This window comes from uncultured Schumannella sp., from assembly GCF_905479755.1.
Lineage (GTDB): Bacteria > Actinomycetota > Actinomycetes > Actinomycetales > Microbacteriaceae > DCRR01.
Genome location: NZ_CAJQNT010000048.1, coordinates 1 through 49,124, shown reverse-complemented (window position 1 = coordinate 49,124; position 49,124 = coordinate 1). Strand labels below are relative to the sequence as shown.

The 49,124-nt window shown below is 68.6% G+C and carries 39 protein-coding genes and 1 pseudogene; 13 read left to right on the top strand and 27 right to left on the bottom strand.

Annotated features, from left to right (window positions below; all coding sequences use genetic code 11):
• Window positions 1–124: 124 nt before the first annotated feature.
• The 5 genes from QZ258_RS11840 to QZ258_RS11820 all read right to left on the bottom strand — a co-directional run bounded on the left by QZ258_RS11840 (window position 125) and on the right by QZ258_RS11820 (window position 6,824).
• On the bottom strand, window positions 125–1,015 hold the full coding sequence (locus tag QZ258_RS11840; RefSeq protein WP_294181793.1) for a Dam family site-specific DNA-(adenine-N6)-methyltransferase: 891 nt from the start codon (window positions 1,013–1,015) through the stop codon (window positions 125–127).
• Between the two features lie 38 nt (window positions 1,016–1,053).
• Complete coding sequence (locus QZ258_RS11835) at window positions 1,054–2,415, bottom strand: hypothetical protein (RefSeq protein ID WP_294181791.1); 1,362 nt, start codon at window positions 2,413–2,415, stop codon at window positions 1,054–1,056.
• Window positions 2,405–3,898 carry a DGQHR domain-containing protein gene (locus tag QZ258_RS11830; protein WP_294181789.1) on the bottom strand — a complete coding sequence of 498 codons (1,494 nt, stop codon included), beginning with the start codon at window positions 3,896–3,898 and terminating at the stop codon, window positions 2,405–2,407. Before QZ258_RS11830 ends, QZ258_RS11835 begins: the two co-directional genes overlap by 11 nt.
• Before the next feature lie 992 nt (window positions 3,899–4,890).
• Window positions 4,891–5,793 carry a hypothetical protein gene (locus tag QZ258_RS11825; protein WP_294181787.1) on the bottom strand — a complete coding sequence of 301 codons (903 nt, stop codon included), beginning with the start codon at window positions 5,791–5,793 and terminating at the stop codon, window positions 4,891–4,893.
• Entirely contained in the window at window positions 5,790–6,824 is a 1,035-nt protein-coding gene (locus tag QZ258_RS11820) for a hypothetical protein (RefSeq protein WP_294181785.1), read from the bottom strand. The genes QZ258_RS11825 and QZ258_RS11820 overlap by 4 nt, the downstream gene beginning before the upstream one ends.
• Before the next feature lie 576 nt (window positions 6,825–7,400).
• On the opposite strand from QZ258_RS11820, the gene QZ258_RS11815 reads away from it, so the two are divergent.
• Genes QZ258_RS11815 through QZ258_RS11805 form a run of 3 tightly spaced genes read left to right on the top strand, consistent with a single transcriptional unit; the run spans window position 7,401 to window position 9,515 of the window.
• Complete coding sequence (locus QZ258_RS11815) at window positions 7,401–7,805, top strand: hypothetical protein (RefSeq protein WP_294181783.1); 405 nt, start codon at window positions 7,401–7,403, stop codon at window positions 7,803–7,805.
• A gap of 31 nt (window positions 7,806–7,836) precedes the next feature.
• Entirely contained in the window at window positions 7,837–8,613 is a 777-nt protein-coding gene (locus QZ258_RS11810) for a type IV toxin-antitoxin system AbiEi family antitoxin domain-containing protein (protein ID WP_294181780.1), read from the top strand.
• Complete coding sequence (locus QZ258_RS11805) at window positions 8,610–9,515, top strand: nucleotidyl transferase AbiEii/AbiGii toxin family protein (RefSeq protein ID WP_294181778.1); 906 nt, start codon at window positions 8,610–8,612, stop codon at window positions 9,513–9,515. Before QZ258_RS11810 ends, QZ258_RS11805 begins: the two co-directional genes overlap by 4 nt.
• 166 nt (window positions 9,516–9,681) lie before the next feature.
• Here the strand turns inward: QZ258_RS11805 and gatB are convergent, their stop codons facing one another.
• Both gatB and QZ258_RS11795 read right to left on the bottom strand, forming a co-directional pair.
• Window positions 9,682–11,202, bottom strand: coding sequence for an Asp-tRNA(Asn)/Glu-tRNA(Gln) amidotransferase subunit GatB (gene gatB / locus QZ258_RS11800; protein ID WP_294181776.1), 1,521 nt, complete (start codon window positions 11,200–11,202; stop codon window positions 9,682–9,684).
• A 9-nt stretch (window positions 11,203–11,211) separates the two neighbouring features.
• Entirely contained in the window at window positions 11,212–11,595 is a 384-nt protein-coding gene (locus tag QZ258_RS11795; protein ID WP_294181774.1) for a hypothetical protein, read from the bottom strand.
• A 121-nt stretch (window positions 11,596–11,716) separates the two neighbouring features.
• On the opposite strand from QZ258_RS11795, the gene add reads away from it, so the two are divergent.
• From add to QZ258_RS11770, 5 genes are all read left to right on the top strand, one after another.
• Window positions 11,717–12,769, top strand: a complete 1,053-nt coding sequence (gene add / locus QZ258_RS11790; protein WP_294181772.1) for an adenosine deaminase — start codon at window positions 11,717–11,719, stop codon at window positions 12,767–12,769.
• Window positions 12,766–13,575, top strand: coding sequence for a class I SAM-dependent methyltransferase (locus tag QZ258_RS11785; RefSeq protein ID WP_294181771.1), 810 nt, complete (start codon window positions 12,766–12,768; stop codon window positions 13,573–13,575). The genes add and QZ258_RS11785 overlap by 4 nt, the downstream gene beginning before the upstream one ends.
• 81 nt (window positions 13,576–13,656) lie before the next feature.
• Window positions 13,657–13,827 carry a hypothetical protein gene (locus QZ258_RS11780; RefSeq protein WP_294181769.1) on the top strand — a complete coding sequence of 57 codons (171 nt, stop codon included), beginning with the start codon at window positions 13,657–13,659 and terminating at the stop codon, window positions 13,825–13,827.
• A 204-nt stretch (window positions 13,828–14,031) separates the two neighbouring features.
• Entirely contained in the window at window positions 14,032–15,468 is a 1,437-nt protein-coding gene (locus tag QZ258_RS11775; RefSeq protein ID WP_294181767.1) for an HNH endonuclease signature motif containing protein, read from the top strand.
• An 85-nt stretch (window positions 15,469–15,553) separates the two neighbouring features.
• Window positions 15,554–15,949, top strand: a complete 396-nt coding sequence (locus QZ258_RS11770) for an HsmA family protein (RefSeq protein ID WP_294181766.1) — start codon at window positions 15,554–15,556, stop codon at window positions 15,947–15,949.
• Window positions 15,950–15,973: 24 nt separating this feature from the next.
• Here the strand turns inward: QZ258_RS11770 and gatA are convergent, their stop codons facing one another.
• From gatA to QZ258_RS11735, 7 genes are all read right to left on the bottom strand, one after another.
• The gene (gene gatA, locus QZ258_RS11765) at window positions 15,974–17,533 is read right to left on the bottom strand and encodes an Asp-tRNA(Asn)/Glu-tRNA(Gln) amidotransferase subunit GatA (RefSeq protein WP_294181764.1); all 1,560 of its coding nucleotides are present in this window, start codon (window positions 17,531–17,533) and stop codon (window positions 15,974–15,976) included.
• Window positions 17,530–17,829, bottom strand: a complete 300-nt coding sequence (gene gatC / locus QZ258_RS11760) for an Asp-tRNA(Asn)/Glu-tRNA(Gln) amidotransferase subunit GatC (protein ID WP_294181763.1) — start codon at window positions 17,827–17,829, stop codon at window positions 17,530–17,532. Before gatC ends, gatA begins: the two co-directional genes overlap by 4 nt.
• Before the next feature lie 111 nt (window positions 17,830–17,940).
• Window positions 17,941–19,464 (bottom strand): alpha/beta hydrolase, encoded by a 1,524-nt coding sequence (locus tag QZ258_RS11755; protein WP_294181762.1) that lies wholly within the window; start codon window positions 19,462–19,464, stop codon window positions 17,941–17,943.
• A 256-nt stretch (window positions 19,465–19,720) separates the two neighbouring features.
• Window positions 19,721–22,108, bottom strand: coding sequence for an NAD-dependent DNA ligase LigA (gene ligA / locus QZ258_RS11750; protein ID WP_294181759.1), 2,388 nt, complete (start codon window positions 22,106–22,108; stop codon window positions 19,721–19,723).
• A 76-nt stretch (window positions 22,109–22,184) separates the two neighbouring features.
• Complete coding sequence (locus QZ258_RS11745) at window positions 22,185–22,472, bottom strand: DUF1905 domain-containing protein (protein ID WP_294181758.1); 288 nt, start codon at window positions 22,470–22,472, stop codon at window positions 22,185–22,187.
• A gap of 12 nt (window positions 22,473–22,484) precedes the next feature.
• Window positions 22,485–23,660: a tRNA 2-thiouridine(34) synthase MnmA gene (gene mnmA, locus QZ258_RS11740; protein ID WP_294181756.1), complete on the bottom strand. Its 1,176-nt coding sequence runs from the start codon at window positions 23,658–23,660 to the stop codon at window positions 22,485–22,487.
• 143 nt (window positions 23,661–23,803) lie between these two features.
• On the bottom strand, window positions 23,804–24,997 hold the full coding sequence (locus QZ258_RS11735) for a cysteine desulfurase family protein (protein WP_294181754.1): 1,194 nt from the start codon (window positions 24,995–24,997) through the stop codon (window positions 23,804–23,806).
• 19 nt (window positions 24,998–25,016) lie between these two features.
• On the opposite strand from QZ258_RS11735, the gene glgX reads away from it, so the two are divergent.
• The 3 genes from glgX to ybaK all read left to right on the top strand — a co-directional run bounded on the left by glgX (window position 25,017) and on the right by ybaK (window position 28,168).
• Window positions 25,017–27,068 carry a glycogen debranching protein GlgX gene (gene glgX / locus QZ258_RS11730; RefSeq protein WP_294181752.1) on the top strand — a complete coding sequence of 684 codons (2,052 nt, stop codon included), beginning with the start codon at window positions 25,017–25,019 and terminating at the stop codon, window positions 27,066–27,068.
• 62 nt (window positions 27,069–27,130) lie between these two features.
• Window positions 27,131–27,691: a DUF2510 domain-containing protein gene (locus tag QZ258_RS11725; protein ID WP_294181750.1), complete on the top strand. Its 561-nt coding sequence runs from the start codon at window positions 27,131–27,133 to the stop codon at window positions 27,689–27,691.
• A 9-nt stretch (window positions 27,692–27,700) separates the two neighbouring features.
• Window positions 27,701–28,168: a Cys-tRNA(Pro) deacylase gene (gene ybaK, locus QZ258_RS11720; RefSeq protein ID WP_294181748.1), complete on the top strand. Its 468-nt coding sequence runs from the start codon at window positions 27,701–27,703 to the stop codon at window positions 28,166–28,168.
• 24 nt (window positions 28,169–28,192) lie between these two features.
• Here ybaK and QZ258_RS11715 read toward each other — a convergent pair whose 3' ends face one another.
• From QZ258_RS11715 to QZ258_RS11665, 11 genes are all read right to left on the bottom strand, one after another.
• Entirely contained in the window at window positions 28,193–31,204 is a 3,012-nt protein-coding gene (locus tag QZ258_RS11715; RefSeq protein WP_294181746.1) for a glycoside hydrolase family 38 C-terminal domain-containing protein, read from the bottom strand.
• A gap of 11 nt (window positions 31,205–31,215) precedes the next feature.
• A complete protein-coding gene (locus tag QZ258_RS11710) occupies window positions 31,216–32,103 on the bottom strand; it encodes a carbohydrate ABC transporter permease (RefSeq protein WP_294181744.1) in 888 nt (295 codons plus the stop codon).
• Window positions 32,100–32,960, bottom strand: a complete 861-nt coding sequence (locus QZ258_RS11705) for a sugar ABC transporter permease (RefSeq protein ID WP_363182266.1) — start codon at window positions 32,958–32,960, stop codon at window positions 32,100–32,102. Before QZ258_RS11705 ends, QZ258_RS11710 begins: the two co-directional genes overlap by 4 nt.
• Window positions 32,961–33,048: 88 nt before the next feature.
• On the bottom strand, window positions 33,049–34,413 hold the full coding sequence (locus tag QZ258_RS11700; RefSeq protein WP_294181740.1) for an extracellular solute-binding protein: 1,365 nt from the start codon (window positions 34,411–34,413) through the stop codon (window positions 33,049–33,051).
• Between the two features lie 38 nt (window positions 34,414–34,451).
• Window positions 34,452–35,651 carry an ROK family transcriptional regulator gene (locus QZ258_RS11695; RefSeq protein ID WP_294181737.1) on the bottom strand — a complete coding sequence of 400 codons (1,200 nt, stop codon included), beginning with the start codon at window positions 35,649–35,651 and terminating at the stop codon, window positions 34,452–34,454.
• Between the two features lie 289 nt (window positions 35,652–35,940).
• Window positions 35,941–38,496: an alpha-glucan family phosphorylase gene (glgP, locus tag QZ258_RS11690; RefSeq protein WP_294181735.1), complete on the bottom strand. Its 2,556-nt coding sequence runs from the start codon at window positions 38,494–38,496 to the stop codon at window positions 35,941–35,943.
• A 41-nt stretch (window positions 38,497–38,537) separates the two neighbouring features.
• On the bottom strand, window positions 38,538–39,221 hold the full coding sequence (locus tag QZ258_RS11685; protein ID WP_294181732.1) for a signal peptidase I: 684 nt from the start codon (window positions 39,219–39,221) through the stop codon (window positions 38,538–38,540).
• Entirely contained in the window at window positions 39,218–40,027 is an 810-nt protein-coding gene (locus QZ258_RS11680; RefSeq protein WP_294181731.1) for a hypothetical protein, read from the bottom strand. The genes QZ258_RS11685 and QZ258_RS11680 overlap by 4 nt, the downstream gene beginning before the upstream one ends.
• Before the next feature lie 23 nt (window positions 40,028–40,050).
• Window positions 40,051–41,535 carry a hypothetical protein gene (locus QZ258_RS11675; RefSeq protein ID WP_294181729.1) on the bottom strand — a complete coding sequence of 495 codons (1,485 nt, stop codon included), beginning with the start codon at window positions 41,533–41,535 and terminating at the stop codon, window positions 40,051–40,053.
• The gene (locus QZ258_RS11670) at window positions 41,532–42,065 is read right to left on the bottom strand and encodes a hypothetical protein (protein ID WP_294181726.1); all 534 of its coding nucleotides are present in this window, start codon (window positions 42,063–42,065) and stop codon (window positions 41,532–41,534) included. The genes QZ258_RS11675 and QZ258_RS11670 overlap by 4 nt, the downstream gene beginning before the upstream one ends.
• 83 nt (window positions 42,066–42,148) lie before the next feature.
• Window positions 42,149–42,643, bottom strand: coding sequence for an alternate-type signal peptide domain-containing protein (locus QZ258_RS11665; protein WP_294181724.1), 495 nt, complete (start codon window positions 42,641–42,643; stop codon window positions 42,149–42,151).
• A gap of 492 nt (window positions 42,644–43,135) precedes the next feature.
• Between QZ258_RS11665 and QZ258_RS11660 the strand changes: the two genes are divergently transcribed.
• A complete protein-coding gene (locus QZ258_RS11660) occupies window positions 43,136–45,097 on the top strand; it encodes a maltotransferase domain-containing protein (RefSeq protein WP_294181795.1) in 1,962 nt (653 codons plus the stop codon).
• A complete protein-coding gene (gene glgB / locus QZ258_RS11655) occupies window positions 45,097–47,265 on the top strand; it encodes a 1,4-alpha-glucan branching protein GlgB (protein WP_294181722.1) in 2,169 nt (722 codons plus the stop codon). The genes QZ258_RS11660 and glgB overlap by 1 nt, the downstream gene beginning before the upstream one ends.
• A gap of 44 nt (window positions 47,266–47,309) precedes the next feature.
• On the opposite strand, the gene QZ258_RS11650 is transcribed toward glgB, so the two are convergent.
• Window positions 47,310–48,278, bottom strand: coding sequence for a tetratricopeptide repeat protein (locus QZ258_RS11650; protein ID WP_294181720.1), 969 nt, complete (start codon window positions 48,276–48,278; stop codon window positions 47,310–47,312).
• 38 nt (window positions 48,279–48,316) lie between these two features.
• A pseudogene (locus QZ258_RS11645) lies at window positions 48,317–49,124 on the bottom strand (hypothetical protein); the annotation flags it as partial.

The window sequence follows — 49,124 nt, the reverse complement described above, 5'->3', positions numbered from 1 at the left end:
CGGACTCGAGATCCTCGCCAAGAGCCGCTTGAGCCTCGTCCCCCAGACAGGAAACGAGGTGACCGACCAACCCGCCCTCGAACTCAGCGCCTAAGCCAACACAACGAAGGATCGCGCTACACCACTACCCGGGACTTGACCCCTCGTCCGGGTCATTCGATGGGGCTGGAGCGCCGCTCAACATTGAAACATCGAGGTTCGTGAAGAGGAACTCTTCAGCCCGGCCTCTTGTCGCGCGGCGGCCGCCGACCGCGTTTTTCCTCGACACGACGACTTGATTCCCTAGCGGACCGAAGAGGTCCGCGACCGACGCGTGCGCGGCGTTGGTCAGTATGAAATCTGCACCCAATGAAAGCAAACGTTCAATTTCCAACGCGAGTCGCTGTTGATCCGAGAACGAGAAAAGGTGTTGGTTGTATTTCACGAAGCCATTTGCGTTGTGAGCGACCGTGTACGGAGGGTCGAGAAAAACGAGATCTCCAGCTTTAGCGTCGCGCAGCGAGACGGCAAAGTCTCCAGAGCAAAGTGTTGACTTCGAAAGCTTCTGTGATGCAAAAGTGAGCGTCGCAAGACTGGGCATGTTCACCGTCTTTCGGTACCCAAAAGGGACGTTGTATTCGCCTTTGAGATTGACCCGGTGAATACCGTTGAAGGAAGTGTGGTTGAGATAAATGAATCTTGCGGCCCGGGACGGCAAATCTCTCGGCACGTTCGCTCGAGCCGAGTAGTACGCTTCCGGCGTGTTCTCGTACCCTTCGAGAGCCTCAGCTACGGCGACGTGGGAGTCGCGCACTGCCTGGTAAACCCCAACGAGTTCTTCATTCAGATCCGCGAGAACACTTCGACCTGCGACCGCGAGCCCCATGAAGATCGACGCGCCGCCCAGAAATGGTTCAATATAACCTGATATACGACGGTTTCCGAGAATCTGGTTTACCGTCGGCCTGAGCCAGCGCTTACCTCCTGCCCATCGCAGGAACGGGTCGACGCGCTCAAAGTTCTGGTCAGTCACCATTAGCCGATCGACATGTACTCACTGCGCTTCTCCAGTCTTCACGCGACCATAGACCAGACTAGGGCTCGCTCGACCTTCGTCAGCAGCATGTAACTGTGCGACCAGGATGACGACACGTTTGCCAGGCCCTCGAGCGTCTTATCGGGCTCGGAATCCTGAAGCATCTCTAGTTCGAGGATGATGTCCGACTGAGTATCGAGCAATCCAGACCGCGAGCGCTCAGGTACTCCGATGCCCGACCGCAAGAACAGATCCAATCCCCATGGCTCGAAGGCGTCGGGCGAAACTCCCGACGCCGTTGCCAAAGACTGCGTGTTGGCAGTGGCCAACCGGGCCAAGATGAGCGCACGCCCGATCATCCCCTTCGTCGCCACAGATGATGGAATTCTCGCGTGAGGGCGCGCCTCGGCGAGTCGGAGAATCTCGGGAGAATCCCCTAGAGGATTGCGAAGTACTGTACGAGCGCGTGTTTGGAAAGCGGCGTCGACTAGCGATGGAAGCGCCGTGTCCAGCACTCGTGCGTACTTCAGCGAGTACGCGGGCTCTTCGTCTGTCGCCTCTCTGAAGGCTTGTTGCACTGCACCGCGAGTCAACCACGCGTCGAGTTCGGAAAACGTCTCCCCGCCCGACGACCACACGAGCTTCCAAACCTCCGAGACAGCACTTGTGAGCCAACTCGGTGTGTGATGTTGCGCCGCTGCTGACGCGTGCTGCGGGACGTAAGAATTGTAGTTCCTCCACTTCTGGTCACGCGCGTAGAAGCGGAGGTCCGCACCCCACGCCGATAACAGCTGGGGCACCATCAATGCCGCCGAGGCGAGGCCATGCCGAGCATCCAACCAGTCGGGCAAAGCTGACCCGAGCAGCTTGACCGAACCTGCTATCGGGGAAATCGCCGCCGACCCGCGCGACCAAGCGTCAAAGTAGCGCCACACCGCAACATGTGTGCCGTCAGCCTTTAGCCGATGCACGTTCTTGCCAGCGTCGAGCACGAAGTTCGTCCGGTCGATGCAATAGATGCCGTTCCGCGCCAAGATCGCCATTGCCGATCGCAGTTCGGAGTAGTAGAGCAGATGCTGCGCGACCGAAAGCGATCCGTGCGACAGAGCAGCCAGCGAGCGTCCAAAGTACGCCCAGGCGTCAGCACAATGGAGGAGCACAGAGGCGCTGAGAAACTCTGCGAGAGACTCCGTCGTGCGCGCGTTCATCTTCGCGAAGTCGAATGTTCTGAGGCGGTGAAAAGTGTTCTCGCCGCCAAACGGCGAGCTCGCCGGGATCCAGCTGCCCGTGTCTGAATAGCGCCGGGAAACTGTGAAGAAGTGGTCCTCGACTACGTTCGCACTCGCCGCGCCAATTGCCGCAGACTCGGCCGCCGACAAAGGCTCCACGCTATTCGTCATCCGCTCGAGCAGGGAGCAACCGGCTCGCTTCGTTAGCTAGCCGAGTATTCGAGTCGGTCGCAATGTGCTCGAGAACGTGGCGCCTTAGGAGCGCATATCCGCCGCTTCCACGGTAAGCGGATTTCAAGTCTCGCTGAGTGTCCGTCAGACCCGCCGCCTTTAGCGTCCTCCAGTCGAAACGAGAAAGGACTTCCGCGAGATTGTCAAGGATGGCATGCAGTTCAAGTTGACGCAGTGAATCGAGGCACGCGCGGACGTCCGCAGCTTCGAACGCCTCCTCCGCAAAGCCGAACTCCCAGTCGAAGAACTCGAGCGAATTCGCGATCGACCGAAGCAGATCATTTGACACCTGCATTACACATCGGATGCCTTGATCCGTCGGAACGAGACTAGGTTGGCCGTCTGGGCTGAAAAAGTCCTCGCCGCGAGAGACCGCTCCTTCCAGCCGACGCGCTGCAATCTGAGTGGCGAGCAGCGTCCAGAGTTCGACGATCAGACTCGTCTGTTGCAGCCGGTTCCAGTTGAGTCCGCTACCTTCCTCCGACCCGCCGAACAGCCCACCGAGGCCACTTGCGCCGGAGTTCCATGCGCGGACGTATGAACTTGTCAGGCTCCTTACAAATCCCGCTTGAGTGACAGGCGCGACGCTGCGGTTTGAGTCGCCGAGCATGTTGACCCGAGAGTACCAAGGGCTCTCCGGGAATGAGTAGAGAACCTCAACAATTTCTTGCGCCCGGGTTTCGCGATACACGGAAAGCCCCTCGCCCGCCTCGAGCCACTCCTGTTCCCTCAACAAGGGATACAGGTCATAAGCCAGAGAAGGGCTAATCCGTTTGGGCTTAATGTTCACCGTCCAGAATAAATATGCCTGCCACGCAAGATCCAAATTGACAAAAGCCACCACCGGCAGCTCAAAGTTGTCGTACTCTTCGTCGCCGGTGAAGGCCCAGAGGCGGTGCTGCCCATCGATCACTTCCATCGGTGCTCGAACGAGCGGGTCCCAGTCAGCGCTCCAAGAGTCGGGATACGACACCTTGTAGCTTCCGAAGGCGTCCGATGTGTCTTCTTCCACCACGATTGCATCTTCGGGATGAAGAATTCGCCCATCCCGTTGTTCGCCCGGCAGCAGGATGTTTACGATAATTGACGATGCGAGCCAGCCTGGCTTGCGAAGCGCATCGTCGGCCATCTTGAGTCGCGCACCCCTCAGCGAGGACATCGGGTAGCCAGTTCGAACGTATCTGCTGATTTCCTCGGCACGGGATGACTGAAGACCTCGCTGAATTCCGGTCTCAGCAGACCCAGGAATAAGCGGGCTCGACTGACGTTTGGCGACGTCAGCAAGACGTCGAAGATCTCGCGCTGGAACCGAAAGCAGGAGAAACCAAGGCTCTGGGCGATCCTGACGCTTAGCCGAATCGAACTGGATGCGATCCCACTCAGGGAGCCATTGATTGACACGGAGTGCGCGGCGAACAGTCACGAGATCTCCTATCTAAGTCACCTAAAAGGAACCTAGCGCCTCGATCATTGACGTCGGCCCTTCCGCACCGTACCTGACCGAAATTCGACTAGCGCTACGTCTGGGAAGGGTGCGTCGCAATCGACCGCACCCAAGCCACGTCGCCTTGTCGCCCGACCAAATTGAAGCTCCGCAAGCCCCCCGGGGGGAGGGAGCGGCTGCCGCTCCTGTACCGCACGGCCGCGACCAAGTTCGCGGGGTCGACTTCCGCCCCGCACGCATCAAACCGACGATGGCTCGCTCCGCTACCCTCATGAGCATCACTCAGACGACAAAGGAGTCGCTGTGGCAGAAGAACGGGTATGACACGCTGCGCGGCTGATTCCGACGTCGGGGATCAACGGGGCTGAAGAGCAGGAACGGCGGGCGACGTCGGCGCTGTTGGCGCTGATCTCATCCGTCCAGGGGTTCGGGCGCGCGCTACTCGGCTCGCTGGGCGCTCCGGCAGGCACGATCGAGGCACTCACCGAAGTGCCGTTCGACGTCAATGGCAAGCGAGTCTTCCAGACGGACTCATTCGCGCCAAGCGCGGCGCGAAGTCGTGGACAGCGCTCGTCGAGGTGAAGACCGGTGTCAACGAGCTCAAGCGCGGGCAGCTCGAGAACTACCTCGACGTGGCGCGTGAGCACGGGTTTGATGCCCTGCTCACGATCTCGAATGAGTTGCCGGCGGCGCTGGGGATGCATCCGACCGAAGTTGACGGGCGCAAGCTGCGCAGCGTCAAGCTGCACCACATCTCGTGGGCCGAAGTGCTTTCGCACGCGGTGCTGCAGAAAGAGTTCCGCGGCGTCGCCGACCCCGAGCAGGCGTGGATACTCGGCGAGTTGATCCGCTACCTCGAGCACCCGAAGTCGGGGGCGCTCGAGTTCAACGACATGGGGCCCAACTGGGTTGCCGTGCGCGACGCCGTCACCGCGCGCACGCTGCGCAAGTCGGACAAGGGCGCGGCGCACTCAGCTCTTGATCTTCACAATGACACCGTCATCGTCTTCGGCGAAAATGACCGCGTAATTGTCGACTGCCGCTTTGGCGGTAAGGCGAAATCGCGCAGAGTCATCGATCTCGATGACGTCGCTGCGTAGGCTCCCGTCGGCTCCGAGGAAGTACGTGAACTGACCGCCATCCGGGCCGGTGACTTCGAACTGATACACCCAGCTCCATGAGTCATCGATGGGTCCATCGACAACAAGCGCGAGTATCATCCGCGTCGCCGAGTCGAAGGTGAGCACATTCTCACCTATCGCGAAGTAGTCCTCGCCTCCTGGCTCGTCGCTCGCGGTGCCGACGGCGAGGTCAAAGTACAGCGTCTTCCGCGGCTCTGGGCCGCCGGTACCGTGCTGCTTGTCGATGAGTGTGCCGGTCACGATCGGCTCAGGAGTGAGATCCGCGATGCGAATGTCGGTGATCAGGAAGGCTTCGTCACTGACGGTGGCAATACTGAACTCGCGAAACGAGGAGTCGATCGGTACCGCCCCCGTCACGTCACCCTCGCGGATTGCCAGTTCCTGCTCCGGCAAGCTCACAGCATCCGGATAGGCGAAGTCCATGCCTGTCGTGTTCGTCGTCCGAATGGATGCCGTGAAGGGTTCGGCGGGGTCGAAATCCTGCCTAGCCGAGCTCGCAATCAACGACTGCAGCGCGCCCGCGGCGGCTTGCCCGAACGACGCCAGCACCGCAACCAGCACTACGGCGATCCCGAGGAGCGCGATCGATCCAAGCGTCTCTGGGACGGTAGGGCGACGCGCCGACTCGGGCAACAGGTTTAGAAGGGCGCGGACACGAGATCGTGGTTCCGGCTCGGGTGGCGCAAGCTCGGGCGCTTCCTCGGTCTTGGGGTTTGTGATGGGCTTGGTCATGAGCATCCTTTGACTAGTTGCCCACGAGCGAGTTCGTTAAGTAGCGACTGATTCGGTAGTGATTCGCCATCGATCTCGTAAATCCAGTACAGGCATCGTTCGACAGCGAGCCACACTTCATTGTCCTTGTAGCCGAGGTAGCCCGCGTCAGCGAACCAGTTCTCGCCCGATGCGACGATCCGGGATTCCGGTACCCGGGCTCGAATCGACTCGAGACCGGTGGCGAGGTCGCTCGCGTTCGGCACTCGGTAGACCGTGATCATGCCGATGGATGCATCTGGAACCTCGCCGGTGTAGCTCACCAACATCGTCTCGGTCTCGGCGCCGCTCTGCACCTCGAAGGTGTAGCCGCCCGCATCGGCTTGAGCGAGTTCGAGAGGCCTATCGGTCGGGGTGCTCCAAGACTCGCCGTAGCGAACGGATCTCAGCGTCGAGTCCTCGGCACCGATCACTTCGAACGTGGAACTTCCGTCTCGGCTGATTGCCCAGTCAACGACGTCGTATCCGACTCTTGTCAATGCAATCCCGGAGGTGGAGAGATCGCTGTACAACTCGTAGGTCGTCAGTGGGAACTCAGCACGCCGTTGCGGTTCGACGCGAGCGGAGGCTGGCCCCGGGCCGACGACCGGGTCGCCCGAAGGGCCGAGCCGGAGGGGGGCGCCGCCATATAGCCAGACGTGGAGCGCATCGCCGACTTGAAAGACCCGCGACGGCGAAAGCGCCTCGTAGCTGCGAAGAACGTGTCCATCTCGAACGACCGTGAAGTCGCCGTACTGGCTCGTTCCGAGGACCGTATAGTCACCGATCGGGGTGGCGAAGTCGAAAGAATCTGCGGAACCGTTGACCCTGGTCGTCGAGAGCTCGTCCAACTCAGAGTCGAGGACCGCGATCTCGACATCCCCATCGCAGACGAGCGCGAGCACGACTCGGCCGCGATCATCGAACTCGCCCGTCGTCGTCGAACAGCCGTCACGCGGCAACCAATCAGCACGTGAGCCCAGCAGGTCGGACAGCACAACAGCGTCGTTCACATTCGACAAGATCCACCCGTCGGAACTAACGGCCAGAGGGGTTCTGCTCACGCTTCGTTCCCAGCGCACCTCTCCGGTGACCACGTCGAGCGAGGTCAGTTCGATACCCCCCTCGACACGATCCGCAATGGTCACCCCCCCCCAACCGAACCGAAATCTCGGACGCGTACGCGGGTGTCCGATAGTTCCATCGGTATTCGCCGGTGGTGGCATCCACGGCAATGAGCTCGCTGCCCTCCGTACGTTCAATCGAGACGTAGACCCGCTCAGTATCCACGCCCACGATTCTTGTCGGGCCGTCGAGTCCGACCGACCACACTTCACTTGCCGCAATCGGGCCGCAGCTCTCGACGCAGTCCGCGAAGGGCCCGTGCGACGTGCACGCAGCAACCCCGGCGACAACGAAAAGTGCGACCAGACACGTGGTGAGCAATCGCACAGAAGTCTCCTCGGGTTGATCATGCGGCATCTGACTGTTGATCATTTCGTAGGATCGTGCCTGGGCGCTAGGGCGATCTCGCCCAGGCCGTCGGCGGCGAGTTTCGCCGGATAGAGCTTCTCCGGTAGGCGGGGCTCGTGCGGCAACTGAAGGATGCGCCCGACACCCTGCGCATCGAAGCCTTCGCGGCGCGGCAGCGCGCGAGCACGGCCGAGCTGTTGCGCGTCGTGCGGGAGGACCCCGCGCGGTTGATCGGCGACCCGACGAAAGAGCTGAAGTCATTCACGGTGGCGCAGATGCATCCGCTCGGTGCGAAGCGCGGAGTCGGGCGCGGGGCGTTCATCGACTCAGTGCTCGACGGGGTGACCACGAGCTACGAGGTGATCGGGCAGCAGCTGAAGGCATGGTCGGCGGCTCCGCCGCGGTTGCGGAGCGAAGAGGAAGTTGAGGTGGAGCCGCGGGTGGATCCGGCGCTGCGGTCGGCGGCTTTGTCTTCGCAGGATGAGGAGGGTGGGGGCACCTCAACCGCTATCCACGCTTAGTTTGTATCGCTCTAAGTGATACACTTCAAGCATGAAAGCCAGGGATGCGCTGCGCGAGCTGGCCGAACTGTCTGCCTCGCAATGGGGCATGTTCACCTCGGCCCAGGCTGCCGCGCGCGGAATCTCTCGGCTCACTCTTTCGCGGCTCACCGACTCCGGTAACCTCGAGCGTCTCGCGCAGGGGGTCTACAAGGATGCGGGTGCCCCCGGTGGCGCCCACCTCGACGTGCGCGCGGCCTGGCTCAGCAGCGAACCCGCGCGGCTCGCGAGCGACCGCCTGAACGATGGACACCGTGGTGTGGTCGTCTCAGGCCAAACCGCAGCCCGGCTTCACGACATCGGCGACCTGCGCTCGAACCGCACAGAGCTCAGCGCGCCCGACCGTCGGCAGACGCAGCGCACTGACATCCACTATCGGCGACGCGAGCTGAGCGCGAGCGATGTCACGATTCGCGAAGGCCTCCCCGTGACGACACCCGAGCGGACGATTGCCGACCTCGTCGAGGATCGCACCGACCTGTCTCTCGTCGCCGATGCGCTGCGCGACGCGACCCGGAAGTTTGAGATCGACTTCACGCGGCTTGCCGACCTGCTCGCGCCGCTGGCCGAACGCAACCGCCACCGCAAAGGAGACGGCGCGGCCCTGCTCGATCAACTGCAGGTGATCGCCGGGATTGACATCGAGACGCTCGCGCGGGAGATCGCCTCACGGGCAGATCTCGGCGCGCTCGTCACGCGCAACTTCCTCGCCCAGGCGCCAGCCTCTGAGATCAACCTCCGCGCCGCGTCCGCTGAGGCCAACACATGACCGAGCCGTATGCGAGCGCGAAGGCCGTCGAGTCGGCGATTCGCGATGCCGCGCGCACGGCGTTCGCGAGCGACGCATCCATGTCGATCCAAGATCGGATCCGCCAAGAGACCTTTCGCCGCTTCCTCAGTCGTGTCTTCTCCGAGCGCAGCGACCGCGACTGGCTCCTCAAGGGCGGCACCGGCGTGCTGGCCCGCGTCGCATCCGCTCGCAGCACCATCGACGTCGATCTCTTTCGCGCCAACAACTCGCTCGACGGCGCCCTCGCCGAACTGATCCGTCTGGCGAGCATCGACCTCGGCGACTTCTTCCGTTTCGTGTACACGCGGCATGCGCCCGCCGTCGGCGGCGACCAACAGGCCTACACCGAGGGCTACGCCGTCGACTTCGACGTCTACATCGGGGTCGACAAGAAGGAGCCGCTTCACGTCGACCTCGTCGTGGGAGTCAGCGTCACCGATGAGGTCACGGTCACTGCTCCCGCCAACCGTCTCGACCTACCGCGGCTGGCCAGCCACGACTATCGCCTGTACCCGGTCGCCGATCAGATCGCCGACAAGGTGTGCGCCACCATGGCCGACTACAACGGCCGGCCGTCGAGTCGTGAGAAAGATCTGGTCGACCTCGTGGTGCCCGCCACCACGCAGCCAATCCGAGCGGATGCGCTGAAACGCGCCGTTGACGTCGAGGCTGGCGCCCGTCGACTCGCACCGTTCACCGAGCTCGCGATCCCCGCGACGTGGGGGCGAAACTTTGCGAGGCAAGCGAAGGACGTGCCGTATTGCGCCGACTTTCGCACGGTTGAGCTCGCGAGCGAACTAATGCGTCGCTTCATCGACCCGGCGCTGCGCGGCGAGGTCACCGGGATGACGTGGGCACCGGAGCGACTCGACTGGCATTGATCAGGCTGCGAATCGCCGGACCGCACGTCGGAGCTCGGGATGAAGCTCGAGCGGCGCGCGGGTCTCGATACGCGGCTTCGCCGCTACTCGACCGGCAAGGTTGCGGTTACGCCGCTACTCGACCGGCAAGGTTGCGGCTTCGCCGCTACTCGACCGGCGCGCGGCGCTACTGGGCGGCGCGCTCCAGCACGAGCTCGCGCACGCGGGCCGCGTCGGCCTGGCCGCGCATTGCCTTCATGACCGCGCCGATGACGGCGCCGGCGGCCTGCACCTTACCGTCGCGGATCTTCTCCAACACGTCGGGCTGGGCGGCGAGCGCCTCGTCGATTGCGGCGATCAGCGGGCCGTCGTCGGAGACGACCTTGAGTCCGCGCTTCTCGACCACCTCGGCGGGGGTTCCCTCCCCCGCGATCACACCCTCGATCACCTGGCGGGCGAGCTTGTCGTTTACGACGCCCTCATCGACGAGCGCGACGACACCCGCCACCTGGGTGGGAGTGATCAGCGAGGTCGGTTCGGCATCCGCGGCATTGGCGAGTCGGGCGATCTCGCCCGTCCACCACTTGCGGGCCTGGGCCGGGGAGGCGCCCGCGGTGACGGTCTCTTCGACCTCCACCAGGAGGCCAGCGTTGTAGACATCCTGGAACTCGAGCTGCGTGAATCCCCACGAGTCGCGCAGTCGGCGACGCTTCGCGGCGGGCGCCTCGGGCAGGGCGGCGCGCAACTTCTCGATCAGTTCGGCACTCGGCTCCACCGGAAGCAGGTCGGGCTCGGGGAAGTAGCGGTAGTCATCCGCGTCGCTCTTCGGGCGCCCGGCGCTCGTCGTTCCGGTGTCTTCGTGCCAGTGGCGGGTCTCCTGCGTGATCGTGCCGCCCTTGGCGAGGATCGCCGCCTGACGCTGGATCTCGTAGCGCACCGCGCGCTCCACCGAACGGAACGAGTTCACGTTCTTCGTCTCCGTGCGGGTGCCGAGCTTCTCCTGCCCGCGCGGGCGCAGGCTCACGTTGGCGTCGCAGCGCAGGTTGCCGCGCTCCATGCGGGCCTCGCTGATGCCGAGACCGCGCACGATGTCGCGGATCGTCGACACGTACGCCTTGCCCACCTCGGGGGCGCGGTGCTCGGCGCCGAAGATCGGCTTCGTCACGATCTCCACCAGCGGCACGCCGGCCCGGTTGTAGTCGACGAGCGAATATTCGGCGCCCTGGATGCGTCCGGTGCTGCCGCCCATGTGGGTCAGCTTGCCGGCATCCTCCTCCATGTGCGCGCGCTCGATCGGGATGGTGAACACGGTGCCGTCTTCGAGCTCGATCTCGACGCTGCCATCCAACGCGATCGGTTCGTCGTACTGGCTGATCTGGTAGTTCTTCGCCAGATCCGGGTAGAAGTAGTTCTTGCGGCTGAACGTAGAGCGCGGCGCGATCTCGCAACCGAGGGCCAGCCCCAGGCTGATCGAGTACTCGACCGCCGTCTGGTTCACGACCGGGAGGCTGCCGGGCAGCCCCAGGTCGACGGGCGTGATGAACGTGTTCGGGGTCTCGTCGTGGCTGTCGCGACCGGCCGCGGCGGGGTTCGGCGCATCCGAGAACATCTTCGTCTGGGTGCCGAGTTCGACATGCACCTCGAAGCCGAGAACCGGCTCGAACATCTCGAGAGCTTTGTCGTAGTCCATGAGGTCGGGCTTGGCCATGGCTTCAGTCTATTTGGCGCGCGTACTCCAAATTGCCGCGGCGATGAGCACCGGCTGGAACGGCAGGCGCGCCAGGCGCTTCGCATCCGTGTCGAGGGTGAACCCATCGCGGCGGTTCGCCCACTGCGAGATGTTGCCGGGGAAGATCGCGACGAAGAAGGCCGCCACCGCGGCACCCACCCACGGGCGCGCTTTGGCCGGCGCGGCAACCAACGCAGTGCCGAGCGCGATCTCGGCGACGCCGGAGGCGACCACCGTCGTGTCGGGGTCGAGCGGCACCCACGGCGGCACCTGCGCCTGAAACTCGCGGCGCGCGAAGGTGAGGTGCGCGATACCCGCGAAGGCGAGCGCGGAGCCGAGCAGGATGCGGGAGGCGGTGCGAGCGGCAGTCATATTCTCATCATGCGGGTGAGGCTGGGCGGGGGCTGGGTGGCTCGGAGCTGAATGACGCAGCGGCTACGCTTCCCACGGACGCTCTCAGCCCGACCGCCACGCCCCCGCACAGGAGTTTCGCGTGACCGACCCCTCGCATCCCGACACCACCGGGCGTTCGTTGCGCGCCCTGCCGAAAGTGCACGCGCACCTGCACCTCGACGGCGGGTATCCGCTGGCTGCCGTGGAGCGGCTCGCCCGGGCGCAGGGCGGCTCGTTCGAGCGACCCGCGCGCTTCCGCGATGCGGGCGAATTCTTCACCGCCTACGCCACCGTGCCCGCCCTCGTGCGCGACCTCGACGACCTCGCCGCGCTCTGCGTCGCCCTCGTGCACGCCGAAGCGCAGTCCGGGGTGCTGTACCTGGAACCCTCGATCGAGCCGCAGCTCTACAGCCCGCGGCTCGGCGACCTCGACACCGTCACCCGCACCATCGTCGATGCGTTGCAGCGCGGGGCCGCCGAGACCGGCGTCGAGGTGGGCGCCAACCTGACCGTCACCGCCGGCGTCGAGGCACCGCTCGCCGAGGAGCTCGCGGTGCTCGCCACCCGCTTCGTCGGAGCCGGCGTCAGCGCGTTCGGCACCGCTGGGCCGGACGACCCGTCCGGCCCGCTGCGCTTCCAGCGCGCCGCGCGGATTGCTCGAGATGCGGGCCTTCAGGTGGTCATCCACGCCGGGCAGACCGGCGGCCCGATCGACGGCCCCGCGAGCGTGCGCTCCGCCCTCGATGTGCTCGGCGCCACCCGGATCTCGCACGGCATCCACGCCGTGCACGACCCCGAGCTGTTCGCCCGGCTCGCCGCCGAGGGCATCGTGTGCGACGTGTGCCCCGCCTCCAACCTCGCCCTCGGCGTTGCGGCGACGCTGGCGACGCATCCCGCGCCCGCGATGCTCGCGGCGGGAGTGCCGATCACCCTCAACGCCGACGACCCGCTCTGGTTCGGCGCCGACATCACCGCGCAGTACAAGATCGCGCGCCGGGAGTGGGGCATCGACGACGCCGGGCTCGCGGCTCTCGCGCGAAACGGGCTGCGGGTTGCCGGCGTGAGCGAGCGAACGCGCGCCCGATTCGAGGCCGCGCTCGACGACTGGATCGCGTCGGCGCCCGACGCCGCGCCCAGGAGCGTCGGGGTATGACCGTCAGCTGGGCCGGGATCGCCGCCGACTACGACCGCTCCTTCGGGCTGATGTGCGCCGGGGCCGTGCCGGCGCTGCTGGAAGCGGTGGGGGCGCCGTCGGCCGGTACGGCTGGCGCGGGTGGCTCGGCTGAGCCGGGCACGCTCCTCGACGCCGGATGCGGCACCGGCGTCGCCGCCGCCGAAGCCGTCGCGCGCGGCTGGCAGGTCACCGGAGTGGATGCCGAAGAGAGCATGGTTTCCTTCGCCCGCGAGCGCGTGCCGGGGGCGCGGTTCGAGGTGGCTGAGCTGGCGCGGCTCCCCTACGGTGATGAAGCTTTCGCCGCGGTGGTGGCGAACTTTGCGGTGAACCATGTGGAGCATCCGTCGGCGTGTGTTGCGGAGTTGCGGCGGGTTGCCAGGCCGGGCGCGCCCATCGCGGTCACGGTGTGGCCGTGGCAGCCGACCGAGCTGAATCAGCTGTGGGCGGCGATCATCGACGAGACCGGCACCAAGCCCGCGGGCGGGTTCGTGATGCCGGAGGCGAGCGACTTTGCGCGCACCGAGGAGGGCGTGTCGGGGCTGCTTTCGGCCGGCGGGTTCGCGGTGCGCGAGGCGCGGCGGGTGGCGTGGTCGTTCGCGGTGCCGGCAGACGATCTGTGGGCCGGCGTCGCGGCCGGGCTCGGCACGATCGGGCAGGCGTACGTCGCGACGACGGATGCGGGACGCGCGGCGATCGCGGCGGCGTACCGCGAGCGGGTCAGCGGCCTAGGGCCCGTGCTGCGGTATCCGGTGGAGGCGGTGCTCGTGGCGGGAGTTGCGGATTAATCGCGGAACCACTTGACACAATCGCGCCTTGCTGGTTGGTTAGTTACTACACCAACTAACCAACTCACTAGGAGACACACAATGTCGAACACCCAGACCGTCGCCGCCACCCGCGCCACGAACGCCGCATCGAAGAAGGACGTGCCCTGGTACGCCGTGCCGAGCATCCTCGCGATCCTGATGCTGAGCTCGGGAGGCTTCTTCCTGCTGATCGCACAGGGAATCTCGGTCATGTCGGGCACCAACTACTGAGGTCCGGAGCCGCCGAGACCACCTCGCAGCGCCCCGCTCGCAGCGCCCCGCTCGCCATCTCGGCGGCCGGGGCGCTGTGCGTTGGCCGGAGAGCTCTGCCTGTACGGGTCGAGACGGCCGGGCGCCGCATCCTCTCCTCCACAGGCCGCCGCTCGCCGAGAACTTGTACTAGTACAAACGTTCGAATCTTGAGAAAATTGTCTCATGACGACGACCACCACCTTCCCCGCCTTCGCGGATCCGACGGTGCCGTTCGTCGCTCCTGCTCCCTCGTCGCTCGGCGAGCTGACCGACGACGCCGTCATCGATCTCCAGCGCACGCTCGGTGAGCTACGCCGACGCGTCGACGCGGTGTCGTCGGTGGTGGCCGGCGAACTCGCACGTCGCTCCCGGCACGACCTCGGCTTCGAAGGGCTCGCGCAGCGCCTCGGCGCCCGCACGCCGGAGACCTTGGTCGCGCAAGTCACCGGCAGCTCACCACGCGACGCGGCCGCGCTGGTCCGCGTCGGCACTCTCGTCGCCGATCTCGATCCGGGCGTCGGCACCAGCCGTGCTCCCGGTGCTGCCGGTGCTGCCGGTGATCCTGGGGCCGAGGTGCGGCGCTTCGAGCATCTCGCGCCCGTCTCCCGCGCGGTCGCCGAAGCCCGCCTGTCGATCGGCGCGGCCGACACGATTCGCCTGACGCTCGGAGCGCCAAACGACCGCGTCAGCTCCGAGTCGCTCACATCCGCCGCCGCAACGCTCGTCGACGCCGCCTCGTCCCTCAGCCTCGACCAGCTCGCCGCGCGGGCGCGTGAACTTCGCGCCGAACTCGACGACACGACCGTGCGCGAGCACGAACGTGAACTCCGCAGTCGCCGCTACCTTCGACTCACACCGCAACCCGATGGCATGACCCGGATTCACGGCCTGCTCGACCCCGAATCCGCCGCCATCGTGGTCGCCAGCGTCGATGCCGCCACCTCTCCGCGGCGCGGCGGTCCGCGCTTCGTCGACAGCGGGGCCCGCGGGCGCGCAGAAGCCGAGCGCGTCGCCCGGCTCACGCGCGATGCGCGCGACACCAGTCAGATCGCGCTCGACTCCCTCGTCGAACTCATTCGCATCGGAACCGTCGCCGACGACGGCACCGTCCTCGGCGCTCGCACCCCGGCCGTGCGGGTGCTCGTCACCGACGCCGACCTGGCCCGCCGTCGCGGAGCCGGCCACCTCGAAGGGCAGAGCTCGCCGGTGTCGATCCCCGCCGTCGAACGCCGCATCTGCGCTGACGGCACCGTGCCGATCCACTTCGACTCCGACGGACAGGTGATCAACGTCGGCCGCGATCAACGACTCTTCACCGCCCGGCAGCGCATCGGGCTGGCCGCCCGAGACGGCGGATGCCGATTCCCCGGATGCGAACGACCTCCCACCTGGTGCGAAGCGCACCACATCATCCCCTGGCATCGAGAACGCGGACGCACCGATCTTGCTGATGGCGTGCTGCTCTGCCGGCATCATCATCTGCTCGTGCACGACAACGGGTGGCGCATCACGCGCGACGGGGCCAACTACTCGGCGATCCCACCACGCACGCTCGACCCTGCCCAACGCCCGATCCCGATGCCGTCGCGCAGCGCAACCGCGCGCCGCCTCGCGGGGTGAGCTCACCAAGAACCTAGAGCCAACGTGTTCCCAGGTGGGACTTCGGTCCCTATGCGCAAGCTGGACGGTCCCTCAGAGTGGACGCATGCTGATTCCCGCCATCGTGCTCATCACCGCCGCGCTCATCTTCTACACGATCGGCGTCTGGGCCGAGAGAATCCGTCGCGACCTGCGCCCGTGGCATGCGGTGTTCTTTGGACTGGGACTCGTGAGCGACGTGACGGCGACCCTCATGATGACGCAGATCGCCGCCAGCAACCCCAACACCGACACCGGCCTCGCGGCGGTGCTCGGCACCGTGATGGCGATCACCGGAACGATCGCCATCGTGCTGATGGCGGTCCACCTGGCCTGGGCGATCGTCGTGCTCGTGCGCAACCGCCCCGCCGAGCGGCAGAACTTCCACCGCTTCTCGGTCGCCGTCTGGGCGATCTGGCTGATCCCCTACCTCGCGGGCGCCATCGGCGCCAACATCGGCTAGCGGAGAGCCAGCACTCTCGCGCGCCTAACCGCGGGCCGGCGCCCGATCCAGCAGCGGCGCACCCCAGCTGTCGACGAGCGACTGCTCGAGTGCGGCGCCCACCGTGTAGAGGCGCGCGTCCTGCCGCGCGGGGGCCATGAACTGGATGCCGACTGGCAGGCCGTCCTCGGGCGCGAGACCGGCCGGAATCGAGATGCCGGGGACCCCGGCGAGGTTCGCCGGGATCGTCGTCAGATCGTTCAGGTACATCGCCAGCGGGTCGTCGAGCTTCTCCCCGAGCTTGAACGCGGTCGTCGGCGCCGACGGCGTGGCCAGCACGTCGCAGTGCTCGAATGCGGCGTCGAAGTCGCGCTGAATGAGCGTGCGCACCTTCTGAGCACTCCCGTAGGAGGCGTCGTAATACCCGGCACTCAGCGCGTAGGTGCCGAGGATCACGCGACGCTTCACCTCGGGACCGAAGCCCGCCTCGCGCGTCGCCGACATCACGTCTTCGACCGTGCCACCGGGCACCTCGACCCGCATGCCGAAGCGCACCGAATCGAACTTGGCGAGGTTGCTGGATGCCTCCGCCGGAAGGATCAGGTAGTACGCCGCGATCGCGTACTCGAAGCTCGGGGCGCTCACCTCAACCAGTTCGGCGCCCTGCGCTTCGAGCGCGGCGAGGGACTCGTGGAAGCGCTGCAGCACGCCCGACTGGAAACCTTGGGACTCCTGCGACATCTCCTTCACGACGCCGATCTTGAGGCCCTTGACGGCGCCGTCGCGCTGACCGGCGCGCGCCGCCTCGGCGAACGAGGGCCAGGCATCCGGAATCGACGTCGAGTCGCGCGGATCGTGCCCGCCGATCACGTCGTGCAGCAGACCGGCGTCGAGCACCGTGCGGGTGACCGGTCCGACCTGGTCGAGCGAGGAGGCGAGGGCGATCGCGCCGTAGCGCGAGACGCCGCCGTAGGTGGGCTTCATGCCGACCGTTCCGGTGACAGCACCCGGCTGGCGGATCGAGCCACCGGTGTCGGAGCCGAGCGCGAGCGGCGCCTCGAACGCGGCAACGGCGGCCGCCGATCCGCCTCCGGAGCCTCCGGGAATCCGGTCGAGGTCCCACGGGTTCCGCGTCGGGCCGTACGCCGAATGCTCCGTCGAGGAGCCCATCGCGAACTCGTCCATGTTGGTCTTGCCGAGCGGCACGAGGCCGGCGGCGCGCAGCCGTGCGACGACCGTCGCGTCGTACGGCGGAACCCAGCCTTCGAGGATCTTGGAGCCCGCGGTGGAGGGCATGTCGAGCGTGCAGAGCACGTCCTTGATCGCAACGGGCACGCCCGCGAGCTCGGGCAGGGCCTCCCCCGCTGCGCGACGCTGATCGATCGCGGCGGCCGTCTCGAGCGCGGTGTCGTTCACGTGCAGGTAGGCGTGGATGTCGCCCTCGACCGCAGCGATCCGGTCCAGGTGCGCGCGGGTCGCTTCGACGCTCGACACCTCGCCTGCGGCGAGAAGGTCGGCCAGCTCGGCGGCGGTCGCGCGTGTCAGGTCGGCAGGTGCGCTGGCCCCGGAGTTCGCTCCCCCGGCGGTGGTCCCGGCGGCGCTCACTGCTCTTCTCCCAGGATCGCGCTGACCTTGAACCGCGACCCGTCGTGCGCGGGCGCGCCGGAGAGCGCCTGCTCGGTCGTGAGGGTCTCGCCGACGACGTCGGGGCGCGTCACCGTCCCGAGCGCGATCGGGTGGCTCGTCACGGGGACGTCCGGGGTGGCGACCTCACTGACCTTGGCGACCGAGTCGACGATCGCTCCCAGCTCCTCGGTCAGGTGACCGATCTCGTCGTCGGTCAGACCGATCCGGGCGAGGTGGGCCAGATGGCGCACCACCTCGGGGGTAATTTCAGACACAAACAACTCCGGACGATCGACGACGAGTGCGCTCTTGCGGGACTCCCCCAGTCTATTCGGGCGAGGGCCGCGCCTCGCGACGCGCGCCCGCTCGTGCACCGCGACGGCGGCTCAGAGCGAGCCGACCCGCTTTCCGGCGGAGGCGCCGGTCGAGACGCTGGCGGCGTACTGCGTGACCTCGACCCCGGCGCCGATCACCAGATCGGTGCGGTCGATGCCGATGAGGGCGAGGTTTCGGAAGGACTCGCCGCCGGGAGTGAAGTAGTCGTTGTGGCTGAACGCGCCCCCGAGTTCCTCGCCCGTGATCGGGTCGATCGCCCCGTCCACCGCGAAGTGGTTGGCGCCGTACGCCTCGCTCGCGGGCTGGCTGCCGAAGACGCCGGTCGACGGGATCGGGTCCCACGGGGCGACGCCCACCCAGACGTTCGCGTCACGCACGTTCAGCTCGCTCGCGGTCTGCGCCGGGCTGCCGGGAGACCCGAGCAGGGCGAGCGCATCCACCGTGACGTCGTTCTCCTCCAACGCCAGCAGCGCGGCCGTCGAACCGTAGGAGTGCGCGAACACCGAGACATACGCACCCGTCGGTCGCAGCGCGTCGAAGCCTTGAAGCGCCGAGGTGAGCGTGTCGCGCCCCTCCCGTGCCAGATCCATGGAGGCCACGTTCAGCAGCGACGGGGTGCGGTAGCCGATCCACGACACGGTGGCCGCCTGCGGAGCGAGGTCAGCACCGGCGACGAGCACCTCGGCGGACTCGCCGGCTGCGGGGGCGAGGCGGGCGAGCCATTCGTTCTGCTCCACGGCGAGAGCATCGGCCATGTCGGTCCACGCCACGAGCTGCGCGTCGACACCGAAGAACATTCCCGGCACGACGTAGCTCACGTACTCGGCGGTCTCCAGCGCTCCGATGCCGATCGCCGCGCGGCCGTCGTCGGTCGTGTCGAGCAGGATGAGCGTGCGGGCGAGCCCGGATTCGCCGGGCTCGAGCGCGGCGACGATCTGCTCCAGCATGTGGAGACGCGTCTCCAGCTCGGCGGCTTCCGCGCGGCCCGGCTGTTCGGCCAGGCGCGACTCGATCTCGTCGACCGTCGTCGTCAGTCGCGCGCGGTTGGCCACGTCGCGCGACGCGTAGTCGACTCCGTCGAGCCCGCCGACCAGTTCCGGTGCGACGTCGATCAGCGCGGCGCGCTCGCTCTCGGCGGTCGCCTCCCACCACACAACCACGTCGCTCGCGAGCGGCGGTGCCGCGAGGGTCTCGGCGATGATTGTCGGGTTCTCGGTGACGAACTGGTCGAGCTCGACGCGCGGCAGCGCGGCCAGTTGGGTCAACAGCGCGGTTCCGCGGAGGTTCGCCAAGCTCGCCGACTGCCCCACCCCGACGACCGCGCGGGGACCGATGAACGGGTCGGGCGATCCGATCCACGGCGATTCGGAGCCTCCCCGCACCGACGCGGACGGTGTCACGTCGCCGGCGAGCATCGCCTCGAACGCGATCCGATCGGCCGATGAGGTCGCGGGCGAAACGGCGGACACGGTGAGCGAGGCGGGAACTGTCGCCGGGGAGCGATCGATCATGCCGAGGACCTCGGCGACGCCCGTGACGGCCGCCGAGGTAGTGAGGATTGCGGTGATCTCCACCAGCAAGACAGTTGTCCCCTCGCCCCAGCGTGCGATCGGTCCCTAGAAAATCTTTATGACCGCACGAGTGCATTCTATGTTCCGAATGCACCCCAAATGGGGGTCGAATTGTGTCCAATTTGTGAATTTGCTCGACAAACCCGGATTTGTCCCCCGAACAGGGGGCAGAAAAACCCGTCTCGCCCGAAAAGCCGGGCCAGAAGGCGCCCCGCGACACGCCGAAGTTCCGCGCGGTGTCCTCCAAAAGGAGGAGGTCCTAGCTGTCTGCCGGAGCCTCACCGAGCGCCGCGGGACCGCCCTCGACCAAGAGCGCGAATTGGGCGGCATCCAGGATGCGGATGCCCAACTCCTCCGCCTTCTGCAGCTTCGATCCGGCCCCCGGGCCGGCGGCCACGAAGTCGGTCTTCTTGCTCACGCTGGACGCCGCCTTGCCCCCCGCGCGAATGATCGCCTCCTGGGCACCCTCGCGGGTGAAACCCTCCAGCGAGCCGGTCGCGACCACCGTCAATCCCGCGAGCGGACCGTCGGCGGTGGCGGCGTTGCCCGGCCCCGGGTGGCCCGGCACCACGAAGGGCACGCCGGCGGCCTGCCAGCGCTCCACGATCTCGCGGTGCCAGTCGATCTCGAACCAGGCCAGCACCGCCTCGGCGATGATGTCGCCGACTCCGTCGACCGCCGCGAGTTCCTCTCGGGTCGCGGCGCGGATCGCGTCGAGCGAACCGAACCAGCCCGCCAGTGCGCGCGCCGCAACCGGCCCAACGTGCCGGATATTGAGCGAGACCAGGAAACGCCACAGGTCTTTCGCCTTCGCGGCCTGGATGTTCGCCAGCATCTCTTCCGCAACCTTGGAGGGCACGAATTCGGCGTCGCCGAACCAGTCCTCGCCGGTTGCCGCCGGGTCGAACTCCGGGTCGGCGTCTTTGCCCGTCATCTTGCGCTTGCGCCGGAACGGAGTGTCGGTCTTGACGCGGATTGTGACCCCGTCGGCGGTGGTGAGGTCATGGCCCGCCTCGCCCGCATCCACCTGCTTCGGAAGCCCCGTCTCCGAGTCGCGGACGATCACCTCGATCGGGAAGATGTCGTCGATGCGCAGGTCGAACAGCCCCGCCTCGGTCGGGAGTGGCGGGTCGGACGGGTGAAGCGGCTGCGTCAACGCAGCCGCCGCCACCTCGCCCATCGCCTCGATGTCGAGACCGCCGCGGCTGGCGATGTGCTCGACGCGGCCGCGCACCTGCGCAGGGCACGTGCGCGCGTTGGGGCAGCGCAGGTCGACGTCGCCCTCCTTCGCGGGCGCGAGCGGCGTGCCGCACTCGGGGCAGTTCGCCGGCATCACGAACTCGCGTTCGGTGCCGTCGCGCAGTTCGACCACCGGACCGAGCACCTCGGGGATCACGTCACCGGCTTTGCGCAGCACGACGGTGTCGCCGATCAGCACGCCCTTGAGCTTGACGACGTCTTGATTGTGCAGCGTCGCCTGGCGCACCTCGCTCCCCGCGACACGCACCTTCTCCATCACCGCGTACGGTGTCGCGCGCCCGGTGCGCCCGACGCTCACGACAATGTCGAGCAGCTTCGTGTTCACCTGTTCGGGCGGGTACTTGTAGGCGATCGCCCAACGCGGTGCGCGGCTGGTCGCGCCGAGTTCGTCGTGCAGGGCAAGTTCGTCGATCTTGACGACGATGCCGTCGATCTCGTGCTCGACCGGATGGTCTTTCGTGCCCTGCCGGTGCTCGCCGTAGTGGGCGATGAAATCGGCGGCCGCTGCCGCATCCGCTCGCACCTCGAAGTGGCGACTCGTCGGCAGACCCCAGGTGGCCAACAGCGCGTAGACCTCGCTCTGACTGTGCACCGGCGTGCCGTCGTCGGCGGTCGGATCGGGCCAGGCGCCGATCCCGTGCACGAGCAAACGCAAATGGCGGATGCGGGTGCGCATCCGCTCGAGGGCCTCGCCCGACTTGCCTTCCTCCTTCTGCCGGAGGCTGCCGGACGCGGCGTTGCGCGGGTTCGCGAACACCCGATCCCCGGCGGCGATTTGCGCCGCGTTGAGCGCCTCGAAGGCCTCCACCGGGAAGAACACCTCGCCGCGCACCTCAACGAGCGCGGGCGGGTCATCGGTCGCGAGCGTCGTCGGGATGCCCGCGATGTGTCGCACGTTTTCGGTGACGTCTTCGCCGACGACGCCGTCGCCACGGGTGGCGGCGCTCACGAGTCGGCCGTTTTCATACCGGAGGTTGAGGGCGAGCCCGTCGATCTTGAGCTCGCACAGATAGGCGATCCGCCGGCCCGCGAGCCGTTCGGCGCGCGCGGCCCACTCCAGGAACTCCTCGCGGCTGAAGACGTTGTCGAGGCTGAGCATGCGCTCGGCGTGCGTCACCGGGTCGAACAGCGTCGTCTGCGCGCGTCCGCCGACCGTCTGTGTCGGGCTGTCTTGACCTTGGAGTTCGGGGAAGGCGTGTTCGAGTGCCTCGAGGCGGTGCATCAGGGCGTCGTACTCGGCATCGCTCGCCTCGAGGGCGTCGTGCTGGTAGTACGCCTCGCGGAGCTCGAGGATACGAGACGTCAGGTCATCGGCCTCGCGTTTCGCCTTCTCGAGAGTGAGTTGCTCGGCCGCAACCTGCCCGGTGTCACTGGTGCTCTTCGCCACGCGATCAGCCTAAGCCGATCCACCGACCGCGTCGCGGGGAGAAAACGCGGACTCGCCGCCTGGTCGTGCCCCCCACTCACCGGCGCGTGAGCGAGAGCTCGCCCTCGACCCAGTCACCCACCTCGACCGCCAGCCGCGACCGCACGGCGGCCTTGAGCGGGAGCAGGTAGACGCCGTCGCGCGGGAAGAGCGCGGTCGTGAACTCGACCCCGGCGATCGTGACCGAGACGGCCACCTGACCCCAGTACTCGAGGCCCGCAGCGGCGAGCTTCAGCTCCGCCGAGAGCGACTCGCTGAACCGCACGAACACGAACGGCGCCGGGCCGCGCCACTCGATCAGCGGGCCCGAGAACGAGAAGTGCACGCGACGGCTCGCTCAGGCGTCGACGAGCGTCGGCGCCACCGCGCTGACCGTGCGGTCGATCGTGCACTGGCCGAGCACGCGCGTGCCGACGTAGAGCACCGCCGTCTGGCCCGGCGCGACGCCGTCGAGCGGTTCGCGCACGCGCACCACGAGTTCGCGGGCGCCGCCGGAGGTGGTGGACGCGTGACCGGCTTCGGCCAACGCCTCCGCCGGACCGCGCACCTCGACGCGCGCCTCGGCCGCGACCGGGTCGCCATGGGCGCGCACCTGCACCTCGCAGTCGAACCAGCTCTCGGCATCCGCGGGGGCTTGCCCCGCCCAGGTGTGCTTCGCACCGGCCAACTCGGAGATCGCGAGCGCCTCCTTGGGACCGACGACGACCTCGTTGGTCTTCGGGCGCACCTCCAGCACGAAGCGCGGGCGTCCGTCGGGACTCGGGTAGCCGATGTTGAGGCCCTTCCTCTGCCCGACGGTGAACGCCGCAGCACCCGCGTGGGTGCCGAGGCGGTTGCCGTCGCGGTCGAGGATGTCGCCGTCTTCGGCGCCCACCTTGTCGGCGAGCCAGCCTCGGGTGTCGCCGTCGGGAATGAAGCAGATGTCGTGGCTGTCGGGCTTGCTCGCGACGGTCAGCCCGCGCTCGGCGGCCTCGGCGCGCACCTCATCCTTCGACGGGGTCGCCCCCAGCGGGAACCAGGAGTGCGCCAGCTGCTCGGCCGTCAGCACGCCCAGCACGTAGGACTGATCCTTGGCCCAGGTGGCGGCGCGGTGAAGTTCACGGTGCCCGTCGACGCCCTCGCGGATGTCGGCATAGTGCCCGGTGACGACCGTGTCGAAGCCGAGCGCGAGCGCCTTCTCGAGCACCGCCGCGAACTTGATCCGCTCGTTGCAGCGCATGCACGGGTTCGGGGTGCGACCGGCCTGATACTCGGCGATGAAATCGTCGACGACGTCCTCGGCAAACCGCTCCGAAAAGTCCCAGACGTAGAACGGGATGCCCAGCAGGTTGGCAGCGCGACGCGCGTCGAGCGCATCCTCGACGGTGCAGCAGCCGCGGGAGCCGGTGCGCAGGGTGCCGCGCTGACGACTGAGCGCCAGATGCACGCCGACGACCTCGTGCCCCGCGTCGACGGCGCGCGCGGCCGCCACGGCGCTGTCCACGCCTCCGCTCATCGCCGCAAGTACCTTCATGCCCTCCAGGGTACGGGAGGTGCGAGGGAAGAACCGGGGATGCGCCGGGATCGGACCGGCGCGCGGCCCGCAGGCCGCAGCGTTGGACCGCGCGCGGCCCGCAATGCGGGACCCCTCGCGGCGCGGTCGCCGAGCACGCGTCGCTACTCGCGCACAGGCCCGCCCAGGCGCGGCGCCCGCCCCGCGAGCCCCGCCTCGCGCGCCGTGGCGACCACCCGGGGAAGCACCGCCAGCACGCGGTCGATGTCGGCATCCGTCGTCTCGTCGCCGAGCGAGAAGCGCAGCGAACCGCGCGCGGTCGCCTCGTCGAGCCCCAAGGCGAGCACGACGTGCGAGGGCTCGGGCACGCCCGCCTGGCAGGCCGAACCGGTCGAGACCTGAATTCCTTCGAGGTCGAGCAGGAACAGCAACGAGTCGCCCTCGCAGCCCTCGAACGTGAGGTGGGCGTTGCCCGGCAACCGACCGGCCGGATCCGGGTCTCCGCGCAGGCGGGCCCCCGGCACCGAGTCGAGAATCCCCGCCACGAGCCGGTCGCGCCGCGCCGCGAGCGCCGCGGCGCGCGAGGGCAGGTCGGTCGTGGCGCCGTCGGCGGCGAGCCCGAACGCGGCCGCCCCCGCCGCATCCTGAGTTCCGGAGCGAGCCCGCTGCTGATTGCCCCCGTGCTGCAGAGGTTCGAGCACGGTCGCCCGGGCGACATAGAGCGCGCCGATGCCGACCGGCCCGCCGATCTTGTGCGCCGAGACGCTGAGCGCGGCAGCGGGCACGGCCCGCACGTCGATCGGCACCTGGCCGTAGGCCGCGATCGCGTCGAGGTGCACGGGGACGCCGTGCGCGGCGGCGAGCGCGACGATCTCGGCACCCGGCTGGAGGGTGCCCACCTCGTTGTTCGCCCACAGAGCGGTGACGAGCGCGACCGTCTCCGGATCGCGGGCGAGGGCCGCCTCCAGCGCGTCGAGCCGGATGCGTCCCACCTCGTCCACGGGGATCCACTCAATCGACGCGCCCTCGTGCTGTTCGAGCCACTGCACGCTGTCGAGGGTGGCGTGGTGTTCGGCTCGGGTGGTGAGGATGCGGGTGCGCGGTGCGCGCGCCCAGTACAGCCCCTTGACGCCGAGATTCACCGCCTCGGTGCCGCCCCCGGTGAAGACGATCTCGACCGCATCGGCACCGATCGATGCCGCGACCCGCTCGCGCCCGTGCTCCAGCACGTCGCGCGCACGCTGGCCCGCGGCGTGGATCGAGGACGGATTCCCGACCTCGCCGAGCGCATCCAGAAACGCGGCGCGCACGGCCGGCGGCATGGGAGCGGTTGCCGCGTGGTCAAGATAGATGCCCATGGGTCCTAACCTAGAACGCATGTCGCCGAACGAGCCCGCCGCACCCCTGGGTGTGCGACGCACGGACGCCGGCGGCGAGCTTCGGGTCTGGAGCGCGAACGCGGAGTCGCTGGAGCTGGTTCTGTTCGACGCGACCGACCGCGACTGGGTGACGTCGAGAGTTCCCCTGACGCGCGGCGACGACAACGTGTGGAGCGCGACGAGCCCCGACCTCACGGTCGGCACCTCCTACTCGGTGCGCGCGTCGGGGCCGCGCGGGCCGCGTCACCAGTTCGACGCGGGGCGCGATCTGATCGACCCGTACGCACGCGGCCTGGCCCGCAGCACCCAGGGCGAGTGGCGCTCGTTCGTCGTCGACGAGGACTTCGACTGGGGCGGCGTCGGAAAGCCGCGGATCCCGCTGGATCACAGCGTCGTCTACGAGGCCCACGTGAAGGGCCTGACCAAGCTCAATCCGGCGATTCCCGAAGAGTTGCGCGGCACCTACGCGGGACTCGCGCACGACAGCACGATCGCGTACCTGACGGATCTCGGCGTCACCGCCGTCGAACTGCTGCCCGTTCACCAGTCGGTGAGCGAGGAACGCCTGCAGAAGATGGGGCTCGTCAACTACTGGGGCTACAACACCCTCAACTTCTTCACCCCGCACGCCGGCTACGCCTCGCGCGCGGCGCAGACCGGGGGCGCGAGCGCGGTGCTGCGCGAGTTCAAGGGGATGGTGCGTCGCTTGCACGAGGCGGGCATCGAGGTCATCCTCGACGTCGTCTACAACCACACCGCCGAGGAGGGGCCGGGCGGCCCGACCTCGAGCTTTCGCGGTCTCGACAACTCGAGCTATTACCGGCAGGACGAGCGCGGCCACTACATCGATGTGACCGGCTGCGGCAACACCCTCGACTTCTCGAACCCGGTCGCGCAGGGCCTGGTGCTGGATTCGCTGCGCTACTGGGCCGAGGAGGTGCAGGTCGACGGGTTCCGCTTCGATCTCGCCGCGACGCTCGGGCGCGACGCCGACGTCGAGTTCCAGCGCGAGCACCCGCTGCTGTCGGCCATCATCAGCGACCCGGCGCTTCGCGACGTGAAGATGATCGCGGAGCCGTGGGATGTGGGGCTCGGCGGCTGGCAGGTCGGCAACTTCCCGGCGGGCTACTCGGAGTGGAACGACGGCTACCGCGACCGGATGCGCAACTTCTGGCTGCGCGACATCGCGGCGGCACGCCACACCGACGGCCTGCCGAGCGAAGGAATCGGTTCGCTCGCGCGCCGGCTGGCGGGCTCGAACCACGTGTTCTCGATCGAACGCGGCCCGCTCGCGAGCGTCAACTTCATCACCGCGCACGACGGGTTCACCGCCGCGGATCTGGTCGCCTACAACGACAAGCACAATCTCGGCAACGGCGAAGACAATCGCGACGGCTCGAACGACAACAAGTCGTTCAACCACGGCGTCGAGGGCCGAACGACCGACCCCGAGATCGCGCGCACGCGCCGTCGGGCGATCCGCAACCTGCTCGGCACGCTGCTGCTGAGCGCCGGTGTGCCGATGCTGACGGCGGGCGACGAGTTCGGGCGCACCCAACGCGGCAACAACAACGCCTACTGCCACGACAGCGAGCTCACCTGGATGGCGTGGGACCGTGAGCCCTGGCAGCACGAGCTGCACGCCGTCGTCCGCGAGCTCACGCGCCTGCGACGCGAGAACCCGGCACTGCGTCCGGTGCGCTTCGGTCGCTGGGGCGAGACGACGCCGGGCGCGTCGCAGATGGACTGGTACAACAAGCAGGGCCTCGCGATGAGCGAAGCGGACTGGGATTCCCCCGCCGAGCGAACCCTGCAGTACCTCGCGGCGTCGACGCCCGAGCACGAGTCCTTCAACCGCATCCTGCTGGTGGTGCACGGCCTCGAGACGGACGTGACCGTCACCCTTCCCGAGCATGCCGGGGTGAGCGGTTACACGCTGTTGTGGGATTCCGTGCACGACGATGTCGCCGAACGCGCCGAGGAGTTCGCCCCGGGTCAGGAACTCGAGGTCGGTCCGACCTCGATGAAGCTGTTCCGCGCGCACGGCTGAGACTCGCCCGCTGACGGCGTCCGCTGACGGCGCGACGGCGGCGGGCTCGGTACGCTCGACGCATGACTGATGGCCCCGGACCCGCCCGCGCGGGCTGGTATCCGGACCCGGAGAGCTCAGGCCAGGACCGCTGGTGGGACGGGCACAGCTGGAGCGCCACCCGCCGCCCGAGCGAGCCGCCGCATCTCACCCCGACCGTGATTCCCGCGCCGAGCCGTTCGCCACGCCCCGACCCGTACGCGCGTTCCGGCGCCTCCGGAGCCGGCGGCGGCTCGCGCTTTACCGGGCCGCGCGCGACGCCGTGGGGCGGCCGTTCGACGAGCGGGGGCGGGAGCCCGATCGGCACGGCGAATCCCAACACCCTCGCGACGGTGGGCTTCGTGATGGCACTTCTCGGCGTCGTCGTGAGTGTCTTCGGCCTGGTGAGCCTCGCCGGGGCCGTCGTGTCGCTGTTCGCCCTGCCGCGCGCACGCCGCCTCGCCGCCGCCGGCTCAGCCCGGACCGGTCGCGGCCTCGCCATCGCGGGCGCGGTGATCGGCGGGCTGAGCTTCTTCGGCTGGATGCTCATCTGGCTCATCGTCGGCCTGACGGCGCTGCTCCCGGCGCTCACCGGGGCGAGTTAGGCGCCGCGCGTGAGCACCCCCGCCACCGTCGCGCTGCGCGCCGCCGGCATCGCCTTCCGCGAGCATCCGTACACGCACGACCCCGCCTCGCGGAACTTCGGCGCGGAGGCCGCGGAGCAGCTCGGCCTCGACACCGACCTCGTCTTCAAGACCCTGCTCGCCGAGGTCGACGGCCGCCTCGCCGTCGCCGTGGTGCCGGTGAGCGGCAAGCTCGACCTGAAGGCACTCGCCGCCGCGCTCGGCGGCAAGAAGGCCGTGATGGCCGACCCCGCGCTCGCAGAGCGGAAGACCGGCTATCTGGTCGGCGGAATCAGCCCGATCGGGCAGAAGACCGCCCTGCCGACCGTGCTCGACGAGACCGTCGAACTGTTCGACACGATCTTCGTCAGCGGCGGCCGGCGCGGCTTCGACATCGAACTCGCGCCCGCCGACCTGCAGCGGATCACCCACGCCGTCATCGCCGACATCGCCCGCTGAGCGGTCCGCGCCTGGCGCGCGTCGCTAGGCCGACACCGCGTGGAAGCGCAGCGTGACGAGCTGGAACGGCCGCAGCGTCAGCGCCACCGCGCCGTCGGCCGAGCCGGTGACCGCCCGGGCGTCCACGCTCCGCTCGAGCAGATCGGTTTCGGTGACCTCGCCCCAGGCGAATCCGGTCCGCAGGTCGCCGCGAGCCGTGCCGCCGTGCGCTTCGTAGAGGCGCACGATCACGTCGCCCGAACGATCCTCCGCGAGCTTAACCGCTTCGACGACGATCGCCGGCGTACTCAGCGACACGAGCGGGGCCACGGGTGCGGCCCCGGTGACGACGCGCAGCGGCAGGTTGAGGCGGTAGCCCTCCTCGACCGCGCCGGCGATCTCCGCCCCGACCGTCACCGCCACCCGGAACTCGTGCCGGCCCTGATCGGCTCCCGGATCCGGGAACAGCGGCGCCCGCAGCAGTGAGACCCGTGCCACCGTGGCGGTGGTGCCGTTTGGCTGCCGGATGCGCCGGATGTCGTGACCGTAGCTGGCGTCGTTCGCGATCGCGACGCCGTAGCCCGGCTCGCCGACGTGAACCCACCGATGCGCCGAGGTCTCGAACCGCGCCGCGTCCCACGAGGTGTTGCTGTGGGTCGGTCGATGGACGTGACCGAACTGGATCTCCGACGCAGCCCGATCGGCATGCACGTCCAACGGGAAGGCGAGCTTGAGCAGCTTCTGCGTCTCGTGCCACTCCACGACGGTGTCGATGTCGAGCGTCGGCGAATCGCCGAGAAGCCGCAGCTCCTGAACAACGCTCGAGCGACCGAACGACCGCGAGACGCGGATGCCGCCGCCGTCCGCCGTGACCTCGACCGAGTCCGCGGCGGTGAGATCCTCGCCGAGGCGGCGGTAGCTCTCATCGATGTCCCAGGCATCCCACTGGTTGGGGGTATCCCGGAAGAGCTGTAGCAGGTTCGCCGCCGCCCCCTCCGGAATCACCTCGCGCTCGGCGCGGCGGTCGAGCATCGAGGTGACCAGGCCCCGCGAATCCACCCGGACGCGCACGCGGGCGTTCTCCAGCACGAATCCGTCCGCCTCCGGCAGCGCGGAGACGCGCGCACCGGAGCGTGCCGCGCCGGCCCCGTGAGCGGGAACCCCGTCGCGGGCGAACGGCCCCGCGTTGAAGGTCAGCTCGAGATCGCCGGAACCGGCGAGCGCGGTGAGCGACCGGGCGATGATCTCCTCCAGCGCACGCGACACCTCCGCGTAGCCGCGCTCCGCCTCCTCGTGCACCCAGGCGATCGAGGTCCCCGGCAGGATGTCGTGGAACTGCTGCAGCAACACCGTGTGCCAGGCGGTCTCGAGCTCGTCGTAGGGGTAGTCGAGACCGGCGAGCGCGGCCGCGGTCGCCCACAACTCCGCTTCACGCAGCAGGTGTTCGCTGCGTCGATTGCCGCGCTTGGTGCGCGCCTGCGAGGTGTAGGTGCCGCGGTGGAACTCCAGGTAGAGCTCGCCCGACCAGACGGGCGCCTCCGTGTACTCCGCCTCCGCGGCGGAGAAGAACTCGCGCGGCGTCGAGATGCTCACCCGCGGCGAGCCCTCCAGGTCTGCCGTCCGGGCGATCTGGGCGAGCATCTCGCGCGTCGGTCCCCCGCCGCCGTCGCCCCAGCCGTAGGGCAGCAAGGACATCGTGCCGACGCCCTTCTCGGCGTACTGACGCTCCGCCTTCGCGAGCTCCCGAGCGGAGACGTCGGAGTTGTAGGTGTCGACCGGGGGGAAGTGCGTGAAGACCCGCGTGCCGTCGATGCCCTCCCACCAGAAGGAGTGGTGAGGCATCCGGTTGGTCTCGTTCCACGAGATCTTCTGGGTCAGGAACCATCTGGACCCCGCCGCCGCGACGATCTGCGGCAGGGCGGCGGAGTAACCGAAGGAGTCCGGCAGCCAGACTTCGCGCGGCTCGACGCCGAGCTCTTCCATGAAGTACTTCTTGCCCGCGACGAACTGGCGCGCCATCGCCTCACCGCCGGGCATATTCGTGTCGGACTCGACCCACATGCCGCCCACCGGAACGAATCGGCCCGCCGCCACCTGCCGCTTCACACGTTCGAAGAGCTCCGGGTAGTACCGCTGCACCCAGGCGTACTGCTGCGCACTGGAGGCGACGAACGTGTAGTCCGGATCCTCCTCCATCAGCGCGAGCGCGTTCGAGAAGGTGCGCGCGGCCTTCCGCACCGTTTCGCGCACCGGCCACAGCCATGCCGAGTCGAGGTGCGAGTGCCCCACCGCGGCGAGCCGGTGCGCGCTCGCGGAGGCGGGGCGCGACAGCACCCGGGCCAGGACCGCGCGGCCCGCCGCAGCCGTTCCGGCGACGTCGTGGGGATCGACCGTGTCGATCATGCGGTCGAGGGCATGCACGATCTCGGCGCGCCGTGGAAGCTCGGCGGGCAGCTCGCCCACGAGACCCCGGAGCGTCCAGACGTCTTGGATCAGCTCCCAGACCTCACGATCCAGCAGTCCGAGCTCGAGCGTCCGCAGCACGTAGGCGTGCTCCGGGCCGGCCGTCGCCACGTCGCCCAGCGGTGTCGGGGCGAAGGTGAAGTCGCCCGCGACGTTGGGGTTCGCGGCCGCCTCGAGAAAGAGGTCGACCGGCTCTCCCGCCGCCCCCGCCGGCAGGTAACTGTTGAGCGGCTCGATCGCCTTGATGATCGAGCCGTCGGGGCGGTACGCCATCCCCTCGGCCTGAAAACCGGGGGTGGTCTGGTCGTAGCCGAGGTCGACGACCACCTCGGCGCGCGTGCCCTCGGCCGTCCACTCGGCGGGCACCCGGCCCGTGACGCGGAACCACACGGTGCTCCAGGGCCTACCCCACGACGCGCCCACCGCGAAGGGCCGGAACTCCTGCTCCCGCGCGTCGGCGAACGGCACCGGCTCGCCGGGCACCTCCCACGCGGAGACCTCGAGCGCCGCCCGCTCCCGGTAGACCGCGGGGGCGAGCCGCTCCCGCGTGAAGCGATCGATTCGCGCCTCGACAAGGCTCCGGTTGTCATGCATGGAAGCTCCTTTCAGCCCTTCACCGCACCCGCGAGGGCAAAAGATCCGCCGATCCCGCGCGCGACGAGCACGTAGAGCGTGATGACGGGGACCGCGTAGATCAACGAGAACGCCGCGAGCTGACCGTAGGCGACGGTGCCGTACTGGCCGAAGAAACTGTAGATGCTGATCGCCGCGGGTTGTCTGCTCGGCGAGAGCAACAGGATGAAGGGAACGAAAAAGTTGCCCCAGGCCGCGAAGAACACGTAGATCGAGATCACCGCGATGCCCGGGCGCATCAGCGGAGCGACGATCGTGCGCAGGGCCCGCATGGCCGAGGCGCCGTCCATCCAGGCCGCCTCCTCGAGTTCGAGGGGAACCGCATCCATGAAGTTCTTGGCCAGATAGATCGCGACCGGAAGAGAGGATGCGGCAAGGAAGGCGACCGTGCCGGGGATCGAATCGAGCAGGTGGAGGGCGACGAAGAGCGCGTAGACCGGCACCATGATCGCGGTGATCGGAAGACACGTGCCGAACAGCACGATGTACATGAACGGCCGGTTGAATCGCGCCTGGTAGCGCGACAGCGGATACGCCGCGAGCAGCGCGAGCACGACCGTCAGCACGGCGGTCGACACCGAGATCACGAGGCTGTTCCACATCGGCACGAACGTGAGTTCGGGCGTCAGGACCGCCGTGAAGTTGTCGAGGGTGAGTTCGGTGGGCAGGCGCGTCTGATACGTGCTGTCGGCGTCGAACGCCGCGAAGACGAGCCACGCGAGCGGGAGAGCGAAACACAGTGCAACCAGGACCAGCGAGGCGTTCGCGAAGGCGGCCACGGTGCGCTTCGAGGGCGACGCGACCGAGCGTCGCGCGCGCACCGGCGCCACCGGGAGTCCGGGCGTCACGCGGGCGCTCATGCGGCACGCTCCCGCGGGACGCGCAGCGCACGGATGTACACGACCGAGAACACGGCACCGACCGCGAGCATGACGGTCGCGATCGCCGTGCCGTACCCGATGTTGCCGAAGCGGAACGCCTCCGTGAAGGCGTAGATGGGCAGCGTCGCGCTGTCGTTTCCGGGCCCGCCAGCGGTCATCACCCAGATGAGCGTGAAGACGGACAGCGTCTGAAGCGTGATCAGCATCAGGGTGGTGGTGATGGTCTGCCGGATCATCGGAAGCGTCACGTAGACCAGGCGCTTGGCACCGTTGGCGCCGTCGAGCATCGCCGCCTCGGTGATCTCCTGCGGCACCTCGTTGAGGGCCGCCTGGTAGATCATCATCGAGAACGCGGTCCCCCGCCAGATGTTGGCGAAGATGACGGCGATCATCGGAAAGCTGAACAGCCAGTTCGGCCCCTCGAGTCCGAGCACCCCGAGCAGCTGGTTGAGCGTCCCGTCCTGGCTGAAGAACGCGTAGGCGACGAACGCCGCCACCAGCTCCGGAAGAATCCAGGCGGCCACGACGACGGTGGCGACGACGGCACCGAGCCCGGCGCTCGCGCGCGTCATCGCCACCGCGAGCCCCAGGCCGAGGAAGGTCTGGGCGAGCACCGCCGAGACCAGGGTGAAGACGACGGTGAGCCCCACGGACTTCGGAAACACCGGGTCGGCGAGGAGTGCGGCGTAGTTGGCGAGCCCGACCCACTGGGGGTCGGCCGCGGCCCGACCGGTGAGCGCCGCATTCGTGAGCGAACCGACGAGCGACCAGATGATCGGGCCGAGCAGGAACACCGCCATCAGGATGACGGCCGGCACCAGCGGAAGGGTCCGCACTGCCTTGGCCCTCGCTGACACGGTCACGATGCGACTCTTCCTGATCGCCCGCGGGCGGTCACTCGGCGGACCCGGATGGGCTCGGCTGCTAGCCCTGGGTGATGACGCGGTCGGGTCCCACGATCGCCTCCACGGCGGCATCGTAGGCGGCCGCCGCCTCGCGGGGCGTCAGGGACCCCGTGATGACGGCCTCCGTCGCCTTCTGGACCTCGACCGAGATCTGGTTGTACTCCGCGGTGGCCGGACGGAAGTTCGTCACCGAGACGAGCTCGGTCACCGCCCCGACGAAGGGGTTGGCCGCCGTGTAGCTCGGATCGGCCGCCACGTCGGCGCGCACCGCGATCTGGGAGTTCTCGTTGACGTAGGCCAAGGAGTTCTCGAAGTTCAACGCCATCGTGAGGAACTCGAACGCGAGCTCGGGATGCGCCGACTGGGCGCCCACCGCGAGCGTCCAGCCGCCCGACATGCTGACCCCGCCGGGCGCTTGACCGTGCTGCGTCGGGAAGGCGACGGTGGCCATCTCCTTGGCGTACTCGGGCCACTCGAACGAGCCGCCGTCGATCCAGAACGACGGCGTGTAGGAGCCCTCGACGGTCGCCCCGAGCGTTCCCTCGGGGAACATCGTCCCGAAGACCTGCTGCCAGATGTTGCCGTCGAGCGCCTCGGCGACGCTCAGTGCATAGCCCTCGCGGTACAGCGTGTCGATGAACTCGAGCGACTCGATGAATCCGGCCGATCCGGTCACCCACTTCGAGGTGGCGGAGTCGTAGAGGGCATCGGCGCCGAGCTCGGTGCCGTAAAGCAGCTGGTAGAAGCCCTGCATGTTGGATCCCTCGCCGGTCGCCGTCCCCGCGTAGAGGTTGAACGGCACGACGCCGGGCTGCGAGGCCGAGATCGCCGCGGCGGCGTCGAGGATGTCTTGCCACGATCGCGGCTCCCACGGCACCTCGATGCCCGCGGCCTCGAACACGGAGGTGCGGTACCAGATCGCGCGCGTGTCGGTTCCGAGCGAGACGGCGTAGATGCTGCCGTCGTCGCCCGCGCCGGCCGCCTTGGCGGCGTCGTCGAACTGCGCCCAGTCGTCCCAGTCGGCGACGTAGGAGTCGAGGTTCAACAAGAACCCGGCCTCGACGTCGGCGCGCAGCGCCATCGTGTCCTCGTAGAAGACGTCGGGGGCGGTCTCGGCCGAGCGGTGCGACAGCGCGAGCTTCGTGGCGTAGTCATCGTCGGTTCCCGCGACGGGGAGGAGTTCGACGGTGACGCCGTCGTGGGTCGCCTCGAACTCGGTCTTCACGTTCGTGAAGAGGGTGTCGAGCGCCGTGAAGGCATCCGTCTTGATGTAGGTCACCTTCAGCACCGCGGTGCCGTCGTCGACGTCCGACGTGCAGCCGGCGACCCCGAGAAGAGATCCGAGCGCGAGCGTCGCAACGCCCAGCCGAGTTGTTGTTCGCATGGTGTTCCTTTGCTCCGCCTCGCGAGATCTCATGCCTGTCACGCCAGCATCAGCGCCCGAGGGTTCGGCGCCAAACCTTGGTTCAACACGAGGCATGCCGCCCCGACGGCGGCGACGTCTTCGCCGATCCCGGTGCCCATCACGGCGACACCGTGCACGCTTCGCGCCGCCAGGCGCTCGCCCAGCAGCGCGGGGACGCTGCGCATGTAGTGCTCCGCCAGCCGCTCCCAGAACGGGCCGCCGAACACGACATGATCCACGTCGAGGATGTTAGCGATCACCGCGATCGCCGTCGTCATCCGCACCGCAGACCGGTCCAGAATTCCGCGGGCGACCGCATCCCCCGCGGCCGAGGCCTCGCACAGTTCGGTGAACCGCGCGTCCACGGTGTCGTGGGCAAGCCCTCGAGGGTCCGCCGGGAAGATCCCGGCCTCCTCGGCCTCACGCACGAGTGCCTGCGGCATGCAGGCCACGAGCACGCAACCGCGCAGTCCGCAGAAGCACTCCGGCCCGTCCGGGTCGGTGACGATGTGGCCGATCTCGCCCGCGTTGTCGGAGCTGCCGCGGATCACGTCGTCGTCGACGACGAGACCGGCGCCGATTCCGGTCCCCATGTAGAAGAAGATGAAACTGCCCGTCCCGCTCGGACCACCCACCCACATCTCGGCGATCGCCGCGGCCGTGACGTCCTTGTCGAGGATCACGGGCAATCCGGTGCCCTCCGCGAGCGCCTCGCGCAGCGGAACATCGCGCCAGCCCGCCAAGTGGGGCGGGTTGACGACGATGCCGTTCACGGTGTCGATCGGACCCGGCGCCGCGACGCCGATGCCGGCGATGCGCTCGCGACTGACGCCGGAGATCGCGATGAGCGCATCCAACTCGGACACCAGGCTGGCGATGACGACGCCGGGATCGCTCGAGGTCGGGGTGGGGCGCCGTGACCGCGCGACGATCGCCCCCGTGAGGTCGAGCATGACGTAGGTCGTCACGGTCGGGTCGAGATGCACCCCGAGAGTGAACCGGCCGGTCGGATTCAGACGCAGCATCGTGCGCGGCTTTCCCGGTCCGCTGATCTCTTTGCCGGCCTCCTCGATCAGGCCGCGCTGCAGCAACCGGCGGCAGATGTTCGAGATGGTCTGGGCCGAGAGTCCGGTGGCCGCAGCCAGTTCGACGCGGCTGAGCCCCGTCCGCGCGCGCCGAATGGAGTCGAGGATGACCGATTGGTTGAAGTCCCCCATCGCCGGGAGATTCGTGCCGCGGCGCAGGGCGTGCTCCCGCTTCGCATCGGCCGCGTGTGTGGAACCGGGTGATGCGGGTGTGTTTCGCGCGCTTGGCACTGCGTCCACCCCTCGAGGATCACGTGGATGTCGCCGCAGCGGGACATCCGGGACTGGTGTGCGCCAGCCTAGAACAATATCTCCATTCACTGGGCAAAATCCGCGCCGTTCGTGCTCGCGATGCCCGCCCCGTCTCCGCGGAGCACTCCCCCGAGGGCCACGATACAAGGCTCGGCAGCACCTCAGCGACCTAGGCGACCGCCACCACCCCGAGCTCGGCGGGCGTGGCCAGCAGCGGGTGGCGCGGAACGACGCGAACCGTGTAGCCGAAGCTGCCGGCCCGCTCGAGCGCGACCTGACCCGTCCAGATCGACGGCGCGCCCGGCACGGCGGACTCCAGCGTGAGCGTCCGGAGCGAGGTCTCCGTCAAGACGTCGCCGTCGTGCGCCCGGCCCGAGACCAGTTCGACCTTCACATCGTCGACGTTCAGCTCGCCGAGGGCCACGGTCGCTCGCACCTGCAGGGTCTCGCCCACGTGCGGGTTCGACTCGACCCCGCCCGACTGCACGTGCACGACCGCGACGCCGGACCACGCAGCGCGCACCCGCCGCTTCCACGCGGCCAAATCCGCGGCTGGGGCGAAGCCATCCGCCCCGACCGCACGCTCGGCGTGCGCCGCCGGGAGGTAGTAGGACTCGACGTAGTCGCGCACCATGCGATCCGCCGACAGCGCCGGCGACAGCGTCGCGAGGGTGTGCCGGATGCGGGCGACCCAGGTGGCCGGAACGCCGTCGGCGGCGCGGTCGTAGAAGCGCGGTGCGATCTGGTGCTCGAGCAGGTCGTAGAGCGCGCTCGCCTCCAGGGCATCGCGCTCCGCCGCATCCCCCGCGCTGTCGGCCGAGGGGATCGCCCAGCCGTTGTCTCCGTCGTAGAACTCGTTCCACCAGCCGTCGAGGATCGAGAGGTTGAGCGCACCGTTGAGTGCCGCCTTCATTCCCGAGGTGCCACACGCCTCGAGCGGCCGAAGCGGGTTGTTCAACCAGACGTCGCAGCCCGGATACAGCAGCTGCGCCATCCCGATGTCGTAGTTCGGCAAGAACACGATGCGCTCGCGCACCGCCGGATCCTGCGAGAACTCGACCAGTTGTTGAATCAGCCGCTTGCCCTCGTCGTCGGCCGGGTGCGACTTGCCGGCGATCACGAGCTGAATCGGACGCTCCGGATGCGTGAGCAGAGCACGGAGCCGATCCGGATCGTGCAGCATCAGCGTCAGCCGCTTGTACGTCGGCACGCGCCGCGCGAACCCGATCGTCAGCACATCGGGCCGCAGTAGCGCGTCGTGCCAACTCGGGCCGTCGGCACCGGGGTGCAGCTCGGCCCACTCGGCGCCGACGCGGCGGCGGGCGTCCGCCACCAGCTGCGCGCGCAACCGGCCGCGCAGTTCCCAGAGGTCGGCGTCGCTGACCGCGTCCGCAGTCCAGTCGCACGCGGTCGTGTCGACCGTGCCCAGTCGCGATTCGGCGAGCGCGCGCACCGCCGGATCCGTCCAGGTCGGCGCGTGCACGCCGTTCGTGATCGAGCCGATCGGAACGTCGGCCGCATCGAAGTCGGGCCAGAGCGCCCCGAACATCCCCCGGCTGACGGCGCCGTGAAGCTGCGAGACGCCGTTCGCGCGCTGCGCGAGCCGGAGCCCCATCACGGCCATGTTGAAGGTGCCGGGGGTGCCGCCGTCGTAGCTTTCGGCCCCGAGCGCGAGCACCGCGACCGGGTCGACTCCCGGCAGCAGCTCGTTCGAGAGGTAGCGGACCACGAGAGCGGCGTCGAAGCGGTCGATTCCCGCCGGAACCGGGGTGTGGGTCGTGAACACCGTCCCTGCGCGGGCCGCCTCCAGGGCCGCGTCGAACCCGAGGCCCTCGCCGATGAGATCGCTGATGCGCTCCAGCCCCTGGAACCCGGCGTGCCCCTCATTCATGTGGAACACCTCCGGCATGGCGGCGCCGGTGATCTCCACCCAGCGGGTGATCGCCCGCACGCCGCCGATGCCGAGCAGGAGTTCCTGCAGCAGCCGGTGCTCGCCACCGCCGCCGTAGAGCCGATCGGTGACGCCGCGCAGCTCGGGTTCGTTCTCGGGGGTGTCGGTGTCCAGCAACAGCAGGGTCACGCGGCCGACGGCCAGGCGCCAGATCCGCGCGTTCAGGATGCGCCCCTCCGGCAACGCGAGGGTGACGGTGGCCGCCGTCCCGTCCGGCTGGCGCAGCAGCGACATCGGCAGGCCGTCGGGATCCGAGACCGGATAGGACTCCTGCTGCCAGCCGTCGCGCGAGATCGACTGGCGGAAGTATCCGGCGCGGTAGAAGAGGCCGACCCCGAGGATCGGCACACCCAGATCGGACGCCGACTTGAGGTGGTCGCCCGCGAGAATGCCGAGGCCGCCCGAATACTGCGGGAGCGCCGCCGCGATCCCGAACTCGGGCGAGAAGTAGGCGATCGAGGCGGGCACCTCGTCGCCGAGCGACTGGTACCAGCGCGGCGCGGTCAAGTAGGAGCGCAGCTCGTCGCGCAGCCGGGTCGCGCGGTCGACGAAGGCGGGATCGGCGGCGAGCTCGTCGAGCCGATCGCGGCCGACCTCGCCGAGCAAGGCGACCGGATCCTTGCCGGAACTCTCCCAAAGCTCCGGCGCGATGTCGCGGAACAGGGCCTGCGTGGGGCGGTCCCACGACCAGCGCAGGTTCGCCGCCAACTCGTCCAGCGCCGACAGGGACTCCGGAACGACGGTGCGCACGGTAAAGCGACGAATAGCCTTCACGTCGTCACTCTAGGTGAGCTGCGTGTCGGCCCGGTTACGCCTCAGTTTCGCCCAGCTCGACCGCCCATCGCCGACACAGAATCCGCCCCTCGCGCGCGTCGACGACGGGCGGTCGCGGCCGCCCCCCTGGCGATGGAATAGCCGGCGTAGCCGAACAGCGTCAGCGCGATCACCGTGACAACGATGTCGCGCTGCTCGCCGTTGACGAGCGTGTTGACCCAGCCCAGGTACGGGATGCTGTACCAGACGGTGCCGCGAATCTGCACCTCGCGAACCGGGTGAGGGTCGGCGATCGCATTGGCGTCACCCTGAGTCGTGAACCGTTTCTCCCCATTGGCACTGCCGATGGCCACCACGCGGTGCGTCACCAGTTCGGGCTCACCCGAGCGAAGTTGATAGGTCAGGGCATCACCGAGACGAATCTCCTCCACGGGGGTCGGGCGCACGATCACGAGCGTGCCCGCCGGGTAGCTCGGCGCCATCGAGCCGGTCAGGATCGTCATCGGCGTCGACCCGGTCACGGCCGGGACCCCGACCGCGACGACGCCGATCGTCATGATGAGCGCGAACAGTCCGGCGCTCAGTCCCAGCAGAATGAGCGAACCGAGGCTCCGCTCGCCGAGCGGGATGCGGCGATCCCGACGCGGCGATGCGACGCGGCGCGGACCCGGTGCGCGCCCCGCGGGAGCGTCGGGCGCGGTCGGCCGTTCAACAACAGTGGTCATGACGGGGTCTCCTCGCTCTCGCGGCGGCGGCGCCGCCGAATGACAATCCACAGCAGCACCCCGGCGAGGGTTCCCCCCGCCATGACGACGAACTGCGCGAACCAGTCGGTGATCGTGTTCAGGCCGACCGTGTCCCAGGGCTGAAGTCGGCCCTCCGGCACGGCGCGACCGCCGCTCGACGCCTCGATCGTGTCCGTGGCCCCGGCGGTGGTCGACGGCTCACCGCCCGCGTCGCTCGGCACGACCGGGATCACCAGGTCCGGGGTTCCGGCGCACGCAGGCTCAGCCCGCGCATCACCGGTGAGGGTCACAGCCAGGTCGAATTGGGCACTCGCCTCCTGCCCGGCGAGGCCCTCCAGATCACCGAGCCGAAGCTCGACACGAATCGGCAGAGTCGCTCCCGCGCGCAACGGAACCCCGGTGACGAGGGCAACACAGCTCGCCCCGGAGCTGAGGCGCGGCGAGCCCCCCGCCACCGATCCGGCGGTCGCCTGCACGCGCAGCGCGCGGGCGAACTCGAGATCCGTCCACGTCGCATGGCGAAGCTCAAGGGAGAGCACGCCGCCCGACTCGGCCGCGTTGCGCACGCTGAACGTGACGTCGGCGCCCTCGTGCGGAACGAGCGTCGGGGCCTCGACGAACAGCGAACCCGCGAACGAGGCGGCGAACTCGACGCCGTCGACACTGATTTCGAGCGCATCGGACGTCGGCGCGGCGACCGCCGCCGACGGCGTCAGCAGAGCGAGGGCGAACGCGGCCGCGAGCGAGCTCGCCGCGGACCCGCGAGCACCGCTCGGACGAGACATCGAGGAGAGGCGCCACATCGCGGTCACCCGCAGACCAGACGCGGCGTCGCCGCCTCGGATCGAAGCGCCCCGATGCCCGTGGTCGCCCACGGTCCGTCATCGATCGAGTGCTGCACCTCGACGGTGTGCGAGCCGTCGGCGAGGCTCGGCGCAAGCTCGGCCGCGGCGAGATGCACGGCGGGTTCCGCGAGCGTGCCGCCGCGGAAGAGCGGGGTGGTGGTGCCGTCGATGAACACGCGATAGCTGACACTGCTCGGCGCGGCGGCCGGGTTCGTCCAGGAGAAGCTGACGCCGTTCGCGGACGTCGCGACGCACGCGAAACTCGAGGCGGTATCGACCACCGTCGGCTCTGCCGTCGGCTGTGCGGTCGGCTCCGCCGTCGGCTGAGGGGCCGGCGTGGGCTCGGGCGTCGGTTCGGAGGTCGGCACCGCGGCCGACTTCGACGAGTCGCTCGGGCCCGCCGACCGCACGGCGCTGATGACCTCGACGTGGCGCTGCAACCCGAACTTCTGGGCGGTGACACTCGAGTCGCACGTCGCGAGGTGCAGGAGAGACCCCGCGACGGGTGACGTCGTCGTCACCTGAATGCACAGGCCCGGAGCGTCGTCCAGCGCGAGCTGCACGTAGCCGTCGGCGAGCGCAATGAACGAGAACTCCGCGATCTTGCGGGTCTTGTCGTCGAGTTTGAGAGCCTGGCCCGCTTTGGCGGTCGAGAACGCCCACGCCGTGGACGGGTCCGATTTGCTCACGACGTTGAACGCGCCCGCCGTGGTGGTCGCGAACTGCCAGAGCTCCGTCGCCTCCGTCGCCGGCCCCAGGTCGGCGCACGACTGCATCGACGGCTGCGCCGGATTGAGGGCTTCGATGCACCGCGTGGCATCCAGCGCGGTCCACAGCCAATACCAGCCCGTCGGATCCACCGTCGCGGGCGACAGCAGCACCGTCTGGCTGAACGCGGTCGACGGCGCGCTCGCCGTCCAGGTTCCCATCTGGAGCGCGGCGGCGACGCTGGCCGACACCGTGCTGCTGGCGTTCGCGACGATGCCGACCGACGTCATCGACGTACGCGCGCAGACGGTGACGCTCGCGCCCGCGGCGAGCGACGTCGAGAAGGTGACGCCGCTGTCGAGCGTTCCGGTGGTCGACGAGGTGAAGCTCGCGGTTGCCGAGCAGGTCGCGGCGATCCCCACCTCGACTGCGACCGCGGAGCGGAGTGCGGCGGGGCCCGAGCTCGCGGCCACGGTCACCGACGCCGTGCCGGCTCGCGAACCGGTGTTCGTCAGCGTGACAGCGCCGGCCGCGGCGGTCGCGGTGAGCGAATAGGTGTGGTCGAGGCTCGACCCCGAGAGCCAGGTCTGGGCGAGACCGAGGCTCGCCGTCGAGGCCGACGACGTTGACTGCGCCTGCACGGTCCAGACCGCGGCGGCCCCGGTTGCTCCGCCGCACAGCAGCGCGGCAACGGCGAGCGCGACGATCGCGGCGCGCGCCCGCAGCCCCGTGGCGTTCATGACTGAACCCCCCGGACCGTGAGCGTGAAGTTCGTCGTGGATCCGGCCGTCGCGGCCGCGGGAATGGTGACCTGCACGCAGACGGGCGTGGTCGCCCCGGCGGCGAGTGATCCGAGCGGTGTCGGAGCGGATTGGGCGGTCGCGCCGCCGATCGCGGCGGCGCACGCGCCGCTCGCCACACGCACCTCGAGGCCCGCCGCGGGCGTCGCACTCGCATCGAGTGTCAGGTCGACGGTGCCGGTGTTGGTGACGGAAAGGGATTGGCGAACCGATTCGCCGACGAGCAGATTGCTCCAGGCGGCCGAGTCGAGCGAGCCGGTGATCGAGAGTTCCGCACTTCCCGATGTGATGACGCCGGATGAGACGGGCGCCGCATCCGTCCAGGCAGCGGTCGTGCCTTCGGCGCGGCCCACCCAGCCGAGGGTGACGACCGCGACGATGACGGTGGCGACCCAGAGCAGGCGCATCGCCGCCCGGCGCGAGGGTTCCTGTCCGGGAACCGCGCAGACGAAGGGTCGAGGCGTGTACATCGAGGTCACCCCCTGGGAGGACGAGTGAGGCGGTGGGGAGCCGGGGAGCCGGCTCCCCACCGCGTCGGTGCTGTGCTGCCTGATCAGACCTGAGTGAGCGAGATCTCGATGTCGGCGAGGTCGAGAGACGCATCCATGCCCCCGGTCTCGGCCCACGGGAAGGTCACGACGATCTCGACCGTCAGCGTGTAGGTGTCCGGGGTCAGCTCGTACACGCCCCCGACCGCGGAAACCGGGTTGGAGTCGGAGTCGAGCAGCGTGAAGGTCTCGTCCACGTCGACACCGGCGATGCCCACGGTCAGCAGACCGATGTTGGTGGTGAGCTCCGCTTCGAGGTTGTCGCCGACCGCCTCGATGTCGAAGGTCTCCGTGTAGGTGATGACGTCTCCGGGGACGATGTTGGTGATCGTCTCGTCCCAGGCGCCATCGGCGTTGGAATCGAGGGTGAGTGTTCCGGAGTTGACCGTGCCGCCGTTCAGCGACTCGGTGTCACTCCAGTAGGCCAGCGAGCCGGCGCCTCCGAGGAGGAGCGCGAGTCCCGCCGCGGCGGCGATACCGCCCTTGACGAAGCTGTTCATTTCGGGTTCCTTTCGGGTGTGATCCGACTCAGGTCGTCCGGTGCACGAGCGAGGACTCGTGTCCCGGAAGCCGGGCGACACCGCGCTAGGGTCGCGGTGCCGCCCGGTGCTCGAGACGTTTCGGTTTTCGGTTAGTGCGCCGTCCAGCGAAACCGAACAACGCTCGAGGTGTTCCCCCGCTCAGAACGCTAGACCCGCTCACATCTGAGATCTGTCCCCCATCCAGCCCCCACTGTGGGGGACCCGTGCGCGGGGGGCGACAGTTCGTTCCAGGAGCCCCTGATCAGGGATTTTCCGAGAAACGGAGCCGCGGCATCGGGGTACACGAGGATTTGACGAGGGATAGACAGGTTTGGTTTCCTCGCGACGCGCGTCGATGTCGGGCCGCGACGAGCGCGTTTCTGAAGCTCCGGCACTACGGTGGGAAACGTGGCAATTGCGGCTTCACCCCCGTCCCCCGGGCACCCTCGCGCTCGCATCGGGCGCATCCCGATTCGGCACCTCACGCCCGCGCAGCCCGAAGACCGTTGGCCCGCGAAATCGTTCCGCGGCGAAGTCGTGCCCTTCGAGGCGACCGCCTTCCGCGAAGGCCACGGCGAACTCGGTGTCGAACTGGTGCTCGTCGACCCCGAGGGGCGCCAGCACACACACCGGATGCGCAGCGTCGCCCCCGGAACCGACCGTTGGCGCGCCGAGGTGCGACTCGATGCCGAAGGCACTTGGCTCTGGCGGGTGAAGGCATGGACCGACGACTGGGCCACCTGGCTTCACAACGCCGAGATCAAGGTCGCCGCCGGGCAAGACCTCGAACTGGTCTTCGCCATGGGGGCCGAGTTGCTCGCCGGCCGCACCGCGAAGGCCTGCGTCGAGGCGCGCACGGCGCTGCTGGACTCGACACGAGCACCGGAGGAGCGCCTCGCGGCCGCCCGCGACGCGCGGCTCACCCGACTCATTCGCACGCGGCCGATCGCCTGGCTGTCCAGCATCTCCGAACAGAGGTCGCTGCGCGTCGAGCGCGCCCGCGCCGCCGTCGGATCCTGGTACGAGTTCTTCCCGCGCTCGGAGGGTGCCAAGCGCCGCACCGACGGATCGTGGACGAGCGGCACGTTCCGTACCGCGGCCGCTCGGCTGCCCGCCGTCGCCGCCATGGGCTTCGATGTCGTCTATCTGCCCCCGATTCACCCCATCGGGGTTTCACACCGCAAGGGCCCCAATAACTCGACGAGCGCCGGCCCGAACGATCCGGGAAGCCCTTGGGCGATCGGCGGGCCGCTCGCCGACGGCACCCTGGGCGGCCACGATGCCATCCATCCCGACCTCGGCACCGAGAAAGACTTCGCGGCCTTCGTCGCCGCGGCCGCGAAGCTCGGGCTCGAGATCGCGCTCGACCTCGCTCTGCAGTGCTCCCCGGATCACCCCTGGGTGACCGAGCACCCGGACTGGTTCACCACCCGGCCCGACGGCTCGATCGCCTACGCCGAGAACCCGCCGAAGAAGTACCAGGACATCTACCCGATCAACTTCGACAACGACCCCGAGGGCATTCGCGCCGAAGTGCTCCGCCTGGTCGAGTTGTGGATCTCACGCGGCATCAAGATCTTCCGCGTCGACAATCCGCACACCAAGCCGCTCGACTTCTGGGAGTGGTTGCTCGGCGAGGTGGCCCGGGAGCATCCGGAGGTCGTGTTCCTCGCCGAGGCGTTCACGCGACCGGCGATACTGCACTCGCTCGCGGGTGCCGGGTTCCACCAGTCGTACACCTACTTCACCTGGCGCAACACGAAGGCCGAACTGGAGGAGTTCCTCTCACAGCTCGCCGGGCGGAGCGCCGACTACCTACGCCCCAATCTCTTCGTCAACACGCCCGACATCCTCACCGAGTATCTGCAGTTCGGTGGGCCGGCCGCCTATCAGGTGCGTGCCGCGATCGCCGCCACCGGGGCGCCGACCTGGGGCGTGTACTCCGGCTACGAGCTCTTCGAAGACGTCGCCCGCCCGGGCAGCGAAGAGAACATCGACAACGAGAAGTACGAGTACAAAGCGCGCGATTGGGCGCGTGCGGCCTCGACCGGCAAGACGCTCGCCCCGTATCTGACGCGCCTCAATGAGATCCGCGCCGCACATCCGGCGCTTCGCCAGTTGCGCAACCTCCGGATCCACTGGAGCGACGACGAGGCGGTGCTGGTCTACACGAAGCACCTTGCGGCGGAGTTCACCGGCGAGAAGAAGCCCGACGGGCTCATCATCGTCGCGAACGTCGACCCGCACTCGGTGCGCGAGACGACCGTGCACCTCGACTTGCGCGAACTCGGCCTCGCCCCCGACGCGCGGTTCGAGGTGCGCGACCTGATCTCCGGCGACCGCTGGGAGTGGGGCGCCGACAACTACGTGCGCCTCGATGCCTTCACCCAGCCGGTGCACATTCTCGCGATCGACTACTCGAAGGTGCCGTAATGGAGACGCTCCCCCCGCTCGACGACACCCTCATCGCCGAACTCGTCACCGGTCGGCATCCGCGGCCGCACGACTGGCTCGGCCAGCATGCCGAGGGCGCGGGCTTCGTCATCCGCGCGGTACGACCGCTCGCGGAGACCGTGACCGCCCTTCGGACGGATGGCTCGCGCATCCCACTCGCGCACACCGCGTCCGGGCTCTGGCAGGGCTTCGCCCCCGGCGCCGGGCAGGCCTACGTTCTCGAGACCACCTACCGCGACGGCCCCGACTGGACCGCGGATGACCCCTATCGCTTCGTACCCAGCGTCGGCGAGATCGATCTCTACCTCTGGGGCGAAGGCCGCCACGAACAGCTCTGGCATTGGCTCGGGGCGCACGTCAGAGAGCACGAGGGCGTCGCCGGCACGAGCTTCTCGGTGTGGGCGCCGCACGCGCGCGCCGTCCGCATCGTGGGCGACTTCAACAACTGGAACGGCGAGCAGTACGCCCTGCGTCGGCTCGACGACAACGGGGTCTGGGAGCTGTTCGTTCCGGCACTCGAGCCGGGCACCACCTACAAGTTCGAGCTGCTGACGGCAGCGGGCGCGTGGGTCAAGCGCGCCGACCCGATGGCGCGCTACACGGAACGCCCGCCGGCAACCGCCTCGGTCGTCGGGCGCAGCCACTACGAGTGGCGCGACGGCACCTGGCTCGCGCAGCGCGCCGCCCACGATGCCCACAACTCCGCCATGAGCGTCTACGAGCTGCACCTCGGCTCCTGGCGCCCCGGGCTCGGCTATCGCGAACTCGCCGACCAGCTGATCGAGTACGTGCACGAATTGGGGTTCACGCACGTCGAGTTCATGCCCGTCGCCGAACACCCCTTCGGCGGATCGTGGGGCTACCAGGTCACCGGCTACTACGCGCCGACCAGCCGCTTCGGGCATCCCGATGACTTCCGCTATCTCGTCGACCGGCTGCACCAGGCCTCGATCGGCGTCATCGTCGACTGGGTGCCGGCGCACTTCCCGAAAGACGAGTGGGCACTCGCGAAATTCGACGGCGAGCCCCTCTACGAGCACTCGGACCCGCGCCGTGGCGAGCAGCCCGACTGGGGAACGCTGGTGTTCGATTTCGGGCACTCGCAGGTGCGCAACTTCCTGGTGGCGAACGCGCTGTACTGGCTCGAAGAGTTCCACATCGACGGGCTGCGCGTCGACGCCGTCGCCTCGATGCTCTACCTCGACTACTCGCGCGAGCCCGGTCAGTGGGTGCCCAACATCCACGGCGGGCGGGAGAACCTCGAAGCCATCTCGTTCCTGCAAGAGGTCAACGCGACCGCGTACCGCCGCAATCCCGGCATCGTGATGATCGCCGAGGAGTCGACCTCGTGGCCGGGTGTGACGAAGCCGACCGACGGCGGCGGGCTGGGGTTCGGCCTGAAATGGAACATGGGGTGGATGCACGACTCGCTGCAGTACATGCACGAGGATCCGATGTGGCGCTCTCACCACCACAACGACATCACCTTCAGTTTTCTCTACGCCTTCAGCGAGAACTTCCTGCTGCCGATCAGCCACGACGAGGTCGTGCACGGCAAGGGATCCCTGCTCTCGAAGATGCCCGGCGACCAGTGGCAGAAGCTCGCCAACGTGCGCGCCTACCTCGCGTTCATGTGGGCTCACCCCGGCAAGCAGCTGCTGTTCATGGGCAGCGAATTCGGGCAGCCCTCGGAGTGGAGCGAGCAGCGCGGGCTCGACTGGTGGATTCTCGACCAGCCCGCGCACCAGGGCCTCTCCCGCCTCGTCGGTCAACTCAATCGCGTCTACCGCGAGAACGCGGCCCTGTGGTCGGTCGACAACGATGCGGCCGGTTTCGAGTGGATCGCCAACGACCCCGAGCACAACATCGTCGCCTTCCTGCGCCGTGGCACGGCGGGTGACACGATGGCGTGCCTGGTGAACTTCGGCGGCAATCCGGTCGGCCCCTACCGCGTGGGTCTCCCGGCGGCGGGTCGCTGGGACGAGGTGCTCAACACCGACGCGCTCGAATTCGGAGGCTCCGGGGTCGGGAACTTCGGCGGCATCGAGGCCGATCTGACGCCGTGGCACGGCCGACCGGCATCCGTCGAACTGACGATTCCGCCGCTCGCCGCGGTCTGGCTCAGGTTCGCGCCCGCGGGCGGCTAGGGACCCGCCGCGCGAACGGCAGCGCGCCCGCGCGCCGCGGCGCGCTAGTAGAGCAACCCGGTCAGGTGTCGGCGCGCGACGGCGACGCGTTCGTCATCCGCCCCCGCGATCTCGAAGTACTCGAGCAGTCGGGTTCGCACCGCGGCCTTGCCCTCGGCATCGAGTTCGGGGAAGAGCTCGAGCAGGCGCGCGAACGCATCCTCCAGGTGGCCGCCGCTGACGTCGAGATCGGCGACCGCGAGCTGGGCCGCGACGCTCTTCGGCGCGTGGCCAGCCGCGGAGCGGATCGTCTCCGCGTCGGCTCCCTTCAGCCGAAGCAGGAGCGCCGCCTGCGCGCGGCCGGCGATCGCGTCGGCGTCGCGGGGGTTCTGCGTCAACGCCTTCTCGTAGGCGGCGACGGCGGCGGCGAAGTCGCCCTCGGAGATCGCGTCGAATGCCTCCTGGTGCAGCGGAGGCAGCGGCGGCTCCTCGGGCGCGGCGGCCTCGCCCGCGGCGGCGCCGCCCTCCTGATCTGCGCCCGCCCCCGGCACCTGGCCGGTCACGCCGTTCTGGGCCGCGAGCTGCAACAGTTCGTCGAGCACCTGGCGCACCTCCGCCTCCGGCGGCATTCCGAGGAAGAGGTTGACCGGGCGCCCGCCGACGACGGCGGCCACGGCCGGCACCTCACGAATCTGGAAGGCCTGGGCCAGCTGCGGATTCGCCTGCCCATCGACGACGGCGAGGACCAGTCGCCCGCCGTACGACTCGATGATCGCGCCGAGCGCGGGCTCGAGCCCCGGGGCGACGAATTCGACGACGACCGGCACGGTGGAGGAGAGCTCGAGCACGCGCTGGAAGTTGGCGTCGTTCGCGGGCACGACGAGCGGCGATCCGGGCGTTGCCGCCCCGTTCGCGGGCGCCGCGGGTGACGCGGAGTCACCGGGCGCCGCGGGGGGGCTGGACGCCGCGCGCTGCACGAGCGACGACAGATCAACGGCGCCGCGGAGGCTGGGTCCGGGAGGTACAGAAGTCACGTCTCTACTTTGCCACGAGGCTCAGGCCCTCGCCGCGCCTAATCGACTTCGGTCGCGCTGATCAAGCCTTGGGAGTAGCCCAGGAGCTGAATGAGCGCGCCCTCCTCGGCCACCGGGGGCACATAGAACAGCAACTGCACGCCGTACCGTGCCTCGACGCCCTTCGTCGTCTGCGAGAGACCGAGCAGAGCCTTCACCCGGTCGCGCGGGTTGATCGCCGCTCCCGCTTCGACCGGGGTCACCTTCTCGATCTCGATGAGCTCGACGGCAACCAGGAGCCCGGCGTCGTTCGTGCCGAACGCGATCGGCTCCTCGTCGCCGGGCACGTTGCTGAACGACACCTTCGCGGTGGCGGGCAGCGAGGTCTTGACGCCGTCCTTGTACTCGGCGCCGATCTGCTCGCGCAGCGTGTCGGTCTCTGCGTCGAAGAACGGGGCGTATTCGCTCTCATCGCCGTTCAGCAGGATGTCGCCGTAGGCCGCCGCGAGTTCGCTCGGCTGCAGAACGCCGAGGGCGACGTCGGTGCCGACCCGCGGCGCCCCGATCGCGGTGGCCGCCATGTCGGGCAGGGTTGTGCTGGGCCCGAGCGAGATCACGTAATGCGCTTTGTAGTTGTCGCGCGGGGTGTCCTGAATGAGCATCACGGCAACCGGGGCGACGGTCGCGTTCTCGTCTTTGACGACGGCGAACACGGTGCGCGGCCAGGTATCGATCTGCTGCGGCAGAATCACCTCGACGGGCCCCTGCGGCAGCACCGGGACGGCCGCCTGCGAGGAGTCACGGCTCAAGATCTTGTAGTTCGCGGTGCGCAGCGCGAGCGCCGCGCCCGCGAGGCGCGTCTCGGCG

Coding starts and splice junctions, on each gene's coding strand:
- QZ258_RS11825 (WP_294181787.1), bottom strand. CDS start 5,793: ATGACCAAGCCCATCACAAACCCCAAGACCGAGGAAGCGCCCGAGCTT.
- QZ258_RS11780 (WP_294181769.1), top strand. CDS start 13,657: ATGTCGAACACCCAGACCGTCGCCGCCACCCGCGCCACGAACGCCGCA.
- glgB (WP_294181722.1), top strand. CDS start 45,097: ATGGAGACGCTCCCCCCGCTCGACGACACCCTCATCGCCGAACTCGTC.
- QZ258_RS11670 (WP_294181726.1), bottom strand. CDS start 42,065: ATGTACACGCCTCGACCCTTCGTCTGCGCGGTTCCCGGACAGGAACCC.
- QZ258_RS11700 (WP_294181740.1), bottom strand. CDS start 34,413: ATGCGAACAACAACTCGGCTGGGCGTTGCGACGCTCGCGCTCGGATCT.
- gatB (WP_294181776.1), bottom strand. CDS start 11,202: ATGGCCAAGCCCGACCTCATGGACTACGACAAAGCTCTCGAGATGTTC.
- QZ258_RS11835 (WP_294181791.1), bottom strand. CDS start 2,415: ATGACGAATAGCGTGGAGCCTTTGTCGGCGGCCGAGTCTGCGGCAATT.
- QZ258_RS11665 (WP_294181724.1), bottom strand. CDS start 42,643: ATGAACAGCTTCGTCAAGGGCGGTATCGCCGCCGCGGCGGGACTCGCG.
- QZ258_RS11675 (WP_294181729.1), bottom strand. CDS start 41,535: ATGAACGCCACGGGGCTGCGGGCGCGCGCCGCGATCGTCGCGCTCGCC.
- glgX (WP_294181752.1), top strand. CDS start 25,017: ATGTCGCCGAACGAGCCCGCCGCACCCCTGGGTGTGCGACGCACGGAC.
- QZ258_RS11695 (WP_294181737.1), bottom strand. CDS start 35,651: ATGGGGGACTTCAACCAATCGGTCATCCTCGACTCCATTCGGCGCGCG.
- QZ258_RS11770 (WP_294181766.1), top strand. CDS start 15,554: ATGCTGATTCCCGCCATCGTGCTCATCACCGCCGCGCTCATCTTCTAC.
- QZ258_RS11715 (WP_294181746.1), bottom strand. CDS start 31,204: ATGCATGACAACCGGAGCCTTGTCGAGGCGCGAATCGATCGCTTCACG.
- mnmA (WP_294181756.1), bottom strand. CDS start 23,660: ATGAAGGTACTTGCGGCGATGAGCGGAGGCGTGGACAGCGCCGTGGCG.
- QZ258_RS11810 (WP_294181780.1), top strand. CDS start 7,837: ATGAAAGCCAGGGATGCGCTGCGCGAGCTGGCCGAACTGTCTGCCTCG.
- QZ258_RS11795 (WP_294181774.1), bottom strand. CDS start 11,595: ATGACTGCCGCTCGCACCGCCTCCCGCATCCTGCTCGGCTCCGCGCTC.
- QZ258_RS11680 (WP_294181731.1), bottom strand. CDS start 40,027: ATGTCTCGTCCGAGCGGTGCTCGCGGGTCCGCGGCGAGCTCGCTCGCG.
- QZ258_RS11710 (WP_294181744.1), bottom strand. CDS start 32,103: ATGAGCGCCCGCGTGACGCCCGGACTCCCGGTGGCGCCGGTGCGCGCG.
- QZ258_RS11735 (WP_294181754.1), bottom strand. CDS start 24,997: ATGGGCATCTATCTTGACCACGCGGCAACCGCTCCCATGCCGCCGGCC.
- QZ258_RS11685 (WP_294181732.1), bottom strand. CDS start 39,221: ATGACCACTGTTGTTGAACGGCCGACCGCGCCCGACGCTCCCGCGGGG.
- QZ258_RS11785 (WP_294181771.1), top strand. CDS start 12,766: ATGACCGTCAGCTGGGCCGGGATCGCCGCCGACTACGACCGCTCCTTC.
- QZ258_RS11725 (WP_294181750.1), top strand. CDS start 27,131: ATGACTGATGGCCCCGGACCCGCCCGCGCGGGCTGGTATCCGGACCCG.
- QZ258_RS11805 (WP_294181778.1), top strand. CDS start 8,610: ATGACCGAGCCGTATGCGAGCGCGAAGGCCGTCGAGTCGGCGATTCGC.
- QZ258_RS11775 (WP_294181767.1), top strand. CDS start 14,032: ATGACGACGACCACCACCTTCCCCGCCTTCGCGGATCCGACGGTGCCG.
- QZ258_RS11840 (WP_294181793.1), bottom strand. CDS start 1,015: ATGGTGACTGACCAGAACTTTGAGCGCGTCGACCCGTTCCTGCGATGG.